38 protein-coding genes, 1 tRNA gene and 1 other annotated feature are annotated in these 45,408 nt (G+C 60.8%); of the genes, 18 read left to right on the forward strand and 21 right to left on the reverse strand.

Going from position 1 to position 45,408, the window contains the following annotated elements:
- Nucleotides 1-171: 171 nt before the first annotated feature.
- Together NW858_RS06970 and NW858_RS06975 are read right to left on the reverse strand one after the other, a co-directional pair.
- Nucleotides 172-1,236 (reverse strand): spermidine/putrescine ABC transporter substrate-binding protein, encoded by a 1,065-nt coding sequence (locus NW858_RS06970; protein ID WP_414335349.1) that lies wholly within the window; start codon nt 1,234-1,236, stop codon nt 172-174.
- Between the two features lie 115 nt (nt 1,237-1,351).
- Nucleotides 1,352-1,888, reverse strand: a complete 537-nt coding sequence (locus NW858_RS06975) for a thioredoxin domain-containing protein (RefSeq protein WP_414509149.1) — start codon at nt 1,886-1,888, stop codon at nt 1,352-1,354.
- 169 nt (nt 1,889-2,057) lie between these two features.
- On the opposite strand from NW858_RS06975, the gene pheT reads away from it, so the two are divergent.
- Entirely contained in the window at nt 2,058-4,535 is a 2,478-nt protein-coding gene (pheT, locus tag NW858_RS06980; RefSeq protein WP_414335353.1) for a phenylalanine--tRNA ligase subunit beta, read from the forward strand.
- 131 nt (nt 4,536-4,666) lie between these two features.
- Here pheT and NW858_RS06985 read toward each other — a convergent pair whose 3' ends face one another.
- Together NW858_RS06985 and NW858_RS06990 are read right to left on the reverse strand one after the other, a co-directional pair.
- Nucleotides 4,667-5,629, reverse strand: coding sequence for a DUF726 domain-containing protein (locus NW858_RS06985; RefSeq protein ID WP_414520175.1), 963 nt, complete (start codon nt 5,627-5,629; stop codon nt 4,667-4,669).
- A gap of 50 nt (nt 5,630-5,679) precedes the next feature.
- Nucleotides 5,680-7,458, reverse strand: coding sequence for a flavin reductase (locus tag NW858_RS06990; RefSeq protein WP_414335357.1), 1,779 nt, complete (start codon nt 7,456-7,458; stop codon nt 5,680-5,682).
- A gap of 237 nt (nt 7,459-7,695) precedes the next feature.
- Between NW858_RS06990 and hpsA the strand changes: the two genes are divergently transcribed.
- The 5 genes from hpsA to carA all read left to right on the forward strand — a co-directional run bounded on the left by hpsA (nt 7,696) and on the right by carA (nt 19,014).
- Nucleotides 7,696-15,063 carry a hormogonium polysaccharide biosynthesis protein HpsA gene (hpsA, locus tag NW858_RS06995; protein ID WP_414520176.1) on the forward strand — a complete coding sequence of 2,456 codons (7,368 nt, stop codon included), beginning with the start codon at nt 7,696-7,698 and terminating at the stop codon, nt 15,061-15,063.
- A 67-nt stretch (nt 15,064-15,130) separates the two neighbouring features.
- Entirely contained in the window at nt 15,131-15,895 is a 765-nt protein-coding gene (locus NW858_RS07000; RefSeq protein WP_414520177.1) for a prepilin-type N-terminal cleavage/methylation domain-containing protein, read from the forward strand.
- Between the two features lie 55 nt (nt 15,896-15,950).
- Nucleotides 15,951-17,069 (forward strand): PilW family protein, encoded by a 1,119-nt coding sequence (locus NW858_RS07005; RefSeq protein WP_414520178.1) that lies wholly within the window; start codon nt 15,951-15,953, stop codon nt 17,067-17,069.
- Between the two features lie 14 nt (nt 17,070-17,083).
- Nucleotides 17,084-17,641: a Tfp pilus assembly protein FimT/FimU gene (locus tag NW858_RS07010; RefSeq protein ID WP_414520179.1), complete on the forward strand. Its 558-nt coding sequence runs from the start codon at nt 17,084-17,086 to the stop codon at nt 17,639-17,641.
- A 182-nt stretch (nt 17,642-17,823) separates the two neighbouring features.
- On the forward strand, nt 17,824-19,014 hold the full coding sequence (gene carA, locus NW858_RS07015) for a glutamine-hydrolyzing carbamoyl-phosphate synthase small subunit (protein WP_414520180.1): 1,191 nt from the start codon (nt 17,824-17,826) through the stop codon (nt 19,012-19,014).
- A 102-nt stretch (nt 19,015-19,116) separates the two neighbouring features.
- Here the strand turns inward: carA and NW858_RS07020 are convergent, their stop codons facing one another.
- From NW858_RS07020 to NW858_RS07040, 5 genes are all read right to left on the reverse strand, one after another.
- Nucleotides 19,117-20,664: a UDP-N-acetylmuramoyl-L-alanyl-D-glutamate--2,6-diaminopimelate ligase gene (locus NW858_RS07020; protein ID WP_414520181.1), complete on the reverse strand. Its 1,548-nt coding sequence runs from the start codon at nt 20,662-20,664 to the stop codon at nt 19,117-19,119.
- Nucleotides 20,665-20,733: 69 nt separating this feature from the next.
- Nucleotides 20,734-22,500: an ABC transporter ATP-binding protein gene (locus NW858_RS07025; protein ID WP_414520182.1), complete on the reverse strand. Its 1,767-nt coding sequence runs from the start codon at nt 22,498-22,500 to the stop codon at nt 20,734-20,736.
- 59 nt (nt 22,501-22,559) lie between these two features.
- Nucleotides 22,560-23,738 (reverse strand): 1-deoxy-D-xylulose-5-phosphate reductoisomerase, encoded by a 1,179-nt coding sequence (locus NW858_RS07030; protein WP_414520183.1) that lies wholly within the window; start codon nt 23,736-23,738, stop codon nt 22,560-22,562.
- Nucleotides 23,739-23,967: 229 nt separating this feature from the next.
- Entirely contained in the window at nt 23,968-24,222 is a 255-nt protein-coding gene (locus NW858_RS07035; protein WP_414333962.1) for a hypothetical protein, read from the reverse strand.
- Nucleotides 24,219-24,839 (reverse strand): ParA family protein, encoded by a 621-nt coding sequence (locus NW858_RS07040; protein WP_414333961.1) that lies wholly within the window; start codon nt 24,837-24,839, stop codon nt 24,219-24,221. Before NW858_RS07040 ends, NW858_RS07035 begins: the two co-directional genes overlap by 4 nt.
- 263 nt (nt 24,840-25,102) lie before the next feature.
- Here NW858_RS07040 and NW858_RS07045 point away from each other — a divergent pair, with 263 nt between their 5' ends.
- Nucleotides 25,103-26,386, forward strand: a complete 1,284-nt coding sequence (locus tag NW858_RS07045) for a trypsin-like serine protease (protein WP_414333960.1) — start codon at nt 25,103-25,105, stop codon at nt 26,384-26,386.
- Nucleotides 26,387-26,472: 86 nt separating this feature from the next.
- A complete protein-coding gene (gene rpsU / locus NW858_RS07050) occupies nt 26,473-26,658 on the forward strand; it encodes a 30S ribosomal protein S21 (RefSeq protein WP_011432857.1) in 186 nt (61 codons plus the stop codon).
- A 255-nt stretch (nt 26,659-26,913) separates the two neighbouring features.
- Here rpsU and rplL read toward each other — a convergent pair whose 3' ends face one another.
- From rplL to NW858_RS07100, 10 genes are all read right to left on the reverse strand, one after another.
- Nucleotides 26,914-27,324, reverse strand: a complete 411-nt coding sequence (gene rplL, locus NW858_RS07055) for a 50S ribosomal protein L7/L12 (protein ID WP_414348067.1) — start codon at nt 27,322-27,324, stop codon at nt 26,914-26,916.
- Between the two features lie 57 nt (nt 27,325-27,381).
- Complete coding sequence (rplJ, locus tag NW858_RS07060; RefSeq protein ID WP_414333957.1) at nt 27,382-27,945, reverse strand: 50S ribosomal protein L10; 564 nt, start codon at nt 27,943-27,945, stop codon at nt 27,382-27,384.
- A gap of 65 nt (nt 27,946-28,010) precedes the next feature.
- Nucleotides 28,011-28,170 (reverse strand) — a sequence feature (ribosomal protein L10 leader region).
- A gap of 77 nt (nt 28,171-28,247) precedes the next feature.
- Nucleotides 28,248-28,958, reverse strand: a complete 711-nt coding sequence (gene rplA / locus NW858_RS07065) for a 50S ribosomal protein L1 (protein WP_414333955.1) — start codon at nt 28,956-28,958, stop codon at nt 28,248-28,250.
- A gap of 76 nt (nt 28,959-29,034) precedes the next feature.
- Nucleotides 29,035-29,460, reverse strand: coding sequence for a 50S ribosomal protein L11 (rplK, locus tag NW858_RS07070; RefSeq protein ID WP_011432849.1), 426 nt, complete (start codon nt 29,458-29,460; stop codon nt 29,035-29,037).
- Between the two features lie 9 nt (nt 29,461-29,469).
- Complete coding sequence (gene nusG, locus NW858_RS07075) at nt 29,470-30,060, reverse strand: transcription termination/antitermination protein NusG (protein WP_414333973.1); 591 nt, start codon at nt 30,058-30,060, stop codon at nt 29,470-29,472.
- Between the two features lie 144 nt (nt 30,061-30,204).
- Nucleotides 30,205-30,477 carry a preprotein translocase subunit SecE gene (secE, locus tag NW858_RS07080; RefSeq protein WP_414333954.1) on the reverse strand — a complete coding sequence of 91 codons (273 nt, stop codon included), beginning with the start codon at nt 30,475-30,477 and terminating at the stop codon, nt 30,205-30,207.
- A 101-nt stretch (nt 30,478-30,578) separates the two neighbouring features.
- The gene (locus NW858_RS07085; RefSeq protein ID WP_414336852.1) at nt 30,579-30,923 is read right to left on the reverse strand and encodes a hypothetical protein; all 345 of its coding nucleotides are present in this window, start codon (nt 30,921-30,923) and stop codon (nt 30,579-30,581) included.
- On the reverse strand, nt 30,914-31,675 hold the full coding sequence (gene trmD, locus NW858_RS07090; protein WP_414520184.1) for a tRNA (guanosine(37)-N1)-methyltransferase TrmD: 762 nt from the start codon (nt 31,673-31,675) through the stop codon (nt 30,914-30,916). Before trmD ends, NW858_RS07085 begins: the two co-directional genes overlap by 10 nt.
- A 5-nt stretch (nt 31,676-31,680) precedes the next feature.
- Nucleotides 31,681-32,085 (reverse strand): hypothetical protein, encoded by a 405-nt coding sequence (locus NW858_RS07095; protein ID WP_414520185.1) that lies wholly within the window; start codon nt 32,083-32,085, stop codon nt 31,681-31,683.
- 134 nt (nt 32,086-32,219) lie between these two features.
- Nucleotides 32,220-32,414 carry a hypothetical protein gene (locus tag NW858_RS07100; RefSeq protein WP_414368670.1) on the reverse strand — a complete coding sequence of 65 codons (195 nt, stop codon included), beginning with the start codon at nt 32,412-32,414 and terminating at the stop codon, nt 32,220-32,222.
- A gap of 99 nt (nt 32,415-32,513) precedes the next feature.
- Here NW858_RS07100 and NW858_RS07105 point away from each other — a divergent pair, with 99 nt between their 5' ends.
- The 5 genes from NW858_RS07105 to NW858_RS07125 all read left to right on the forward strand — a co-directional run bounded on the left by NW858_RS07105 (nt 32,514) and on the right by NW858_RS07125 (nt 35,672).
- Nucleotides 32,514-33,719, forward strand: coding sequence for a 5-(carboxyamino)imidazole ribonucleotide synthase (locus tag NW858_RS07105; protein WP_414520186.1), 1,206 nt, complete (start codon nt 32,514-32,516; stop codon nt 33,717-33,719).
- Entirely contained in the window at nt 33,683-34,096 is a 414-nt protein-coding gene (locus tag NW858_RS07110) for a hypothetical protein (RefSeq protein WP_414333945.1), read from the forward strand. The genes NW858_RS07105 and NW858_RS07110 overlap by 37 nt, the downstream gene beginning before the upstream one ends.
- A gap of 6 nt (nt 34,097-34,102) precedes the next feature.
- Complete coding sequence (rimI, locus tag NW858_RS07115) at nt 34,103-34,633, forward strand: ribosomal protein S18-alanine N-acetyltransferase (protein WP_414520187.1); 531 nt, start codon at nt 34,103-34,105, stop codon at nt 34,631-34,633.
- Between the two features lie 94 nt (nt 34,634-34,727).
- Nucleotides 34,728-35,426, forward strand: coding sequence for a glutathione S-transferase N-terminal domain-containing protein (locus NW858_RS07120; RefSeq protein ID WP_414333942.1), 699 nt, complete (start codon nt 34,728-34,730; stop codon nt 35,424-35,426).
- Between the two features lie 75 nt (nt 35,427-35,501).
- On the forward strand, nt 35,502-35,672 hold the full coding sequence (locus NW858_RS07125) for a chlorophyll a/b-binding protein (protein ID WP_414333941.1): 171 nt from the start codon (nt 35,502-35,504) through the stop codon (nt 35,670-35,672).
- A gap of 222 nt (nt 35,673-35,894) precedes the next feature.
- Here the strand turns inward: NW858_RS07125 and NW858_RS07130 are convergent, their stop codons facing one another.
- On the reverse strand, nt 35,895-40,469 hold the full coding sequence (locus NW858_RS07130; protein ID WP_414520188.1) for a GAF domain-containing protein: 4,575 nt from the start codon (nt 40,467-40,469) through the stop codon (nt 35,895-35,897).
- A gap of 401 nt (nt 40,470-40,870) precedes the next feature.
- Here NW858_RS07130 and NW858_RS07135 point away from each other — a divergent pair, with 401 nt between their 5' ends.
- A complete protein-coding gene (locus NW858_RS07135; RefSeq protein ID WP_414333939.1) occupies nt 40,871-41,248 on the forward strand; it encodes a hypothetical protein in 378 nt (125 codons plus the stop codon).
- A gap of 108 nt (nt 41,249-41,356) precedes the next feature.
- On the opposite strand, the gene NW858_RS07140 is transcribed toward NW858_RS07135, so the two are convergent.
- Nucleotides 41,357-41,439 (reverse strand) — tRNA-Leu (locus tag NW858_RS07140).
- Between the two features lie 119 nt (nt 41,440-41,558).
- On the opposite strand from NW858_RS07140, the gene tgt reads away from it, so the two are divergent.
- The 4 genes from tgt to NW858_RS07160 all read left to right on the forward strand — a co-directional run bounded on the left by tgt (nt 41,559) and on the right by NW858_RS07160 (nt 45,291).
- Nucleotides 41,559-42,662: a tRNA guanosine(34) transglycosylase Tgt gene (tgt, locus tag NW858_RS07145; protein WP_414336866.1), complete on the forward strand. Its 1,104-nt coding sequence runs from the start codon at nt 41,559-41,561 to the stop codon at nt 42,660-42,662.
- 114 nt (nt 42,663-42,776) lie between these two features.
- A complete protein-coding gene (locus NW858_RS07150; RefSeq protein WP_414509167.1) occupies nt 42,777-43,388 on the forward strand; it encodes a hypothetical protein in 612 nt (203 codons plus the stop codon).
- 358 nt (nt 43,389-43,746) lie between these two features.
- A complete protein-coding gene (locus NW858_RS07155; RefSeq protein ID WP_414520189.1) occupies nt 43,747-44,988 on the forward strand; it encodes a hypothetical protein in 1,242 nt (413 codons plus the stop codon).
- Between the two features lie 6 nt (nt 44,989-44,994).
- Nucleotides 44,995-45,291: a hypothetical protein gene (locus NW858_RS07160; RefSeq protein ID WP_414520190.1), complete on the forward strand. Its 297-nt coding sequence runs from the start codon at nt 44,995-44,997 to the stop codon at nt 45,289-45,291.
- Nucleotides 45,292-45,408: the final 117 nt, after the last annotated feature.

The following is a 45,408-nucleotide window of genomic DNA, read 5'->3' on the forward strand; positions in this document are numbered from 1 at the left end:
AAGCCGTTCGTCCTACACTTGAGGAGAACAAGTTAAATCTCTGGAGAGTTTCCCGCCGTGGGTCGCACGGTGGCCGCACGCTGAGACCTCTGTACAAACAAGTCTGTGAAGCGTGAAGCCGTACTCTATCTAAGTTGTGTTTACTCAACGAAGATGAGTGTCGGGAGTCGTTCACCTGCTTTTCACCGTTGTCCAGAGGGCGTCGATGAGGCGCAGCTCTTCCCCTGACAGCACCTTGAGGTAGCCCAGTTTGGCAAAGGTTTCTTCATCGGGGTAGATGGCCGGATTTTTTCGATCTTCCGGATCGATCAGGGGCAGCGCTGCGGCGTTGGGGGTGGCGAAGCGGTTGTGGTTGCTCAACTGGGCGCCGACCTCGGCATCCAAAATGAAGTTGATGAAGCGATTGGCCAGCTCAGGATTGGGGGCTTTGGCAGGGATGGCCATCACGTCCAGCCAAATGTGAGCGCCCTCGCGAGGGACGAAATAGCCGATATTGGGGTTTTCTTCGGTCGCCTGCAGTGCGTCGCCACTGTAGACAATCGCCACATTGGCCGTTCCGGAGACGAGTTGATTTTTGCCTCCTACGCCTCCGATGAGGCCGGCGCTGCGGCGTTTGGTCTCGATCAAAAGCTGCTGGATCTGCTGCAGTTCGGAGCGAGCAGTGGTGTTGATATCGAAGCCCAGGTAGAGGGCTGCCGCGGCAATCATGGAGCGCATCTCATCGATCATCACAAAGGGGCCGTACTGCTGCTGCGGGTCGAAAATCAATCCCCAAGAGCGCTCGAAGTTTTCCGGCAGGCGGTCTTTGCGGTAGCCGATGCCGGTGGTGCCCCACTGGTAGGCAGCGGTGTAGGTGTTCTCTGGGTCGAAGGGCAGGTCGACAAATTTCTCGCCCAGGTTGCTCAGGTTGGGAATCAGGTCTTTGTTAAGAGGCTGCAGCAGGCCCAGCTCCACCATGTTGGGCACAACGTAGTCGGTGGGCACGACGATGTCGTACTGGCTGACGCCGCCCCCCCGCAGCTTGGCGATCATGTCCTCGTTGGATTCGTACACACTCACCACCACGCGGCTATTGGTGGCTTTCTCAAAAGCCGTGAGAATGTCGGGATCAATGTATTCTGACCAGATGTAGAGGTTGAGGGTCTGCCTCTGGGCAGGGGTGGCATGGGGCCAAAACAGAGCCAGGATCAGCACACAAAAGGCCAGGGTTGTAGCCGAGGCAATCCACTTTTTCATGAGGTTTCTCCAACTGGGAAAAGTTGAAGACATCGTATCTGCTTTGTCTTAAGTTTTTGGGAGCGGCATGGCTATATGTCGCATGTTGTGAATGTGCTTCTGTTCGGCCAAAACTCTACCCGTGGCTGCGGGGATCCGGCTGATTGGGGAGGGTGGGTCTACTCCGCTCCAGCTCAGACACCGGCCCAATACTGGTCAACTGCAGAGGCCGCCCAGTGGCCAGAGCCAACACATTGGCCCGCAAAATCGACGGCGGCTGTTCTCCAATTGCCGATCCCAGCACCTCTCCCTGCCGATCCAAAAACAGAAAATGCGGGATCCCGTTTACCCGGTAGCGGCTCAGCTCCGGCAGCCACTTGGGATTATCCACATTGAGCATGACAAAGTTGACTTGATCGGCAAATTCCTTTTTTAGGTCGGCCAAGAGAGACGCCATCGCTCGACAGGTGGTGCACCAATCGGCATAAAACTCCACCAAAGAAGGTTTGCCGTTGGCTTGAGCTTGCTCCCAAGGTATGGCTTCTTGGGCCAGAGCTTCTAGGTGGGTGCCTGCCTGACGACTTTGGCTAGCCAAAAACAGGCCAGCCGCCATGACCACCGCCACCAGGGCAACCAGCCCGTTGCGCAGCCGTTCTGTCCAGTTTTCCCTCATGGTTCATTACCTCGCGATCGGCACATCTGGTGGATCTGGCTCTCACCGTTTTAGCATCCCAGCCTGTCCTGCCGGCTCCGGCCAGAGCAACATTTTGGGCCGGGATCCCGGCTGGAGAAGAGGGCCAGGTGAGCGATAATGGGTGCGGCGTTTGACCGATGGCTCAGCGATGCGCATCTCCTTGAAGTGGCTGCGAGAACTGGTGGATTTCCAACTTGCACCGGAAGAACTGGGGGAAGCCCTCACCCTGGCAGGGTTTGAGGTGGAAGAGATCGAAGATCGCCGCAGTTGGGCAGACGGCGTCGTTCTGGGCAGGATCTTGGCTGCCGAGCCTCACCCCAACGCCGACAAGCTGCAGGTTTGTCAGGTGGATTTGGGATCCGATCGGCCTGCAACCATTGTCTGTGGAGCCGCCAACGCTCGCGCCGGGATCCTCGTAGCGGTGGCCACGCCCGGCACCTATTTGCCCGCCATCTCCCTTACCATTGCCAAAGCCGACAAGCGCGGGGTGATCTCGGAGGGCATGATCTGTTCTTTGGCCGAGCTGGGACTGGAGAAAGCTTCGGCAGGGATCCACGAATTTCCGCCCGATTTGGATCTCAGCCTGCACCCGCTTGGCTCTGATGTGCGCCCGCTGCTGGGCCTGGACGATGTGGTGCTGGATCTGACTTCCACCGCCAACCGCGCCGACGCCCTGAGCATGGTGGGGATCGCCCGCGAGGTGGCCGCCCTCACCCGCAGCCCGCTGCACCTGCCGCCCATCAAGCCTCTGCAGGCCCAGCCCATCCCCAACTTTCAGTTGCGCATTGCTGACGCCAAAGCCTGCCCCGCCTACAGCGGCGTGTTGATCGAAGGGGTGAAAGTCGGCCCCTCCCCCGACTGGCTGAAACACCGACTGGCCGCCGCCGGGATGCGCCCCATCAACAATGTTGTGGATATTACCAACCTGATCCTGCTGGAGTGGGGCCAGCCCCTGCACGCTTTCGACTGGGATCGCCTGCTCCAGGTCATGGGCAAGAAAAAGCCCACCCTTGAAGTGCGCCTGGCCCAACCGGGAGAAACCTTGAAAACCTTGGACGGCCACACCCGCACCCTGCAGCCCGACAGCCATCTCATTGTGGCCGGCGGCCAACCGGTAGCCTTGGCCGGGGTCATGGGAGGGGAAGAGACCGAAGTCAGCTCGACCACCACCCGCATCTTTTTGGAAGCAGCCCTCTTCGATCCGGCGGTGACGCGGCGCTCGGCCCGCTCCCACTCGCTGCGCACCGAGGCTTCCACCCGTTATGAGCGAGGCGTGAACTTTGCCACCCTCGATCAGGCTCGGGATCGGGCGGTAGAGCTTATTTTGGAGCTGGCGGGCGGATCGGTAGTAGGCCTTACCCGCTTCGACCAACGTCCGCCTTTAGAGCGCACCTTGAAGCTGCGGCTGTCGCGGCTGATCGATGTGTTGGGGGACGAGGTGCAGGCAGCGGATGTGGAAGAGATCTTGTCTGCTTTGGGCTTTCGGCTCTCTCGCTGCGAGGAGGTCAGCTCCCGGAGTGCCCTCTCCCCCGCCACCGAGACGGCAACTGTGGCCCGCTGCGTTTGGCAGGTCGCCGTTCCCCCCTATCGCCTGCGGGACATTGAGCGGGAGATCGACCTCATCGAAGAGTTTGCCCGTCTCTACGGCTATGACCGCTTCTCGGAAACCTTGCCCACCGAGCCGCAGGTGGGATCCCTTTCGACACGAGAAACATTCACGCGCCAGATCCGAGAGGTGCTGCGCGGCATTGGCCTGACGGAGGTGTACCACATCTCCCTCTGTCCGGCGGAAGAGGACAGCTCCCTGGTGAAAATCGCCAATCCGCTTTCGCCGGAGTACTCCGCTGTGCGCAAGGCGCTGCTGCCCGGCCTGGTGGAGGCCTTCCGCTTCAACTGGGATCAAGGCAACGGCCCGCTACAAGCTTTTGAGATTGGCCGTGTCTTTGCCCATGCCCTGCCCACCAGCCCCCACCCTTACCAAGAGGCCGAGCATGTCGGCGGCATTATGGGCGGGGATCCCAATCCCCACGATTGGCAACACCGCAACCGACCCATGGACTGGTTTGAGGCCAAGGGGCTGCTGGTCTCGGCGCTGGAGCGGCTGGGATTTGGCCCGGAGTTGCGTCTGGATCCCCCTGAGGCGCAATCGCCGCTGCTGCACCCCGGTCGTCAGGCCGGCCTGTGGATCGCAGGATCCCGCATCGGCTTGTTCGGCCAGTTGCATCCCCGCCTTTGCCAGGAAAAGGGCCTGCCGGATCAGGTCTATGGGTTTGAGTTGCAGTTGGATCCCTTACTGGAAAGCCTGGAGAGACGAGGCATTGTGCAATTTGCTCCCTTTTCGCCTTTTCCTGCTGCCGATCGGGATATCGCCTTCTTTGCGCCGCTTGACCTCACGGTTGGCGAGATCGAGAAAGTCATTCGCCAAGCCGGCGGAGAACTTCTCCAATCGGTGCAGCTTTTCGACGAGTACCGTGGCCAAGGAGTACCTGAGGGGCAGCGCAGCCTTGCCTTTCGCCTGGTGTACCGCGCTGCCGATCGCACCCTGACAGATGCGGAGGTAGAAGCCCTGCAAAACCAGGTGAGGGCCCAGTTGGCAAAACAATTTCCGGTTACCTTGCGCAGCTAAGTGACTGCTTCATGCCCCAACCGCTATTCGCCCCCCCTCTCCCACAAGGGGAGAGGAGAGTTGGAGATCAACACCTTTCTCTACAGTTGCCGCCGCTCTCTTCTGGCTTCAATGTCAAAAATCAACATGACCTATAACAAACGGCTGCTGCGCGCTTTCCAGTCCAGCTTTTGATCCAGAAGAAACTCCAAGTGAGGCAGATAGGCTTTACAGCTATGCTCTCCTGAACCGATTAGGTGAGTGGCATTGAGGTTTTCAATTCTGGGGTGAAACTCTCTAATTGGCTTGATCCCACAGGGGCTGCGGTTAAGGGAAGGGGCTTTGAAGACGTAGGCCAGAACCCAATCGTCTTCGTTGTAGATATTCACCAACTTTCCGGTGATATTTTCTACATGCAGGCTCCAGTTCTTATCGGCCTGCCTCCTAACAGCACCGCTGAGCAAGATAACATCTTTAAGACGTCGATCTGCAGTCTGGGGCCAACCGCGCATGATGTAGTAGGCTACCCTTGCCCCCAAGGAAAACCCCATCAGGGTAATCTGCCTTTCCGACAAAGCAGAGAGCAGGCGATAGGCGTACTTCAGTCCCACTTCTTTGGCCTTTGCTTTGTGGGCTTCCCAGTGGGCAAGTAATCCTACCCCTAGCTTCAGAGGGGACAAGGTCAAACTCGCCGGGTTGGAAGCATCCCACCAAAGGTAGTACAGGGATCCCTGCCATCCGGCACGTCGGAGCGTTTCCCACAACAGTCTTTTTTCCCAAGGTTGGGTTTCACCTTCGCTAAGGAAACCGTTGATGAAAACTAGGGCCTCGTCCCAACCCAGGGAGGGTTCAATACGGATCAAATAAGGCCTACGGTGAGTAACCTCTTCGATAGTCCAGTCAACAACAATTTCTGTAACTTTCTGACTGACTTGGAAAGTGGCTTGACCCGTGCCAAGAAGAATTTCTCCAACTTTTTGGGTGGTCTCGATACCTGTACCAATGACAGTTTGCACAACTGACCCGGTAACCTTGCCTATATCAAAGGGGGTCTCTACAACTTTTCCGCCAATCTGGGCAAAACCTTTGAAGACCCCCTCAAGAATGTCTTGCATGGTCAATGGCACCCCCTGAGCGCTGAGACCAGCAAAATACTAGTACTATCTTACCCGCGCCGCATGGCGGTAACCCCCGTGGGATCCAGGACTTTGCCCCGTTCCACCTCGGCATAGACCAGGTAGCGATCGCCACACTCCATCCAGGTCTTGACACAGCACTCTAGGTAGGCCAGGGCATCCAATAGAACCGGGCAGCCATTTTCGGCAGTGGCCGTGGCCAGGCCGGCAAAGCGGTCTTCGCCAGGACGCTGGGGCCGCTGAAAGTGTCGCTGCAGGCTACTGCCTTTGCCCTCCCGCAAGATGTTAAGCACAAAGGTCGCTTGGGGATGGATAAGCAGTTCCGCCTCGCTGTCCCTGGTTACAGAAAGGGTTAGGCCGGGGGGGTTGAAGCTGGCCTGGGCCACCGACGAGGTGAGAAAGCCGCGCGGGATCCCATCTTGCAGGGCGGTCACCACACAGAGGGATCCCACCACCCGGCTCAAGGCCTGTCCCACCCGATCCGCCTGGGTTTCGCTGCTGGTTTGGCGGGGGGCACGCGCTCGCTTGGCTTTGCGCAGCGCCTGGGCAAACTGGGATCCCGCCTCTTGGCAAGTTTGTAGGATTGCAGGGGTGGGCTTAAACTTGGCGCGGATCGTCTCAAACCCCAAAGAAAAGCCGGCATTGAGCAACTTGCTCTCGATGAGATCCACCGCTTCGCCGCTCCAGCCGTAGGAGCCAAAAACCCCCGCCAACTTGCTGGTGGGAACCGAGGAGAGGATGATGCCCAAAACCGTTTGGATCTGGACAGGGGGATGGCCGGCCAAGGTGGGGGATCCGATGATGAACCCTTGACAGCGCTCCAGGGCCTGGGCGATCTCGTCAGGGGTGGCCCATTCGCAGTTAATTCGCTCCACCGTAACCCCAGACTGTTCCAGCCCCTGAGCTAGGGCTACAGCCATCATGCCTGTATTCCCATAAGCCGAGGTGAAGAGCAATGCCACCCGCTGCTCGCCAGGATCCTCCTCGCACCAAGCGTGGTAATCCAAGCGCAGCCGCCGCAGGCTGTGGCGCACCAAGGGGCCGTGGGCAGGGGCGTAGATTTGGGCGGGAAACTCCTCCAACTTAGCCAGGGCCGCCTTCACCTGGGGCAATTGGTTGCGGTGCAAACAGTCGAAGTAGTAGCGGCGGTCTTCGCTGAGCTGCCGCCAATGCTCGTCAAACACCTGCTCGTCGCAGACATGGGCGCCAAACAGCTTGTCGGTGAACAGGATCCCGGTGGCCGGGTCGTAGGTACAAAGGGCATCCGGGTGGCGGGGCGTGGGCACGGTGCGAACGTGCAGCTCATGCCCTTCCCCCAAATCCAGGCGATCCCCGTCGCGGAGCACCCGCAGGCGGAAAGACTGGTCGCCATTGTAGGTAATGCCCAGATCGGCTGCCTCTTCTTCGTCGCGGCTGCGGGGCACGGGATCCATCTCTTCAAAGGCGGCCCGCAGCGTGATGGATCCCGGCTTGGAGCAGAGCACCGTTGCATAGGGAGCCAGAGGCAATAGGGCTTTGAGGGTAGCAATGCGGTTAAAGTTGACGTGGCTGAGCAAAATAAAGTCCAACCGCTGCAGGTATTGGTGCTGGGCCAGCTCCTCCAGAAAGATGTTGGTGAACGATTCCCCCGGCGGATCGATGAGAAGGGTTTGGCGGGCCTGGATGAGGTAGCTGTTGGCGGTGGTGCCCCGTTGCCGGGCATATTCCAGCTCAAACTTCAAGCGATCCCAGGTGCGGGAGCGGAGAACCAACGTGGACGGGCCGATATGGGCCACTTGGACATCACGGGCGGGGATCCTACTCTCCATAGCAGCCTCCGATGCGGCGTCTGTCTTCAGCTTGCCACGAAGCTGAAGGACTGGGGATCCCCTTTCAGAGTTGTGGGAGGCTGCGGGTTGGCTTAACCAAAAGCAAATACAGCATGAACAAGCTGGCGCTTCCCCCCAGAGGTGGGGATGTCTGAAACTCGGGATCCCTTGCATACTGTTGCTATCTTGGCACTCGCACAGGTGCTCCCTCTTTTCCCCGTTATCTGAGATACGGCCATGCCTGCTCCTTCCCCGCTGTTGCTCAAACTTGCCCTGCGTCTGCTTGGCTCTCTGAAGATCCCGGTGGATCGGCGCAGGATCCGCGAGCGTGGCTTTGTTCTACCGGTCGCCATCTTGATTGTGCTGGTGTTGAGCTTGGTCACGGTGGGCCTGCTCACCCGCTCCACCCAGCGCAACATCCAAACCCAGGTGGAACGAGCGGGGCAGACGGTTAGCCGACAACTCAACGCCGCCATCGACCGGGCGCGGGCTAAGATCGACTACCTGGTGCGGGATCCCCGCCTGCCCGCTGGCACCCCTACTGATGCCCAACTTGCCGCGGCCTTGATTAACGACGGGGCGGGAGGGCTGCTCCCGCGGGATGAGAACGAGCCCTACATCCTCCCCGATGAAACCCAGTTCGAAATTACAACCAACATCGAGGTGGAGGATCCCAACAACCCCGGGCAAACCCTGCCTGTGCCGGTACGGGCGCCGGCCTGGTGGTTTTTGGTGGACACCGACAACAACGGCGTCAACGACTCCGTAACTGTCTACACCATTCTCAACACCCGTCGGGCTGCCAGTGCCGGCTTTGAGGATAGCCGGCTAACGGATACGGAGCGGGCGCGGCGCCTGATGATCCGCAGTGGCCCTCTGCAAGGGTCGGCTCTGGGCGCTTGTACCGACAACCCCGCCGAGCAGACCGCCAACCCCAACGTGGGAGACTGGTTCCAGGTGGGATCGGCGCTGTACAAGCCTTTCCAGGTCTTTGCCGTCACTTTGCCCATTCAAGGCGCCGACTCCACCACCCGCGCCATCTCGGCTTTGCAGTTCCAGCAGGATCGGAAGCGGGATCTCCTCAACAAGTGGGGGGCCTTCAGCCGCGGCGACCTAGAGTTTTTCTTCACCCCCGGCTACAACTGGAACGGCGCCATCTACGCCGGCGGCAGCCTTTTCTTCCGCTATGCCCCCAACAACTTGTTCCGGGCTTTCACCATCAGCTCGGAGCAATCCTGCTTCTACATGCCTGTAGATAACTCGGAGATTACTGCCTTCGGAGAGCTGGTGGCAGGGGCTATTGGCTACGCCGGCCAGCAGGTGAGCGATACCCTGATTTTCGATGTTCACTCTGGCCAGCAAGACGTAGAGCCGAGCGAGTCTAAGCTAAACAACCTGAACTTTGACTCGGTGCAAAACGGGGTGGAGCCGGAGAATGTGGCCCTGGATCCGCTGGAGCTCCACCTTTTCGGCCGCATCCGCACCCGCGGATCCTATGCCTCAGATGCAGCGGGATGGGCGGCTTCTCCCCTCAACGCCAAACGGGAGCCCAACCCCGGACGGATCAAGGCCGGCGGTTTTCAGGCCGGTTCCGACCAGGTCTGCCCTCCCTACGTGGACGATGTCTATCGGGCCGACAACCGCTTTGGGCCCAAGGCCAGCTACGAACGTCCGCCCGTGACGCCTGACCCGCAGAATGGCTGCAACGTGCCCACCTTTGCCGAAAAGTTCAACGCCAGGGCAGGTGACACAATCCCGTCTGAGGCCGAAAATGAGCTGGGCGAATCCCTCACGGCCGACGAGCCGCCGCCGGGCGCACTCTCCGAGGTGGGGCTGGATGGCTACTGGGAGCGACGGGCCCGCGTGGAAGGCCTGCGGGTGATCGTGGGGCAGCGCCTGGAGCTGACCCGCACCGACTCTTTGCCGCTGCCGTTGGTGCCAGGGGGCGATCCCAATGATCCCACTAAGCTACAGGCCATTTTCATCAGCAACGAGGCGCGGCAACGCTTGACCCTGCGGGATAACCCGGCGGCGGTGCAGGCCACGGCGGTTTACCACCACAGCCACCAAGATGGGCGCTTCCCCATCGCCTGCCTGGCCACGGTGGCTCACCCCGGCACTCCCTGGAGCTTGCGGCGGGCTTCCACCTTCCCCGCCGGCGATCAGACCAACCAACTGGGCATCAACTTCTTCACCGGCCAGGGCACCAACGTCTGGGAGTATGATCCCGGGCCGATGCAAGAGCGGCTGCGGCCTGGCACGCCCCTGTGGACGGCGCTGACCAACCTGGCCAATTTTGCTGGCGACCCCGACGGAGCCTATCCGCCCAGGCAGGAGGCGGGCCGCATCCACCCAGATCCGTTCATCACTGCCTTTGGCAACTTCTCCGAGCTGCGGCGAATCATCAACAACCCGAACAACCTTAGCTTGGCGGATCAAACCACGCTGCAGACGGCGGGTTGCATGCTGGGCATGCTGGCCGACAACATTCTGCGGATTGAGGCGGCTGCCAACGCCGGGGATCCAGCAGCTCAGATCCTTTGGGATGACATCAGAGCCAGCCGTGAAGGCAACCTGGATGCCCTTGAGCGCAACCGCTTCTACCTGCCGCTGCGCTACATCTTCCCCACCAGCGACTTTGGCCAGGCGGATCCCATAGAGAGCGAGCGGCGAGGCGCCTACTCCTGGCTGCCGGCTGCCACCTACCAGGCAGTAACCGACCTCGAGCAAGTGGCTCTTCGGCCTCGCTCCACCATCAACGACTGGCGTTTGCCCCGTGCCACTGCCACTTGCCCCAGCAGCACCCTACTCGGTGGCAACCACCCCAACAGCAACCAGATGGAGCTGATCCAGGTCGGCGACCAGTGCCATCGCGTGCCCTTCAAAGATTCGGTGTTTTACGATGGCCGCGAGGCAATGGCGGTGCGGGCCCTCAACATCGACCTGGCCCTTTTGACCAACAACGCCAATGGTCAGGCCAACGGCTTGATTAACGGAGATACTTGGCTGCCTGCCGGCGTGCAAGAAGGCCGCGAAGGGGGTATTTTCTACGCCTTCCGGGAAGATGCGGTGCGGGAGGATGCCATTGCCCGCCCGCCTTTGACCAACTTCGCCGCCTATCAAACTGCCTGGCAAGCGGCAAACGCCCGTGGCACTCTGGCCAGCGTTATGAATGCCGGTCAGCCCGGTCGCAACCAACCGGTCGGCGATCCGCCTGTCTCCAACGAGGGCCTCAGTCCCAAACCGGTGGACTACTACCCCGATCCGGATCGGCGGCCCTATGGCTTCCGGCTGCGCAACGGGGCAGTGTTGGCGCGGGGTGGGTTTAACCTCGATGAAGCCGTCTTTGGCCTCTCCTTTATTTCCGACAACCCCGTCTACATCCAAGGGGACTTTAACCTGCACCAGACGGCAGGAGGCAATCGGCTGGAAGAGTTCAAGACTCTCCTCAACTTCGGATCAGACGGCCTTTACAGCAACTTCTACGGGCGACTCCGGAAGAATGAAGACCGGCGCTTTGCCCGGGCAGCGGAGGATCTCTGGCGACCCAGCGAGATCATAGGCGACTCGGTCAATATCCTCTCCGCCGATTTCTGCGATGGCAGCATTGACGACGGCTTTGTCCAGGATGGCACCCTCAATGGCGGCGGCAGCAACTATAACTCCGGCCAGGACTACGCCGGTGGGCGTGCCTCGGCTCCTCGCCGCAACGACTACTACGGCTGCAGCGGCCCAAACCCGCGGGGCAACACCTCCTTCCTCAACCAGGCGCTGGTGATCCGGGGCAACAACTGGCCGGCTCCAGATCCGAATAACGCTGGCGCCGGTGTCCTGCGCTTCGACAACACCGGCGGGGCCCAGAACCTGGGCGACAACACCAACCAGCCCGGCTGGCCGGACGTGTTTGCCCGCGACACCCTCTTTGAGGGCCGCAACAGCACCGATCCCAACTCCAATGAAGCCGACCGGACGGTAGGTCTGAGCGTGCCGGCGGAGCGGCAGTTGCGGGCCCCAGACACGGGCTATGCCAACTTCGGCGTGCGCATCTCCGCCTTGGGCAACCCGGTGCTGGATACCTCCCGCTGGGTGATGGTGGCTCCCATCGGGCCCTGCCCGAACCCTGGCGGCGCTGGCCTGCTGGCCGAGTACTACAACGGCTGGATCACCAGCCCGCGGAACCAGTACGACCCCAATACGGGGTTTGCCACCAACCCCAGGGGCGAGGAGGTGGGCCCTCTGCTCCAACCTGCTCGAGAGAGAAACCTGCCCTACCTGCGGGCGGTGCGCTGGCCGGATCCGGTGTTTCCGGCCCAGGGGGTGCCGGATGACATCGGTCAATACAACAACGGCTACACCAGCAGTGCGCCCCGCTGCAATGTAAATAGCCCCAACAGCAGGGAACGCTGGGCCTGCGTGCGCGACGCTATCGATGATCCAAGTAAACTAGAACTCTTTGCCCGCAGCGGCCCTGGTTTCCCCGGGTGGGGTGGCTTCCAGTACCAGTTCGGTAACAGCACGTCGCTGAATTCCCACTCTCCCTTCAAGCGGATGCTGTACAACAATTTCCCCACTTGCAGCGGCTCTTTGTCTGACATTCTGCAGCCCCTTTGCCGCCTGTCGGTGCCGCCGCCTCCTGCCAGTCCCGATCGCCGGGATCGCGGCGACTGGTTCTGGATGCCCAGTTGCGGAGAGCCCGATGGCAACAATGGTTTTACGAATCTGCTGACCGATGCAGATGAGCTTAACTTTCCGAGTGGGTTCAACTTCTGGCGCTCCTGCTGGCGGCGCAGAACTGGTGGATCCGGCAGTGGCAACAACAACGGCAACGATTTCTTCGTCGTCCGCTGGGTAGGGGAGCTCTATCCCCGCTGGCCGGGCCTGCAGAGCTACCGCATCCTCAATGGCGACGACGGCGTGCGGCTGATCATTCGGCGGCAGGACAACCCCGATGCTACTTTTGTCAACCACGGCGTCTGGAACGGCAATTCTCTCAGCCTAGGGCCGAATGCGGCAGGGGCCGAGGCCTGGTCAGATAGCGGCAGCAACCAGGTCACTCTGCGCTTGGAGCTGGAGTGCGCGCCTGCACAAGGGCCTTCTCCTTACCTAGTGGAGATCCAGACCTATGAAAACACCGGCACTGCGCGATTGCGCTTTGCTACCCGCGATGGCAGCGAGCTAGAAGACTACGACCTGCGCTACCTGAAGCCGCTGGAGCCGAAGAACAAACCTTGTGAACCAGATCCGATCAAGGGTAGTCAGCTAGATAACAATCCCACTCAGCGCTCCTGCGCGGTCAGCCTCAATTGTGATCCCGGGTGGGAAGATTGGAAGCCCGCTTGTGAACCCAATATTTGTCAGCCAAAGACCATCACCCAAACCAGAACAGGCACCCTACCCGCCGGCTGCCCCGGCACGCCACCGACCGAAAGCCGGCAGATCACCTGCTACCCACAGTACAACTATGGGCCTTGGTCTGACTGGAGTCCCCAATGTACCCAGCAGCAGCAGTGCAGCCGGGCCACCATCACCCAAACGCGCACCCGTACGGTTACGCCGCTCTGTACCAGCCAAGCTCCCTTCACCGAAACCCAAACCCAAACCATCACTTGCCAGCCGCCAGGTGCTACCTGCACCTATACAGCCTGGACTCCTGCGTGCACAGTGGCCAACGGCGGCCTGACGATAACCCAAACCCGCACCGAGACCTGTACCTCGAGCTGCGGAACCACCACCCGGCCGCAAACCCAAACGGTTACCTGCCCGCAGACTTGCAACTACAACGACTGGACTCCCTGGTCGCCGGCTAGCTGCGACGAGGTCATCAACCAAATCGCCTGCGGCACAACCAAAACCTTTACCCAAACTCGGACGCGCACCCTCATCGCCAGCACCAGCAGCCCCACCTGCCAACAAACCGAGAGGCAGTCACAAAATCTCACCTGTCAAGGGCGGCCTTGCGGGCCGGGCACCTTTGCGCCCGATGCTCCCGGCAAGAGCCCCTTGGGTGAGTGGATGGCGGCCAAGCCCAACACGGTGGAGCTGCGCCCCGTGGGCGAAGTTCAAGCCGAGCCGGAGCCGGAGACGATCAGTGTCCACGATGTGGCCCAGGCTGCCGATGAAGGTGTAACCATTGCCCTGGAGCCGCGGCTTTCGCCGGTGCTGGAGGTAAAAGCAGGGGTGCCCAAGCCGCCCAAGTGGCCCAGCCCTGCCGAAGCCCTGCAGGCCGCCTTCAACTGGATCTTCGGCGAGCCGGCCTACGCCGCCCGCAACGGCCTGAAGAGTAACTTGCTGCTCAGCCAGATCGCCAACCCCAGCAAAGAGCCGGGCATCCGCCCTGCCGAAAGCGGCGCTCCACCGATTGCCGGCAAGCCGGCTCCAAACACCGATGATTGGGCGCGGCAACTGCGGCGCCGGTTGCTCAAAGGGGATCTAACCGTCCGCTGCGACTCTGAGGAGAAAGTCGGCCCCGATGGCGGCTTCTGGGTGCCGGGGGTGTTCCGCCCCAACTTCAACGACCGCTTCAAGTACACCGCCTACACCGGTGCCAGCCGCCCCAGCACTCTGCGTACCTCTCCTAAAGATGCCGATCCTACCTTCGAGGATCTCAACAAGAATGGCATTTGGGATCCGAAGGAGCCTTCAAATGTTCTGGATCGGGATCCACTGTTTGGGTTAGACTTGTCCGATCGGCCAGAGCTAGAGATCCAACCCCAGATGGTGCTCAACCCCTACGCCCGCGTCAACAAGACCTCTGCGGCCCAGGGCTACACCCCCGACTCCAAGTACGCGGACGGCTACTACATCGACGATAGGGGCGATGGGGACAGCGAAAAAATCCGCAACGGCCTCTGCTTCTACATCAAGCCCAACGGCAACACCATCCAGGTACAGGTTGATCGGGATGGGGGCGGCGGCAATAACCCTGAGTGGGTGGATGTGGAGCCCTTTACCCTGGATCTGAACAGGCCCACCACCGGCTTTGCTGGCAACAACCCGGTGCTAGGGGTGATCCTGGACGAGGTGACGCGGCGACCCATTCCTATTCCCCGCTTCCAAGAACTGGCCTCCACCGACCCGAACCAGCGCCGCCGCAACGACGACGGCAGCCAAAACCGGCAACTGCAGCCTGCCCGAGAGACGCGGGTCAACGCGGTGGCCGTTAGCGGCGTGCTCCCCTCGCGGCTGGATCAAACCGCCGGCGGCATGCACAACTTCCTGCGCCTCAACGAGCTGTGGAGAAATACCAACCTCTTCTTCAGCGGCTCAATGATCCAGCTCAACTACAGCACCTATGCCACCGGCCCCTTCCTGCAGCGCAGCTTCGAGCCGCCCAACCTGGTGCCGGATCCAACCTTTGTGCTCGGCTACGACTACTACTCCCCACCCAACCGCCGCTTCGGCTACGACGTGGGCCTGCAGATTGCCCGCCGCCCCGGCGCCGTCTCCAGCCGCTTCCAATTCCCCTCCAACGCGCGCACCGAGTTCCTGCGCGAGCTGGATCCACAAGATCCGTATGTGCGGCGGCTGCGCTGCGCGCTCCAGGATCAGCCGGGTGTGCCGTTGGATCCGTCTGCCCAGATTGGCGGCTGCAATGAGTTCAATTGATATGGATCTGATATAGATCCGTCCGGTCAGGGGCAAATTAAAGTAGGGGCGAAATAGGGAGGGATCCATGGGCAAGGGTCGGCTTTGGCGGCAATCGGCAGCAGAGGGCTTTACCCTCATTGAGGTGTTGGCCTCGGTGATCATCGTGGCGCTGGCCATGACTGCTCTTGCCCCTGCCCTTACCTTAGTTGCCTACCGGCGCGCCATGAGCGAGCGGGTAGAGCTGGCCAATCGCCTGGCCCAGGAGGAGGTGGATCGCATCCGCACCCTGGTGGATATCGAGCTGTCGGCTGCTCCAAAGGCTTTTCAGGATCCGGAGCAACAGGATCGTCTGCCCAGAGTGGGAGAAGACCCGCTGGCCAACACCCCACCCCCTGACGAGATGCCCGCCGATGCAAATGCCGGCAACTACACCCACAAAGACAACTATTCCCTTCGCCTGGCGCAAGTTCAAGTGCCGGGGCGGAACCCGGAAGAATACGTCATCCAAACCTTCCGCGACGAGGGAGCGCCCTGCATCGACCGCCGTGAAAACAGGGTCATTCAGGGGGTGCCCTGCAGCTTTCGCCTGGGCGTGCGGGTTTACCACCGCTTTTCTTTTGATCCAGACACGCGCCAAGCGCTGCCTGGATTGGGAACGGAGCTGGTTTCAGCCAACCAAAACTTGGCCAATGCCGATGTCTGGCTCTTTCCCATGGCCACCTCCTTTGTAGAAATTAACTCCGCCGCCAACTTGGGAGATGTTTGCCGGCAGATAGCCATTACCATAGGTGCGGATCCCATCGAGAGGTGCCGGGCTTTCCCCCTGCCTGCCAGTCCTGTTGAAACCTGAGGTAGAGCCTAAGTTCCTTCCCGCAAAACCTGTTGCAAGATGGGGGTGTTTCCCTATGTTTTTCAGGATCTTTCGCCGCCGAGCCAGCAGAGGGTTTACCCTCATCGAGCTGTTGGTCTCGCTGCTGATTGCCTCCATCTTTCTCCTGGCCACCGCCATGATCGTCATCGAGACGATGCGGCTGGATCGGGAAGAGACGGGCCGCACCCAGGTGCAGGCGGAGCTAACCCAGGCCATGGAATATATCCAGCAGGATCTGGCAGAAGCTCTCTACATTTACAACGACACCGAACAGCCCAACGGAGACGGGATCCCAGATGTTACCCAGCGGCTTTACGAGCCAGGCTGGATCCGCCGCCCCGATGACGCTATCCCGGTTGTTGCCCTTTGGAAGCTGGAACCGATCCCGCGGGGATGCTACGCGGGCAACCCCACCTTGCAACAGATTCGCGAAGGCCGTGCTACCTTGCCTGCTGAACCACCTGCTGGGTTCCCGCTCACAAACGGCAGAAATGCGGATTGGGAAACGCTGCTCAGCCGCCGCGGCATTTACACCCTGGTGGTGTACTACCTGCGCCGCAACTACAACAACGCCGGCAACCCAACAGGGGACACTCCTTGGGAAGGCAACGCGCGGATCGAGCGTTTTGAGTTACGACCCCTCAACACTCAGGGTCAAAATGACTGCGCTGGTCGCAGCCCGTTCTTTGTTGAAGATCCCGATCCGTTCCGGGAAGGTTTCCTTGCTTGGCCTTCCGAGCAGGCCCGAGCACGCCAGATCCCCATTGCCAGCAGGGCGGATGGCCCTCGCCTGATAACTCTGGTCTCGAACATCTTCAGCAGCCGGGAGGGGAGTCCGCAGGTTGCACCCGCTTGCCCGCAGGGCTATGCCTTTGGCGGCGGCAAACCCAACGGCGTCACCTTCTCAGGGTTGGCAGATAACCAGAACGACGTGGGCTTCTACGTCTGCGTGCGGCGCAGCCCCGGCGCCGACCGACCCCAGGATGTGGTCATCAACATCACGGCCACGGCCATGGAGCGGGCCAACCCCGGCCTCTTCCGTCGCTACATTGAGGATGCCACCAGCGTCGATATCTCAGAGGTGTCGCGCTACCTGCTGCCGCTGCAAACTCGGGTTCTTGCCCGCGGTGTTATCAACCGTCAACTCTCCTAGGGGGAATGTCCACCATGTTGGCCTTGGAGAAAAAAACCATTGGCCCGGCGCGGCCGCTTCGATCCCAGGGCTTCACGCTGACGGAGGTCCTGGCGGTGGTGGTCATTATCGGCATTGTGGCCAGGCTGGCCGTCCCTTCCGGGATCAACATCTGGGCGCGCATCCAATTAGAGGACGCACAAAACAAGGTGGAGCGAGCCCTGCGCACCGCCCGCACCAACGCCAGAGCTTCTCTTCAAGGCCGCGCTTGGGTGGTTGAAATCGACAACTCAGATCCAAGTGTCCCCACGTTGGTGATCCAAGACGAGGAAGGCCATTGCGATGAGCCGATCCCGTGCCAGCGGGTGCGCCTGAATAATTTTGTAACTGTAACTAGTACCTTTGCCAACGAAAGAGGGAGGGCTGTTTTCGACTCGGAAGGGCGGGCGCGTCAGTTGGGGCGCTTTGTGGTTAGCAGCACCTACTCCCAGGGCGAAAACCGCTGCGTGGTGGTGAGCACTTTGATCGGCACCCTCCGCAAGGACAATAACCCTGAGTGTGGCAACGTGACCAACGAGGCAGAGGAAGGCTAGTTGGGGTAGGATGGTCGGGCTGCCGATCCCAGCCCCTCTCCCAGCCCAAGCGCTCCGCGCCGCTCACGCGACCACCCCCGATCCCTCTCCCAAGGGGAGTCAGCCCTCACCCCCGGCCCCTCTCCCAAGGGGAGAGGGGAGCTATGGGTGGCTTGTGGTTGTTTGCTGTAGGTTCACTGGTTATGGTCTCCCTAACTCTTGAAGTTCCGGAAAAAGTCTTCCCCTGGCACGCTCGGCAGCCGGCTCTGCTGGTGCTGGCCGATGGCACGGCCTTTGCCGGCTGGTCGTTTGGAGCAGAGGGCACGGCGGTGGGTGAGGTGGTGTTCAACACGGGCATGACCGGCTACCAGGAGGTGATGACGGATCCAAGCTACCGGGGGCAGTTGATCACGTTCACCTGCCCGGAGTTGGGGAACACCGGGATCAACGAGCTGGATCAGGAGTCGGCCCGGCCCCAAGCCGCCGGGATCATTGCCCGCAACGTGTCGCGCCTGGCCAGCTCCTGGCGCGCTACGGGGACGCTGCCTGACTACCTCAAGCAGCACGGGATCCCGGGGATTGCCGGGGTGGATACGCGGGCCCTGACGCGGCGGCTGCGCTCCCAGGGGGTGATGAACGGGGCCATTTCGACGGAGATCTTGGATCCGCAGGCGCTGCTGGAGCGGGTGCGCCAGGCCCCTGCCATGCAGGGGCTGAGCCTGGTGGCAGAGGTTACAACGCCCAAGCCCTACGAGTGGCTGGAGCCCACCCCCGCCGATTGGGACTATGGCCGCAGCCAAGGGATCCGGATCCCGGATCCCCCCTTGCGGGTGGTGGCGCTGGATTTTGGCATCAAGCGCAACATCTTGCGCCGCCTGGCTCGCTATGGCTGCCGCGTGATGGTGTTGCCGGCCCACGCCAGCCCTGAGGAGATCTTGAGTTACAACCCGGATGGGATCTTCCTCTCCAACGGGCCCGGGGATCCGGCGGCAGAGACGACGGCCATCCGCACCACCCAGGCGCTGCTGCAAAGCGGGAAGTCGATGTTTGGCATCTGTCTGGGCCACCAGATCCTCAGCTTGGCCTTGGGCGGATCCACCTACAAGCTCAAGTTCGGCCACCGCGGCCTCAACCACCCCTGTGGGCTGGAGAAGGAAGTGGAGATCACCAGCCAAAACCACGGCTTTGCGGTGGAGGCCGCTTCGATCCCGGCTGAGGAAGTAGAAGTTACTTACCTTAACTTCAATGACCGCACCGTGGCCGGGATCCGCCACCGCCAGTTACCCCTCTTTTCCGTGCAGTATCACCCAGAGGCCAGCCCCGGCCCCCACGATGCCGACCATCTCTTCCGGGAGTTTGTGGAGCTGATGCTGCAGAACAGAGGGCAGGAGTAGCTTAACCCTCACCCCCAGCCCCTCTCCCTGAGGGAGTCAACCCAGGCGCTCCGCGCCGCTAGCGCGACCACCCCCGGCCCCTCTCCCTGAGGGAGTCAACCCTCACCCCCGGCCCCTCTCCCTGAGGGAGAGGGGAGTTAGGGACAGGGCGGCGCGGGCTTCTTCCCGGTCGTCGAAGTGGATTTTTTCGGTGCCCAGGATCTGGTAGTCTTCGTGGCCTTTGCCGGCAATCACGACTGTATCGCCCGGCTGGGCCTCCAGGATGGCCAGGCGGATGGCTTGGCGCCGATCCACCTCCACCGCCCAGGGGGATCCAGGGATCCCGGCCAAAATGTCCTGCAGGATCTGCTGCGGATCCTCGGTGCGGGGGTTGTCGGAGGTCACCACCACCCGATCGGCCCAGGTGGCAGCAATGCGGCCCATCTGCGGGCGCTTGCCCCGGTCGCGATCCCCGCCGCAGCCAAAGACGCAGATCAGCCGGCCTTGAACTTGGGGGCGCAGGGCCTTGAGCAGGTTTTCCAGCCCATCGGGGGTGTGGGCATAGTCTACGATCACCGTGATGTCCTGCCCCGGCAGGCTCACCCGCTCCATCCGCCCCGGCACACCGGGAAAATGGGGCAGGGCCGACTGGATAACCTCAACAGGGATCCCCAGGTGCAGCGCCACCCCTACTGCCGCCAGCAGGTTGGCCAAGTTGAAGGATCCCACCAGGGGCGCTGCCACGGCAAAGCTGCCCAGAGGGGTGTGCAGAGTCGCCTGCAGGCCGTTGGGGTGAAGTTGAACGTCACTGGGCCAGAGGGCAGGGATCCCTTCGAGGGGCTGCAGGGAGTAGGCCCAGGGTTCTAGAGGGGCTGGGATGGCCTCGAGCAGCCGCCGTCCCCCCTCGTCGTCGGCGTTGACCACCGCTCGCCCCTGCAAGTACTCCGGCCGGAACAGGGTGGCTTTGGCCTGCCAGTAGTTTTCCATGCTGCCGTGGAAATCCAGGTGATCCTGGGTGAGGTTGGTCCAGACGGCAGCGGCAAAGCTACACCCCCAAGCCCGATCCTGGGCCAGGGCATGGGAGCTGACCTCCATCACCGCCACCTCGGCGCCGGCTGCCTTGGCTTCTCTCAGGCTGCGCTGCAGCTCCAGCGGAAACAGGGTGGTGTGGGGGGCTACCTGGCAGTGGCCGGGCCAGCGGTTGTAGAGGGTGCCCAGCAAGGCAGTGGGGCGACCGGCAGCCTGCAGCAGATGTTCGATGAGATGGGTGGTGGTGGTTTTGCCGTTGGTGCCCGTCACCCCTACCAGGATGAGCTGGCGGGCCGGAAAACCATAGAAGGCTGCCGCCACCTGGGCCACAGCCCGGTTCAAACCGGCGCGGGGCCACACCAAAATGGGCTGACTGCTCCCTTCAGCCTCTCCGCTGACTTGCTTCCACGCCTCCTGCGAGATGAGGGCCGCCGCCGCTCCTCCGGTAAGCGCCGCCCGGACAAACTCGCCGCCATCGACGTGGGATCCCGGCATCCCCAAAAACAGATCCCCGGCCTGCACCTGGCGCGAATCGGTGCACAGACCCCTGACCTGCACCCCCTCTAGGGATCCCTGGACCAACTGGGGTTGGATCCCGGCTTGGCCGAGCAATTGGCGTAGATCGATCCCGTTGCTTCCCATGCTTTTGCCCCTCCCCACAGCCTTGCAGCTTAGGGTAGCCGCTGGGCCGGCTTTCTGGCCAGAGAAAACCTAGGCCAGGGCCTCTTCCAGCTTTTGCTTGGCCCAGAGGCGGGCGTAGAGGCCGTCGGCATCGGCCAACAACTGGGCATGGTATCCCTGCTGCACGATGCGACCTTGGTCCATGACCCAGATCTGATCCGCCTCCACCGCCGCCGTGAGGCGATGGGTAATCAAGATCACCGTTTTCTGGTCCGTGGCCTGGCGCAGGTGGCAGAGAATGGCCTGGGCCGTCTGGTTGTCCACGCTGGAGAGGCAGTCATCCAAAATCAAAATCGGCGTGTCCACCAGCAGGGCCCGCGCCAGGGCCACCCGCTGCCGTTGGCCGCCGGAAAGGGTGATGCCCCGCTCCCCCACCAAGGTGTCGTAGCCCTTGGGAAAGTGGAGGATCTCATCGTGGATGTGGGCGGCCTTGGCGGCCCATTCCACCTCGCAATCTTCGGCGTCTGGCTTGCCGTAGCGGATGTTATCCCGAACGGTGGCGCTAAACAAAAAGCTCTCCTGGGGCACGTAGGCAATGGCGCGGCGCAGGGATCCCAGTTGAAGCTGGGTAATATCCTGCCCATCCAGAAACACTTGCCCCGGCTGGATCTCCAGCAGGCGGGGCAGGGCATTGGCCAGGGTGGACTTGCCCGCCCCAATCGGCCCCACCACCGCCACCAGTTGCCCCGGCTCGATGCAAAAGTGCAGATCCTGCAGCGCCGGCGTTGCGGAACCCGTATTGGCATAGGCAAAAGTCAGCCCCCTAGCCTCGATACGCCCCTGCACCTTTTCCAGAGGCAGCGGCAGAGCCTGGGGGGCATCGCGGATGGTGGGCTCCACCCGCAGCAAGGCGTCGATCCGCTCCAGGCTGACCTGGCCCCGCTGGTAGGCGGTGATGGTAAAGCCCAGCAAAGCGGTGGGAAATACCAGCCGTTCCACGTAGAGGGTGAGAGCAGAAAAATCCCCAATCGTCAGCCGCCCCGCGGCAATCTGCGGCCCCCCCACTGCCAACAACAGCAGCAGGCTCAGGCTAACCAAAGCCACCAGGGAGGGGAAAAGCAGGTTGCGGGTGAGGGCCAAGCGCAAATTGGCCTGCAGCAGCCGCTCGTTGCGGCGGCGAAACTCCCGCTGCTCGTGCTCTTCCTGGGCATAGACCTTGATCAGGGTGATGCCGTTCATATCCTCCTGGATGAGATCGCTCAGATTGGCCAGCTCCTGCTGCACCTGAAGCTGCTCCTGCTGCAGACGGGTGCTGGTCAACTTCACCAGCCCCAGCATCACCGGAAACACCGATAGGGCCAGGGCGCTTAGACGCGGCTCAATACCCAACATGGCCGGCAGCGTAGTGCCGTAGGCAAAGATTGTATTGGCCAAATTGAGCAGGGCAAAGCCCAGTAGGCGGCGGACATTTTCCACATCGCTGGTGATGCGGGTGAGAATATCCCCGATGGTCTGCTGGGCAAAGTAGGAAGGCTGCAGGGTAAGCAAATGCTCGAAGATGGCCTGCTTGAGGCGAAACTCCACCTGCCGCCCTACGCCAAACATCCACACCCGCGAGGCAATGCGAATGCCCATCATCAGGGTGGAGACAACCAGCACCACCAGAGCGTAGAGGGCAATGTGGCTGGGCGACAGCGCGGCCAGGTTCTGGCTGAGATCATCGATGGCCAGCTTGACATACCAGGGCAGGAACACCCCCAGCCCGTTCACCACCAGCAGGGATCCAATGCCCAGCACCACCTGGCGCCGATAGGGGCGCAGATAATGGGCCAGTTGTCGGAGATGGGATCCCGCCACTCAGGTGCTCCTCCAGCTTCTTCCCACTCTAGCGCTGGGCCGGATCCCCCCGGTAGGGATTAGGCCAGAACCTGGGCCGGGGCCTGCTGCGCCAAGAGTTCCACCTGCTGGCGCGCCCAGGCATCTGCTTGCAAAATGTCCTCCAGGCTGGGGGCGGGGATGACCTGGTGCCGCTCACAGACCCGTTCCAGAAGGCGGGGGATATCCAAAAAACGAATGCGCTCTTGCAAGAACAAGGCCACGGCTGCCTCGTTAGCCGCATTCAACACCGCCGGCAGCGTCCCGCCCGCCCGCCCGGCGGCATAGGCCAGCTCCATGCAGGGATACTTGCGGTGATCCGGCGCCTTAAAAGTGAGGGATCCCAGCTTGACCAAGTCGAGGGGATCCCAAGGGGTGGTTAGGCGCTCCGGCCAACTGAGGCCGTAGAGAATGGGCAGGTGCATATCCGGCCAGCCCAACTGGGCCAGAACCGAGGTATCGGCCAGCTCAATCAGGGAGTGAACGATGCTCTGGGGGTGGATGAGGATCTCGATCCGGTCATAATCCAAACCAAACAGCCAGTGGGCCTCGATCACCTCCAAGCCCTTGTTCATCAGGGTGGCCGAGTCGATGGTGATCTTGCGCCCCATCACCCAGTTGGGGTGTTTGAGGGCATCCGCCAGAGTTGCCCGATCCAGTTGCTCGGCAGGCCAATCGCGAAAGGCCCCCCCTGAGGCTGTCAGCCAGATGCGGCGCAGGGATCCCGCTGGCACCCCCTGCAAACATTGGAAGATGGCCGAATGCTCCGAGTCCACCGGGATGAGCTTGACGCCGTGCTTTTGCACCAGGGGCAGCACCACCGGGCCGCCTGCCACCAGGGTCTCTTTGTTGGCCAGGGCAATGTCCTTGCCGGCGCGGATGGCGGCCAGCGTGGGCAAGAGGCCGGCACAGCCGACGATCCCGGTCACCACCCGCTGGGCCGCGGGGTGAGCCGCCACCTGACACAGCCCCTCCGTGCCTGCCACCAACTCGGGCAGCGGTCGCATCCCGGTCAGCAGCGACCGCAGTTCCGGCAGCAGCTCCTCCCGGCCAATGGCCACAATCTGGGGCCGAAACTGCCGCACTTGCTCGGCCAAAAGGACGACATTGCTGTAGCTGGTTAGGCCGACAACCTGGAAACGCTCTGGATACTGGGCCACCAAGTCCAGAGTTTGGGTGCCAATCGAGCCGGTGGAGCCGAGCAGGGTGATGGCTTGCATACTAAGGATCCCTTTGCACCTAAAAGAGCGTGACATTCTTGCAGCGCAGACGTCCCCTCGCCCAGCGTGCCCAAGGGCTCCGTCCCGCTCTCGCGAACGGCCCCACCTCGCGTCCGGGGATCCCTGCCTCACGCCACTTCATCTTATTCTTATCTGGTTCTCAACCGGAATCCGTGTGTTTCATCTGATCCCCGACAGCGGGATCTGGCAATGTCGCTCCTCCCTGATTTCAAATCTTTCCCGATTGAGAGCGCAGCCACTGGGCGAGCAAGGCCTCGATCAGCTCCGACAGATCCTGATCCGATTCCAGCAGGAGGCGCTTCACGGCTCGGTGCGTCTCTTTGCGGATGTAGGCGGTCAGCTTGACGTACTCCGCGCCGTTGGGCTTGGCGGGCGCTTCCGGCGGCTCAGGGATCTTGTAGGCCTGGGCGCTCAGCTTTTTCGGAGGCGGGTGGCGGTCGAGCAGGCGCTCAAACTTGCTCATGACAGGATTTCCTCTCCCACCGCAACGTAATCTGACCAGGCTTGCTTAGCCCTGGGATCCGGGAGCTGGTTGACGCAGACCCCCTCCAGCGCGGCCCGCTGAAAGGCCACTGTGCGGCGAATGGAATGATGGCAGAGCGGGATCCCGGTTTTTTGCAGAAAGCTGCGGGCCTCGGCCCCATCCCGGTTAGGCCAGGGGGGAACCAGCGTCAGCAAGACTTTGTAGTGCTTTGCCCCCAAACGATCCAGTGCGTTGACAGTCAGCATCAGGGCATCCAGGGCCAAGGCATCCGGAGAACAGGGCAAAAGCAACAATTCACACCGCTCCGCCAGCAGGCTCAACTGTTCGGGGGTGGGGCGGGCGGGGGTGTCGATCAGCGTATGCTGAAAGCCGCCAGGCGTAGACATGGTGGGATCCCCGGCCAGCACTTTGACAGGAAAGGGGGAGCCCCGTTCTGCCCAGCGAGAGGCGGAGCGATTGGGATCGGCGTCGAGCAGCAGCGACACCTGGGGTGTACTTGCCTGGGCTGCGCACCGTTGTTGAAGGTAGAGGGCCAGGTGCACCGCTGTAGTGGTTTTGCCCACACCCCCCTTGAACCCCAAGACCGCGATATTCATCTGCCACACACCCTCCCAACTTGGTTTTACAGCCCACTTCCAGAGGCGGCAAGAGGCAAGCTGCACATCCGAGCGCCGGAATCTGGGGTTTTGGGCAACTGAGGAGATCCGAGCGCCGCATCACGTTTTCCTCTCTCCGCACGCGAGGGGCTTCGCTGGTACGATATCCTTTGGCTGACAAAGCCGGCTGAGGAACTGCAGGCTCTCTCCCTGCCCCTCGCCCTCGGACGCTACCCCCCTTCTTCATCCCGGAGAAGCTGCCCATGGCTCATCCCTCAAAGTTCCGCGTCCGTCTCAGCCGGCCTCACTCTTGGTCTCCTTTGGTAGGGCTGTGGCTGGCTCTGGGCCTCAGCGCCTGTGGCGGAGGGGATTCCGGTCGCCCCCTGCCGCCACTCCCGGCCCCTCCTGCAGGACGCATCGAGGGATCCCATTTTGACGACCTCAACGGCAATGGCCTGCGGGATCCGGGAGAACCAGGGCTGGCAAGCATCACCACCTTTTTGGACTTGAACGGCAATGGCCGCCTCGATGGGGGGGAGCCCAGCACCCTCAGCGATGCCAACGGCAACTTCCGCTTTTTCAACGTGCCCCCCGGCACCTACCGCGTCACCGCCCTTTTGCCTCCGGGGCGGGTGTTCACCACGCCGCGCGCGGGATCGGGGCTGGAGCGGATTGTCGGCGGCAGACCTGCTCAGCCGGGGGCCTTTCCCTGGATGGTGGCCCTGTTGAACGCGGCTGAGCCGGATCCTTTTCAGGCGCAGTTTTGCGCTGGATCCCTGGTTGCCCCGGAGTGGGTGCTCACCGCCGCCCATTGTTTTTTCAACGATCAAGGCCAGCAGGTGGTGAACGCGCGCAACCTGGATCTGTTGTTGGGTACCAACCGCTTGCAAATCGGTGCCGGCCAGCGCATTCGCGCCGCACAGATCGTCATCAACCCCGGCTACAATCCGCGGGTGGGGCAACTGGGGGGGAACGACATCGCCCTGGTGCGCCTCTCTCGGCCGGTGGCTCTGGCTACCCTGCCGCTGGTGCAGCCCAACCAAACCAGCCTGACCGCCCCCGGCACGTTTGCCACCATCCTCGGCTGGGGAGCCACTTTCCCCCGCGACCTTGACCAGGAACCCAGCGGCTTTGCTCTGGATCTGCAACAGGCCGAAGTTCCCATCGTCGCCAACGAGGTGTGCAACGCGCCCCAGTCCTACAATGGCACCATTTTAGACACCATGCTCTGCGCCGGCTTTCCCCAGGGGGGAGTCGATACTTGTCAGGCGGACAGCGGTGGGCCTTTGATCGTGCCCAGCGGCAGCGGCTTTGCGCTGGCCGGGATCACCAGTTTTGGCAAAGGCTGCGCCCAGCCCAATTTCTATGGGGTGTACACGCGGGTGTCCAGCTTTGTGGGTTTTGTACAATCCGTAATCGGCAGCGCCCCCAGCCCAACGCCAACGCCTTCTCCGCCGCCTTCCACCGGAACAACGGCCTCGTTTGTCGTGAATTTGAGAGAGGGTGAGGTGGTTTCGGGCCTCAACTTTGGCAGCCGCGCCCTGTAACCGTCAGCAGCAGGGCGGAGATGGTTTAGGATAGGGATCCCGATTGTGCTTTCGTTCTACTCATCGACGGAGGAGATAGCTTCTTTATGACTCAGGTGACGATTGGCGAAAACGAAGGGATCGAATCGGCGCTGCGCCGCTTCAAGCGCCAGGTCTCCAAGGCGGGCATTTTGCGGGATCTGCGCAACCATCGCCACTTTGAAACCAACCTGGAAAAGCGCAAGCGCAAAGCGGTAGCCGTCCGGCGCAACCGCCGCAAGTCCATGGCCTAGAGCCATAGCCGACAAGCAGAACCCCAAAGGTGGACAGGGCCTGTGGCGGTGCCTGGGGTTCGAGTTAGTCTCTTGGATTCTGGGCTGAGCTGGCCTGCAGGGATCCGCTCAGCACGTCAATCTTCGGCATCGCAGGGATCTGAAACCCACGTCAACAGAGTCAGGTGGGCAACGGCCAAAGAGGGGCTACAACAGCCCCTCTCTCGGGTTTGGTTTGCTTTCTAGTCAGAACAGAGAGCGGCGCTCTCCCTGCAACTACTTGATCTTGACAGTAGCGCCGGCTTCTTCCAGCTTCTTCTTGATGTCGTTGGCTTCCTCTTTGGCAACTCCCTCCTTGACCGGTTTGGGAGCGGCCTCGACGAGATCCTTGGCATCTTTCAGGCCCAAGCCGGTCAACTCGCGCACCACCTTGAGGATGGCGATCTTCTTGTCGGCTGGCACAGCCTCGAGGATGACATCAAAGGCCGTTTGCTCCTCCACCGGCTCAGGGGCTGCCGCCGGAGCTGCTGCCGCTGCGGCCACGGGAGCGGCCATGACCATACCGCCGGCTGGGGCCGCCGCGCTGACGCCAAAGGCTTCTTCGATGGCTTTTACCAACTCAGCAGCTTCCAGCAAGCTCAAGGCTTTCAACTCTTCCAAAATTTTTGCAACGCGCTCTGAAGGCATGATGGTTTCTCCTTAGGGGTAACAGAATGGTTAACGTCAGGTTTGGGCTGAAGCCCTTTAGGCGGCCTCTTTGTCGGCAATGGCCCGGATGGCCCGCCCCAGCGAGGCCGGGATCTCGCGGATGCCGCGCGCCACTTGGGTGGGCACCGCATTGATCCCGACCGCCAAGCCGGTGGCCACCGACTTAAGGCCGCCCGCCACTTGGGCCATGAGCACCTCCTTGGGCGGCAGCTCGGCGATGGCTTTGGCCTGATCCAAGGTCAGGGATAGCCCCTCGATACCGGCGCCACGGAACTCGGTTTTCTTGGTTTGCTTGGCAAAATCTTGATACGCCTTCAGGGCAGCTGCAATATCGCCCCGAATCAAGATAAAGGCCGTCGGCCCTGCCAAGAAGGGGAGAACCCCTGCCCAAGCTTTTTGGTCGGCGATGGCCCGCCGCATCAGGGTATTCTTAACAACCATGCAAACCGAATCCGACTTGCGCAGCTCTGCCCGCAGTTGGTTCATCTCCGAAACGGTCAGCCCCTTGTAGTCGATCACCAGCACCATTTGGCTGGCTTGCAGCAGGGATCGCACCTCATCGACGATCTCCGCTTTCTTCGCTACAGGTTGCTTGCCCATGCGCTCACCTCCTTTGTTGTCAATGGTCACCCAGGGTTGAATTGGGATTGCCGGTGGAAGAGAGATCCGCCAAACAAAATGCGTCCCAGCCAAGGCCGAGACGCACTGAGATAAGCGCTCCATCAAGAGCGACCCCAGAAGGGATCCCTCTAGACTGTGCTCAAACCTCGGCAGGACATTAAGCCCGTGGGCACCTGCTGTCTTCGGCTCGATATTCGGCTGTATAAAGACGCTTTGCCGGGATCCTCCTGTAAATCCGTCAACTCAAACCCTCTTCTCCCATCGCAGCGCCAAAGCCAGGCTTAAGTCGCCAGCTTCAGCTCCCGCAGGGCATTGATGTCAACCTCGATCGAGGGACCCATTGTAGCAGCAACGTGTAGGGTTCGCCAATACTTGCCCTTGGCCCCAGAGGGACGGTTGCGATCGATGGATTCCTGCACCGCCTTCAGGTTTTCCAGCAGCGCTTCGACGGGGAACTTGCACTTGCCGAAGATCAAATGCACAATGCCGGTGCGGTCGGCCCGGTATTCCAGCTTGCCGGCTTTGAACTCTTTGATGGCCTGAGCCAGATCCATGGTCACCGTTCCCCCCTTAGGAGAGGGCATGAGGCCGCGCGGCCCCAGCAGCCGCCCCAGCTTAGCCACTTGGGGCATCACATCGGGGGTGGCGATCAGCAGGTCAAAATCCATCATGCCCTTGCCGATTTCCTCGATCAGGTCTTCAAACCCGACCCGATCCGCCCCTGCATTTTGGGCTTCCGTCACTTTCTCGCCGCGGGCAATCACCGCCACCCGGATCTCTTGGCCGGTGCCCCTGGGCAAGACGACGGTGGTGCGCAGTTGTTGGTCGGCGTACTTGGGATCGATCCCCAGGCGGATGTGAACCTCTGCCGCCTCGTCAAATTTGGCGGTGGCCGTCTCCTTCATCAGGGCCAAAGCTTCCGCGGGGGGATAGGCAATGGGCTGCACCTTCTCCCGCAAAGCCTGCATACGTTTGGACAGTTTTCGAGCCATCGTTTCTCCTCGGGGTACTGGCGAGAACCTCTCTCCCCCAAAACTTCAAGACAACAATCAGACTGAAGATCCTTCATCAATCCACCACCGTCACCCCCATGCTGCGGGCGGTGCCGGCGATAATTTTCATGGCCGCCTCCACATCGTGGGCATTCAAATCCGGCAGCTTCTGCTCGGCGATCTGCCGCAGTTGCGCCCGCGTCAGGGATCCCACCTTGGTTTTGTGGGGCTCGCTGGAGCCGGACTCAATACCCAGAGCCTTCTTGATCAACACCGAAGCCGGTGGCGTCTTGAGGACGAAGGTAAAGCTGCGATCCTCGAAGATGGAGATCTCTACAGGCACCACCATACCGGCTTGATCCGCCGTTTTGGCGTTGTATTCCTTACAAAAGGCCATGATGTTGACCCCGTGCTGGCCCAGGGCCGGGCCGATGGGAGGGGCGGGGGTGGCCTTGCCCGCCTGAATGGCCAACTTGACCACGGCCACCAACTTCTTAGCCATGAAACGCGGTTACACCTCTTTTCGCACTTGACCAAACTCTAATTCTACCGGGGTGTCGCGCCCGAAAATCGAGATCAAAGCCTTGAGCTTGCCCCGCTCCGGGCTGACATCCACCACCTCGCCGTAGAAACCCTGGAAGGGGCCGGAGAGGACTTCGATGCGATCCCCAGGCGCCATCTGGATTTTGAGGGGCACTTCCTCCACCTCGACGCTGCTGAAGATACGCTGAACTTCGCTCTGGCTGAGGGGCCGCGGCGTCACATGGCCCCGACCACGACCGTAGGCCCGTTTTTCTTCCGTGCCGACAAAGTTGATCACGTTGGGGGTGGTTTTCACCACCATCCAGGTGTCGTCGTTGAGATCCATGCGCACCAGGACATAGCCGGGAAAGACCTTTTCCTCTTGTTCCTGGCGCTTGCCGGCTCGATCCAGTTTGAAGCCCGTCCGCTTCGGGATCACCACCTCGACAATCTGATCTGCCACATCCAAAGCAGCCGCCCGCTGCATCAGGGTGCTTTTCACCTTATTTTCGCAGCCTGAGGCCACCTGCACCGCGTACCAGCGCAGGTTACGGCGACCTTGTCCTTCCCCCTCCTCCATTTCCGGGATCGCGTCTGCAGGCTCAAAGTGTTCCACAGGGCGCCCACGACGTTTCTGCTGCTCTGTGCTCATCACCTCGCATCCTCCCTGTAGCCATCCATAGCTCTCTTGCCCCCAAAGACAGGGATCCTCTAGGACAAAACATCACGAGAACAGTTGAGTGGCTACCCAGGCAAACAGTTGATCGACCAGGTAGATGAAGGAAGCAAAAGCCAACACGATCAGCAAGACGCCTGCCGACTCGCCGATCAATTGCCGGCGGCTCGGCCAGACAATTTTGCCCAATTCCGCACGGGTCTCTTGGATAAAGCCCGGGATTCCTTTGGGTTCGGTGGAACTGTCTTTGGAGTGGCCCCGGCTGGCGGGATCCAAACGTTGCTCCGTATCGGCTTTGCTGGAAGAGGTGCTCTTAACCACGGCGGTATCTCCTGCTGGATCCCGAAAACGGTGCGCCACCTTTTGGCGCACACAAGATTAGCTTTGTGATCCTAACAGATCTGGCGGGGGTGGGATCCCACTCAAGGGGCGGGCTCAGGCGTCAAGGAGCCGGGAGAAAGCGGGAGAGAGCGACGGCGGGATTGGTTGAATTGCTCTACCGCTGCGTCGATCTCTGCCCGGCTGTCCCAACGCGAGGCGGCATTTTGCCGGGAGAGAAACTCGACGGCCCGCAGGAGATCGTTCATGTCGATGCTGGTGCCGTCGAACAACTGGACGTTGCGGTCGCGGCGGATGGCCTCATTGACATCTCCCCTTTGGGCCAAGGCAACCTCGGCGCTGGCCAGGATCCCCAGCAGAAGCAGACCCAGGGCCGCAGGGATCCCGCGCCGGGGGTTGAGGGGGGAGCGGAGACGGTTTACAAACATTGATCCTGTTCCTCTACATCGGTGTGCTGCTCGGCCAGCCCCTCTGCCAGCAACTGTTGTTCTTCGGGCGTGAGGGGGCGTTTGGCCAACAGGTCTGGCCGCCTTCGCCAGGTGCGAACCAACTGCTGTTGCAGACGCCAACGGGCGATGGCTCGGTGGTCGCCTGAGAGAAGCACCGGCGGCACCTTGTGCCCTTGAAACTCCGGCGGACGGGTGTACTGGGGATACTCCAGCAGCCCCGTCTCGAAACTTTCGCTCCTCAGCGAATCTATCTTACCAACTGTACCCGGCAAGAGCCGCACCACGCCGTTGATCAGGGCCAGCGCCGGGATCTCCCCCCCCGTCAAGACAAAATCGCCCAGCGACACCTCGCGGGTGGCCAGATATTGGCGGATCCGCTCGTCAAAGCCCTCGTACTGGCCACAGAGCAGGATGAGCTGCGCCTTTTGGGCAAGTTCTTGCAGCAGCGCCTGGTGCAGCGGTTGTCCCTGCGGCGTGAGCAAGATGATCTCGCGGGGATGCAGGCGGGGCAAGGAGGCAGCGGCAGCAAAAAAGGGCTCTGGCTTGAGCACCATGCCCACCCCACCCCCGTAGGGCTCATCATCGACCCGGCGGTGCTTGTCGGTGGCAAAGTCCCGCGGGTTGGTGCAGTGAACCTCGGCGATCCCCTGCTCCAGGGCTTTGCCCACCAGCCCGATGCGCAGCGGCGTTGCAAAAAATTCTGGGAAGAGGGTGATGACGTCGAACCGCACAAGACTCAGGACGAGGCAGAGGGAGGCTCGGTGCGCAACCGCTCCAGATCCAGGCGCAAAGACTCGATCTGGTGGATCAGCTCCATCAGCTCGGCCATCTCTTCTTTGGAGATAGGGGCAGGGGAAGCCGTGGTCGGGGGGTTGCTCTCGGCAGGGGCGGGCCTCTCGCTCTCTGGGGCGGGGGCGTTGGCAGCCGCATCCCTGAGACCTTCGACGTAACGAACGGCTTCCTGTTCGATCAACTCCCCCTTTTGCTCCAGTTCTGCTGCCAGTTGCGCCAGATCCATCGAGAGGCGGTTGAGGTTTTCGGCCCGCTTTTCCGGGTCTTGGAGGATCTCCACCAGGGCAGTGGCCGTGCCGTAAAAGATGTGGCGAGCCCGCGTGAACCAGTCAGAAGAGCGAGAACTCATGGCAGCAGAAACAGGTGGGTTCTGAATTATTCTAGGCGATCCGCCCACCGGAGCAGGCCCAGGACGACAGAGTGCCCGGCAGCCCAAGTAGGGATCCGTTCTCCGAAGTTTTGAGGAGAACCTGGGGATGGGGTTCAATCGACGGCTCGGATCTCGCCGCTGCTTAGGCGCTCCACAACCAATTCCAGCAGCTCGTGCTCTTCTGGGGAAATCTCTTGATCGGCCATGACGGCATTGAGGATCTGCTGTTGTTCAGCACGGGTTAGGACCTTATCTGCCAAGGCCCGGTCAATCAAAGCTCTGAGCTCAGAGGGTTGAGGGGATTGCACTGTTTTGCTCCTAGCGCTCGAGGGCAAGGGATCCCATAATGATTTCTGGATCCAAGATGCAACAGATAGCAGCACACCTGTCAGTATAGCGAGACAGTGGTGGAACCCCAGGTATCCCCAAAAACCCAGAGCTTCCAACCGGTGGGGGTGATCGGCGGCGGGCAGTTGGCGCAGATGTTGGCTTTGGCGGCCCGCCCCTTGGGGATCCCGCTGATCGTGCAGGCCGCTGCCCCCACCGATCCGGCGGTGGCAGTAGCCGACGGTGTGGTCTGGGGTGCTGTGACGGACACTCAGGCCACAGCCCAGTTGCTGCAACGCTGCCCGGTGGTAACTTTTGAGAACGAGTTCATCCCGCTGCCGGAGCTGCGCAAGTTGGATCCGCAGGGATCCCGCTTTCGGCCTCGCCTGAGCACCCTAGAGCCGCTGCTGGACAAGTTGCACCAACGGCAGTTCTTGGCGGAGTTGGGGGTGCCGGTGCCGGCCTTTTGCCCTGCGGAGACGGCAGACCTATCTGGGTTGGGCTTTCCGGTGGTGCTCAAGCAGCGGCGGCAAGGCTACGATGGCCAGGGCACCCGCATCCTGCCCGACCAAGCAACCTTGCAACAGGCTCTGGCCGAGTATGCCGGGATCCCGCTGCTGCTGGAAGAGTGGATCCCGTTTGAGCGGGAGCTGGCGGTGATCGTGGCCCGCGGGCTGGCGGGGGAGATCCAACTCTACCCGGTGGTGGAAACTGTGCAGATCGAGCAGGTCTGCCGCTATGTGCTGGCGCCCGCCCGCATTCCCCCGACCGTCGAGGCCGAGATTCGCGACCTGGCGGTCAAGGTGATGGACAAGTTGGACGCGGTGGGTGTGTTCGCCATCGAGCTCTTCTGGGTGCCGCCGCCCCACCCCAAGGCCGGGATCTGGATCAACGAGATCTCACCGCGGGTTCACAACTCCGGCCACTACACCCTGGAAGCCTGCCACACCTCGCAATTTGAGCAACATCTGCGCGCTATCCTCGGCCTTCCCTTGGGGGATCCCTCTCTCAAGTGTGGGGGGGCAGTGATGGTGAACCTCTTGGGTTATGAGCACTCCAGCAGTGACTATGCCCAAAAGCGGCAGCGTCTGGCGGGGATCCCCAATGCCACGCTGCACTGGTACCACAAAACCCCTGCCCGCCCGGGGCGCAAGCTGGGCCATGTCACGGTCTGTCTACCCCATCCTCCCTCTCCTGCGGAAGCGGCGGACCTTGTCCGTACCCTCGAAGCCCTCTGGTATCCCCAGCCATGGATCCCACCTTTTCTCCAGCCATCCAAGCCCTGATCGCGGCCCTGCAACGGCGGGATGTGCCGGCGGTGGCGCAGCAGGTCAACGGACTCTCTCCCCAAGAGCGCTCCGCGGTGTTGACCCCCGCTCTCCAATACCTTGCCGAGGTGGATCCCGACAGCGCCCGCTGGTTTGTTCGCCACCTCATGGCCCCCGCCGTCAAAGCCCAACTGCGAGCAGGGATCCTCAAAGCCGCCCAAGATTACCTACAAGAGGCCGGCTTCCAAGAAGGGATCGACTACGAGCTCAAGCCCCATCCCCAATCGGGGGGCCAGATCTTGAGCCTTAGCCGCCGAGCCCTGCCCTACGCCGCCCCGGATGACGATCCCTTTGGGCAGTTGTTGCTATCGGAGTTCTGCGAATTGCGGGACTAGACCACCATGGGTAGCACAAGTTATCGGCTGCAGATGCTCGACATCACCGCCCTGCCCCAATTGCTGGAGCTGGATCGACGCTGCTACGGCGGACACTGGGGGGAACAGGGCTATCGCGCGGAGCTGGAACGGCCCACCAGCACGGTGATTGGGGTTGTGGCGGAACCGGTTGCCGTTGGCGCTTCCTATGGCTTGGGCCGAACGGAGTTCTCCCTTCCCTCTCCAGACCTCGCGACGCAAACAGCACCAGCGCTGGTGGGCTTTGGCATCCTCTGGCGCATCGAAGAAGAAGCCCACATCATCTCGCTGGCGGTGGATCCCGGTCACCGGCGACAAGGCTTGGGCCGCAGGATCCTAGAAGCGCTCCTAGACCAAGCTAGGGTAGCAGGCTGTCGCTGGGCCACGTTGGAAGTGAGGGCTTCCAACCACGCCGCCATCCACCTCTATGAATCGGCAGGGTTTCAATTGCTGGGACGCCGCAAGGGCTATTACAACAACGGAGAAGATGGGCTGGTGTATTGGAAAAAACCGATTTAAGCTTAGGAAAAACCAACACTAAGGGGTTGATGCCGGGGGCTTTGGGGTAGGCGGGCTAGAATGGGCAGAACAACCGGCCTAAGAACCCTTGCCCATGCTGGATTTCTACGCTTGGCCCACCCCTAACGGCTACAAAGTCTCGATCCTGCTGGAGGAGCTAGGGATCCCCTACCGGGTCATTCCCATCGACATTGGCCGCGGCGACCAGTTCGACCCGGAATTTCTCAAGATCAGCCCCAACAACAAAATACCGGCCATTGTGGATCCCGATGGGCCTGGAGGCCGGCCTTATGCCCTGTTCGAGTCGGGCGCCATCTTGATGTACCTGGCCGAGAAAACCGGGAAACTCCTGCCCAGCGACATCGGATCCCGCTATCGCGTCATCCAGTGGCTGATGTTCCAAATGGGCGGCATTGGGCCGATGATGGGCCAGGCCAACCACTTTCAGCACTACGCCCCAGAGCGGATCCCCTATGCTATCGACCGCTACGTTAACGAGACCCGGCGCTTGTTTGGCGTGGCGGAACGGGTCTTGGCCGAGTCGGAGTACCTGGCGGGCGACTACTCCATCGCCGACATTGCCAGCTTCCCCTGGATGCGAAGCTACCCACGGCAGGGGCTGAACATCGAAGAGTTCCCCAACGTCAAACGCTGGTTGGCAGCCATCGAGGCCCGCCCTGCTGTGCAGAAGGGCCTGCAACTGTTGGCAGAGGCGCGCCGATCCCCAGACCAGCCCCTCAGCGACGAGGAACGGCAAGTCCTGTTTGGCGACCGCCAATACCAAAGGCGCTGAGTCAAGGGGAGAAGCTGCACTTGTTAGCTCTCGACACAAAACTTGACAGTTTTTAATACTTGAGCCACATTAGAGATGTCACCCCTTGATGGAGTTAAGACTATGGAAAACCAAGAAGCTAAGTTCGGCTTTACCACCTTTGCCGAAAAATGGAATGGCCGTCTGGCGATGTTGGGCTTTGTGATCGGCGTGGCCACCGAGTTGCTGACCGGCCAAGGGATCCTCTCTCAAATTGGCCTGATGTGATCCCAGCCCGCCTGATTGGGTCGAAGCACTAGCTAGATACTTTCTGCCCGGCTGTCCTCTTCCAGACTGATCAAGCAGCCGGGCTTTTGCTGCATTTCCGAGCCAGAGCGCAGCCAAACAGCCGCGCCAATTTGTTCCTCCTACCTCCAATGGTTCGCCGCTTGATCCCCATCTCCTTTTGGGAGAGGGGCTGGGGGTGAGGGCGACAAGTCTGGGATCGCCCTAGCCTTCCAATTCCTGCAGGTACTGGCAAATGTCGGCCAAGATGCGCTCCAGCTCCTCCAGGCCCTGGGAAGCGCTTGCCCATTTTGGGTCATCAGCCGGGGATCCCGGCTGCGCCAGTTGCACCCCCAGGTGTTCTAGCTCGCGAGCTACTTGACAAAAGGCATTGGCTCCCACATTGGCGCCGGCTCCCTTGAGGCGGTGGGCAATTTTCCTCAAGTCTTCGGCATTACCCGCTGCAAGAGCTTGGCGCAGCCGCGGCAACTGGTCCTGGCCATCTTGGACAAACACCTGCAGCAGCTCCCGCTGAAACTGGCGGTCACCTCCCGTAACCCGCTCCAAGTAGGCGGCGTCGATGGGGTAGGGCAGCGTGGGAGCAGGGTCACCGCCGGCAGCTTCAGGAGAAGGCGGATCGGACGAAGCCGCCCCGTTGGCTGCTCCTGCTGCGGAAGGGGCGATCCTTTGGCTCCAGTGGTTGAGCACTTTTTCCAGATCCTCCTTTAGCACCGGCTTACTGAGATAGTCGTCCATGCCCGCTTGCAGGCAGCGCTCCCGATCCTCCTGCATGGCGTTGGCCGTGATGGCAATCACCACGGTGCGGTGGCCGGATCCCCGCTCCTGCTGGCGCAGGCGGCGGGTGGCCTCGTAGCCATCCATCACCGGCATCTGGCAATCCATGAGGATGAGGTCGTACTTGACTTGCTGCAGCAAATCCAGCACCTCCTGGCCGTTGGCCACCACATCCGCCAGGTAGCCCAAGCTCTGCAGCTGGCGCAGGGCCACCTTTTGGTTGACGGGGTTGTCTTCGGCCAAGAGGATGCGCAGGGGTTGCTGGGGGCGGCTGGCCGAGGGCGCACTCTGCGAAAGGGGTGGGCCCATGCCCAGCAGCGCGGTGGCCAGGCCGGAAGACTTGCCCAGGGCCATGACCAGAGCTTCTTGCAATCGCGTTTGCTTGACCGGCTTGGTTAGGTAGGCAGCAAAGCCAATCTCGGCGGCGCGGCGGGAGTGCTCCCCCAACCCCAGCGAGGTCATCATCACCAGTTGCGTCGGGGACAGTTCGGGATCCGCCTTGATCCAGCGGCCCAGGGTTTCCCCATCCACCTCCGGCATCTGCATGTCCAAAACCGCCAAGGGGAAGGGGATCCCTTCCCGCGCAGCCTGGCGCAGCTTGTCCAGAGCCTGGTAGGCATTTTCGGCTTCTTCCACCACCATGCCCCAAGCGGTGGCCTGGCAGCGGACAATCTTGCGGTTGGTGGCGTTGTCGTCCACCACCAACAGCCGCTTGCCCTGGAGATTGACAGGGATGCGGGCGGGGTGCTGGGAGATTTGTCGGGCGTAGGGTTGTCTTTCCAGGGTCAGCTCGAGGCTGAAGGTGCTGCCGCGGCCCACCTCGCTCTCTAGGAAGATCTTGCCCCCCATCAGCTCTGTCAGTTGCTTGCAAATGGCCAGGCCCAGCCCTGTGCCCCCGTATTTGCGGGTGGTAGAAGCATCCACTTGGGTGAAGGGCTGAAACAGCTTGGCTTGCGCTTCCTTGGGGATCCCGATCCCTGTATCCCTTACCGAGAGCCGCAGTTGGACATGGGTGGCCGTTTTTTGCAGCAGCTCGGCCTGGATGACCACCTCCCCTTGATGGGTGAACTTGATGGCGTTGCTCACCAAGTTGTTGAGGATTTGGCGCAGCCGCGACGCATCCCCCCGCAGATAGCGGGGCACTTCCGGCGGCATAAGCACCGCCAGCTCCAGGCCCTTGGCGTGGGCAGTGGGGGCAAAGAGATCCGCCACCTCCTCCAAACAGGCCCTCAGGTCGAAGTCCAGGATCTCCAGCTCCATCTCCCCGGCTTCCAGCTTGGAGAAGTCCAGGATGTCGTTGATGAGGGTCAGCAGGGCATCGCCGCTGATGCGGATGGTCTCGACAAAGTCCCGCTGCTCGGGGGTCAGGGGCGTCTCCAGCAACAAGCCCGTCATCCCCAGCACCGCGTTCATGGGGGTGCGGATCTCGTGGCTCATGGTGGCCAAGAAGCTGCTTTTGGCCTGAGAAGCCTGCTCTGCCGCTTTGCGGGCTTGTTCTAGCTCAAGGCTGCGCTGGCGCTCCCGCTCCAGGAGCTCTGCCTGGGTGAGGGCAATGCCGATTTGGTTGGCCAGTTGTACCAGCAGCTCGATCTCAAACGGCTGCCACTGGCGGGGTGCGGAACACTGGTGGGCCAACAACAGCCCCCATAGCCGCTGCTCCATGAAGAGGGGCACCACCAGGTTGGCCTTCACCTGCATTGTTTGCAGCAGCTCCAGGTAGCAGGGCTCCAGCCCTTCGGCCTCCACGTCGCTGATGGCGCGAACCCGGCCCTGGCTGTAGAGCTCAGCGTATTTTTCCTGAAAACAGGGATCCTCTATCACCTCGCCCAAAAGGGAAGGGATGCCGGGCTGGGTTTTCTCGTTGGAGATGATCCCGGATCCATCCGGCTGGAAGCGGTAGACCAAAACGCGATCCGCCCTGAGCAGGGCTTGGATCTCCGTTACTGCCGTTTCCAGGATCTCGGCAATATCCAGCGATTGGCGGATCTTTAAGCTGAGATCGGCCAGCAGTTGGGCCCGCCGGCTCTGCCGCTCCAGCTCCTCGGCAGCTTTTTTGCGCTCGGTGATGTTGCGGAAAATGCCCCGCGTGGAGACCATCACCCCATCTTCAAGGCGGCAGTTAACACTTCCCTCCACCCAGATGGTTTCGCCCTTGGCAGTCACAAAGGCCGTCTCCACCTTGTCCAGAGGTTGGCCAGCCAAAAGCTTCTGGAAAACCACCTGGCAGTGCTCTCGATAGTCGGGGTGGATGATGTCGAAAACCCTCATTTGGTGGATTTGAGCTTCGTCGTAGCCCAGGGTCTCCTTCCAGGCGCGGTTGACGTAGAGAAAGTACCCTTCGGCATCGACAGCCTGAATGAGATCGCTGGCATTTTCAAAGAGATCCCGGTAGCGCTCTTCGCTTTCTTTGAGAGCCAGCTCCGCCAGCTTGCGCTCGGTGATGTCGATGCCGGTGCTGATGATAAACTCCACCTCGCCCTCGGCGTTGACCAGGGCGGTGTTGGTCCAAGCAATGAGCCGCAGCGCCCCCTGCTTGGTGCGCCAGAAGTTTTCATAGCGATTCAAGAAAAGGGAGCGACTGCCCTTAAGTTGTTGAAAAGCTTGCTTCAGGCCGGCCATCTCCTCCGCCGGGATCAAGCCCAAGTCCCAGAGCAGTTGGCCCTTGACTTCTGCCAGCGAATAGCCAGAAAGCTGCTCGGCAGCGCGGTTAAAGCGCAGGATGCGCCCTTCGGGATCCATGACCACCACCACAGCGCCTGCCGTGTCGAGGATGGCGTTGGTAAAGTCCCGCTCTTGCTTGAGGAAGGTTTCCGCCCGCTCCCGCTCGGCAGTTTCGCGGCGAATGAGGACATAAACTGCGGCCAACAGCAAGTAGGTAAAAGCCAGCCCCCCCAGCAGGATGGCATTGGTTCTAACCCAAGCAAGCTGGAACTGCTCGCTGCGCTGCTGCAACAGAAGCCGCTCTTGCTCCTGGAGCGCCTCCACTAGGTTGGCGATCCGCTCCATCAACCTTTGCCCTTCGCTCCTCTTCAAGGCTTCTTGAACAGCGGCCAGCCCCTCTTGATCCCGGAGCCGGATAAGATCTTGGGCAAGGTTCAGACGCTGTTCCAAAAGCAGCTCCAGCCACTTCAGGCGCCCTTGCTGGAGAGGGTTGTCGGCTGTCAACTCTTGCAGCCGGCTAAGACGAGTGGGAATGGCCTCAAGGCTGGCCTTGTACTCGTCGAGGTAGCCAGGCTCGTTGGTCAAAAAGTAGCCCTGTTTACCTGCCTCGGCAGCACGGATCTCTGAGAGCAATCCTTCCAGGTTCTGGATCACTTCCAGGGTATCGGCCACTTGCTCCGTCAGTTGGGGCAGGCGACTGGCGTTGCGCTGGGCAGAGTAGGCGATCCCGCCCAAGATCAGGGCAGCCAGGCCCAGGCCAGCACTGACCTTGAGGAGAAAGCGGTTTTTGCGAGCAGGCTTGCTCTCGCCAGCTTTGGGAAGCAAGGGAGCCTTGGCCAACTCCCGCAAGGTGCGGCGCAGCTCCAGTTGAGCCCCCACCTGATGGGCCAGGGCCTTGAGCTGCTCCAATTGCTCCGGGCTGAGCTGGCGGGGTTGGTAGTCCACCACGCAGAGGGTACCCAGCGCTTGCCCTTCCGGCGTTACCAAGGGCACACCGGCGTAAAAGCGAATATGCGGCTCTTGGGTTACAAAAGGGTTGTCGGCAAAGCGCGGATCCTGGGTGGCATCGGGCACCACCAGCGGCTCTTTGGGCGAGAGAATGGCGTGGGCACAGAAGGCCACATCCCGCGGCGTTTCCTCGATGCCCTCAATGCCGAACTTGGCCTTAAACCACTGGCGATGCTCGTCAATAAGAGTTACTAGCGAAATGGGCGTGCCGCAGATGTAAGCAGCAAGCCGGACGATCTCGTCAAAGGCAGTTTCAGGGGCTGTATCGAGAACTTGATACTCTCGTAGGGCAGCCAGCCGCTCTTCTTCGTTGGGGGGAAGGGGAGCCTTGGGCATGGGTCAAGCTGGAGAGACGGGATCCGGCGCTGCCGTGGGTGAACCTCAGCAGCCTGGTAAAAGAGACAACCCCAGCATAACTCCCCGACCGCCTTGCCGAAATCCTCAAGGATCTATGCCCCCAAACGAACCAAGCGGGAGCCGTACTGCCTGCCTTGGGGGAGATGCCCTTGTTTTCATAGAAAGCCAGCGTGATCTCAGGGACTTGGCTTTCAAGAAGCTATACAGATGCACGTAAAGGCAAGAAAATCTCGACGACTCTCGCTTAACGCATTTAGCATTTAGTTGTACTTATCTTAATAATAAACAAGTTCTAGTATTTTTAAGTTGAAACCTTCTAATGAAGGGCCTATCATGATCGGACGCACTTTAGGATCAAGCTTCTGGGATAGGGCAGCCTTATGAACAAGCTTCAAGACAGTCTGGTGAAGGCTCTCACCATTGACGGGGCACTGGGCGTCGCTTTGGGGGACTGGAAGACCGGAATGTGTCTGGGGTTTAAGGGCACCAACAGCCCTGCCTTTCCCGAAGCTAATCTGGAGTTGGCCATTGCCGGAAACACAGAGGTGATCCGCGCCAAGATGCGAGTTGCAGAGTCTCTTAAGTTCACCGACAGAATCGAAGAGATACTTATTATTCTGGAGACTCAGTATCACCTGATGTATCTACTTAAGCACATACCTGGGCTATTTTTCTATCTGGCTTTGGATCGAGAGAAAGGCAACTTGGCTCTTGCTCGTATCAAGCTCTCCCAAATCGAAAAAGAGCTGACTCTCTAAAAGTTACGGCCTTTGCCGGCCTCACAGGAGTTCTGCAGCCAAGCAAGATTCTTTTAGAGCTTGCTCTACGTTGAGGTGATGGAGTAGGTAGCAACCAATCCAAAGAAATGCGGAACCGGGGACTTGAACCCCGATGGCATTGCTGCCACTAGAACCTGAATCTAGCGCGTCTACCATTCCGCCAGTTCCGCGGCGATCTATAAGAATGCCCAAGAAAGGGGATCCCTGTCAAGGGCTGGGGGGCTTTAGAAGGGGATCCTATTCTTATGCTAAGCTCGGCTGCGCAGGCAGTGGATCCAGAGCGCTAACCTTGGCGGCTTTTACTTTTGTTTGCGAGGGCACCTGCCCCAACACGCAGGCGCGGGCCGGCTATTTCACTACCCCCCACGGCGAGATCCCAACCCCCTGCTTTATGCCGGTGGGAACGCTGGCCAATGTGAAAACCCTCACGCCTGCTCAACTCAAGGAAACCGGCGCCCACATTATCCTCAGCAACACCTATCACCTGCACCTACAGCCCGGCGAAGAGATCATTCAAGCGGCGGGGGGCCTGCACCGCTTCATGGGCTGGCCAGGCCCCATCCTCACGGATTCAGGCGGCTTCCAAGTTTTTAGCCTCAGCGCCATCCGCCAAATCGACGAGGAAGGGGTAACGTTTCGCTCGCCCCGCGATGGGCGAATTATTCACTTCACCCCGGAGCTGTCTATCCAAATCCAAAATGCTCTGGGGGCAGACGTCATCATGGCCTTTGACGAGTGCCCGCCCTATCCTGCTAGCCCTGAGGCGGTGGCAGCAGCGGTGCGGCGGACTACTCAATGGCTGAAGCGCTGCGTGGAAGCCCACCGCCGCTCCGATCAGGCTTTGTTTGGCATTGTTCAGGGGGGGGTTTACCCGGAGCTGCGTCGGCAGGCAGCGGAAGAAGTCTGTCGGCTGGATCTACCCGGCTATGCCATCGGCGGCGTCAGCGTAGGAGAGCCGGTGGAGCTAATGCACGCGGTGGTGCGACAAACAGCCCCCCTCTTGCCAGCCGATCGCCCCCGCTATCTCATGGGGGTGGGCACCTATGCCGAGATGCGGGCGGCAGTGGCTGCCGGCATGGACTTGTTTGACTGTGTCATTCCCACGCGCTATGCCCGCCACGGCACCGTGATCAGCCGCGGCCAACGCTGGAACATCAAGAATGCCGAACACCGCCGCAGCCTGGATCCCATCGATCCTGAGTGCCCTTGCTACACCTGCCGCCACTTCAGCCGCGCCTATTTGTGCCACCTCATCCGCGCCCAAGAGATCCTGGGCTACACTCTGCTTTCCATCCACAATATCACGGAGCTCGTGCGCTACACCCGAAGAATGCGCCAGGCCATTCTGGAAGGCAAATTTCATGAGAACTGGGATCCGTGGCGCGAGGGCTGAGCGTCCTCAGGGGTCTTTGTTTACATCCCTTCTAAATACTCCCAGGCTAGCCTTCCTACTCGTTACGATGAGAGGACAACCCAGCCTTCACCTTAGGGAGGAGCAAAGAGGAGCATGGCTATCCGCACCCTGCAAAGTGTAATTGAGCAGCATATTGCTGGGCTGCCTGGCCTTATTGCCGTCTTGATAGGGCGAGTTACGGATGGCAAAACGGTAGCTAAGGTAACTTACGCCAGCGACACCCAGGAAGAGCAGGCGCTGGAACTTTTGGGCACCTACGCCAGCGACCTATTGCAGGCCAACAACCGCCTTTGCCAAACGGTCAGCCCTGAGGAGGAGGCGGATCACCTCACAGCGGGCTCGTCTCAGGTGCGGGTGATTCTGAAGTCTTTCCCCAAAAGTCCCTACTTTGTTTTGTTTTTAACCCGCTCCATCATCGACCTCAAAGCAATTTCAGAGCGCATCAAAGCCATCCTCATCGACGGCAAACCGCTGCTGCCTCCTGTTCAAGACGACACTCTATCCACTGCTCAGGCTTTGATTAGCTACGCCAAGCGCTACGCTCCGGATCCCAACTTTGTCATGCTGCGCTTGTCCCTGAAAACGGGCATTGACCGCAACCGCCTTGAAAAAGGCACCCTGAACTCCCAGGAGCTCCGCATTCTCCACAAAGCGGTATCTGACGTATTGGGGGTAGAGCACTTGCCTATTGCTTTGCCCAGTTGAACGACTCCCGACACTCATTCTCGTTGAGCCAACACAACATGACTTACGCCACGCTGCGCGAACCGATAGCTTACGGGCTTCCTGCTTCCCAGACTTATTTTTTGGTACAGAGGTCGCAGCGTGCTGCCGCCGTGCGACCCACGGCGGGAAACTCTCCAGAGATTTAACTTGTTCTCCTCAATTGCAGCACAACGGCTTTCATCCCGACACTGATTTGCTCTTGAGTAAACCCAATATGGCTTACGCCACCTACGGAACACAAATACAGTGCAGGGCTTCTCGCCGATTAAGCTAAAGGCTAAAGTTGTGGGAGTTGTTAACTGTTGTCCCTTCCTATCCCCTCGAGCTCAGGCCATCTATGTTGGAGCATTTACGCCTTGACCGCGCTCGCAAGCTGTTCTCTCTCTTTGGCGAGCCAGTGATTTTCCACTGCCACCACTACAACCTATTTTTGCAGCAGACCATTGAGGATCCCAACTGGATCGATGGGGTGAGCATCCTGCGCACGGCGGCTCAGGAGATTTTCTACAGCTTGCTCCAGGGCGCTTTTAAAACCTTGGGAGTGCAGCAGTCAGCGGAGCGGCTGGCGGTGGCGTGCCAGTTGTTCGGCTTTCTCGGCTTGGGGCGACTGGAGCTGCAGGCCAGCCCCAGCGGCGGCGAAGCCCAGCTCACCCACTCCCACTACGCAGAAGGCTGGCTGAGCAAGTACGGGGATCAGGCCAACCGCACTCGTCCCATTGATCATCTAGCCGTGGGCTATGTGGCAGCGGCGCTGGATGCCACTTTTGGCGAGCTGGGCAGCTACACAGCAGAGGAAACGGAGTGCATGACGGTTACGCGCAAGGATCGCTGCGTGATCCAGGCAACTCGGCTGCCACGGCCTCAGGCTTTGGTTCCTAGTCCCGGCATGGGCAAGCTCATCGAACGTCCAGCCGATCTGCCCAAGCCGATAACAGCGGTGGACTACGACGCGGTCAACGAAGCTCTGTGGGGCATGCCTTTGGCAGGAGATGAACGAGGGCAGATTCGCGCCTTTAATGTGCTGCTCACGCGCATGCCTGCCAATTACTACAACCGCATCCAGTACCGCTTTTTGGAAGAGCTGAAAGCAGTGCAACCCGGTCTGCAGCAGGTGGCAGAGGATCTAATTCGCGAATCGGGCCATGTCTGTGTCTTCTACACCTTTGGCAACATCATGGAGTCCCTGGAGTGGGAAACCCTTGTGGGGCCAATGCTGGAAAAGGATACCGACTGGATCCACGGGGCCTATGCCGTAGCCAGCAGCTTGGGGTGGGGTCGTTGGCAGGCTTTGGAGGTGGTGAGCGATCATTCCTGCCGGGTGGCTATTGACGGCAACTACGAGACCAACTACTTTTTGGCTTCCTACCCACGGGCAGATTATCCGACCTGCTATTTTGCCCAAGGGGCGGTGCCGGCGCTGATGAATCTGGTTTACAACGGCAACATTCAGCAGAAGCCGATTCTGGATCAAGTCTTCTACAACCGCCTCTTCCAGCGGGGTGGGCTGTTTTACGGGAAGGAGACCAAAGCCAGAGAGAAAGGGGATCCCTGGTGTGAGTTCTACGCCGAGCGGATTTAGGGATCCATGCAGGTGCGCATCCTGAGGCGGCGAGAGTGTGGAAGGGGCTGGGCCACAGACCTGCTGCTGCCGCGCTGCCTGAGCTGGCCGGAGGTGGAAGAGCTGGCGCAGGAGATAGGGGCCACCTGCCGCTGCTTTCAAAAACAGCTGGTGTGGTTGGATCTGCCGGCAGGGCGAATTACCGCTTCCTTGCGGGTGCCTCGCCTAACTTTGCGGCTCTACGACGCCGCTGTTGAGGCCCAGCTCCTCAAGCAGGTGTGTCGGCTAGCCGAGGCCCCTGCTCCTGCAGCGAAGGAGGACTGAGCTGTTGGCGACTCTGCGAGCTCTCCTTAGAGGCGCTGCACAAGCTTTATAGTCGGTTCAAACACAATTCAAACACTTTCACTTTGCCACCTACCCAAGCACTTCGCGCTGCTGCCC

Origin of the sequence: Synechococcus sp. H55.10 (genome assembly GCF_047502715.1) — a bacterium.
Classification (GTDB): domain Bacteria; phylum Cyanobacteriota; class Cyanobacteriia; order Thermostichales; family Thermostichaceae; genus Thermostichus.

Bases quoted from the DNA above. Each gene is read 5' to 3' on its own strand.
- NW858_RS06970 (WP_414335349.1), bottom strand. From the start codon at position 1,236: ATGAAAAAGTGGATTGCCTCGGCTACAACCCTGGCCTTTTGTGTGCTG.
- NW858_RS06975 (WP_414509149.1), bottom strand. From the start codon at position 1,888: ATGAGGGAAAACTGGACAGAACGGCTGCGCAACGGGCTGGTTGCCCTG.
- pheT (WP_414335353.1), top strand. From the start codon at position 2,058: ATGCGCATCTCCTTGAAGTGGCTGCGAGAACTGGTGGATTTCCAACTT.
- NW858_RS06985 (WP_414520175.1), bottom strand. From the start codon at position 5,629: ATGCAAGACATTCTTGAGGGGGTCTTCAAAGGTTTTGCCCAGATTGGC.
- NW858_RS06990 (WP_414335357.1), bottom strand. From the start codon at position 7,458: ATGGAGAGTAGGATCCCCGCCCGTGATGTCCAAGTGGCCCATATCGGC.
- hpsA (WP_414520176.1), top strand. From the start codon at position 7,696: ATGCCTGCTCCTTCCCCGCTGTTGCTCAAACTTGCCCTGCGTCTGCTT.
- NW858_RS07000 (WP_414520177.1), top strand. From the start codon at position 15,131: ATGGGCAAGGGTCGGCTTTGGCGGCAATCGGCAGCAGAGGGCTTTACC.
- NW858_RS07005 (WP_414520178.1), top strand. From the start codon at position 15,951: ATGTTTTTCAGGATCTTTCGCCGCCGAGCCAGCAGAGGGTTTACCCTC.
- NW858_RS07010 (WP_414520179.1), top strand. From the start codon at position 17,084: ATGTTGGCCTTGGAGAAAAAAACCATTGGCCCGGCGCGGCCGCTTCGA.
- carA (WP_414520180.1), top strand. From the start codon at position 17,824: ATGGTCTCCCTAACTCTTGAAGTTCCGGAAAAAGTCTTCCCCTGGCAC.
- NW858_RS07020 (WP_414520181.1), bottom strand. From the start codon at position 20,664: ATGGGAAGCAACGGGATCGATCTACGCCAATTGCTCGGCCAAGCCGGG.
- NW858_RS07030 (WP_414520183.1), bottom strand. From the start codon at position 23,738: ATGCAAGCCATCACCCTGCTCGGCTCCACCGGCTCGATTGGCACCCAA.
- NW858_RS07035 (WP_414333962.1), bottom strand. From the start codon at position 24,222: ATGAGCAAGTTTGAGCGCCTGCTCGACCGCCACCCGCCTCCGAAAAAG.
- NW858_RS07040 (WP_414333961.1), bottom strand. From the start codon at position 24,839: ATGAATATCGCGGTCTTGGGGTTCAAGGGGGGTGTGGGCAAAACCACT.
- NW858_RS07045 (WP_414333960.1), top strand. From the start codon at position 25,103: ATGGCTCATCCCTCAAAGTTCCGCGTCCGTCTCAGCCGGCCTCACTCT.
- rpsU (WP_011432857.1), top strand. From the start codon at position 26,473: ATGACTCAGGTGACGATTGGCGAAAACGAAGGGATCGAATCGGCGCTG.
- rplL (WP_414348067.1), bottom strand. From the start codon at position 27,324: ATGCCTTCAGAGCGCGTTGCAAAAATTTTGGAAGAGTTGAAAGCCTTG.
- rplJ (WP_414333957.1), bottom strand. From the start codon at position 27,945: ATGGGCAAGCAACCTGTAGCGAAGAAAGCGGAGATCGTCGATGAGGTG.
- rplA (WP_414333955.1), bottom strand. From the start codon at position 28,958: ATGGCTCGAAAACTGTCCAAACGTATGCAGGCTTTGCGGGAGAAGGTG.
- rplK (WP_011432849.1), bottom strand. From the start codon at position 29,460: ATGGCTAAGAAGTTGGTGGCCGTGGTCAAGTTGGCCATTCAGGCGGGC.
- nusG (WP_414333973.1), bottom strand. From the start codon at position 30,060: ATGGAGGAGGGGGAAGGACAAGGTCGCCGTAACCTGCGCTGGTACGCG.
- NW858_RS07085 (WP_414336852.1), bottom strand. From the start codon at position 30,923: ATGTTTGTAAACCGTCTCCGCTCCCCCCTCAACCCCCGGCGCGGGATC.
- NW858_RS07095 (WP_414520185.1), bottom strand. From the start codon at position 32,085: ATGAGTTCTCGCTCTTCTGACTGGTTCACGCGGGCTCGCCACATCTTT.
- NW858_RS07110 (WP_414333945.1), top strand. From the start codon at position 33,683: ATGGATCCCACCTTTTCTCCAGCCATCCAAGCCCTGATCGCGGCCCTG.
- rimI (WP_414520187.1), top strand. From the start codon at position 34,103: ATGGGTAGCACAAGTTATCGGCTGCAGATGCTCGACATCACCGCCCTG.
- NW858_RS07120 (WP_414333942.1), top strand. From the start codon at position 34,728: ATGCTGGATTTCTACGCTTGGCCCACCCCTAACGGCTACAAAGTCTCG.
- NW858_RS07125 (WP_414333941.1), top strand. From the start codon at position 35,502: ATGTCACCCCTTGATGGAGTTAAGACTATGGAAAACCAAGAAGCTAAG.
- NW858_RS07130 (WP_414520188.1), bottom strand. From the start codon at position 40,469: ATGCCCAAGGCTCCCCTTCCCCCCAACGAAGAAGAGCGGCTGGCTGCC.
- NW858_RS07135 (WP_414333939.1), top strand. From the start codon at position 40,871: ATGAACAAGCTTCAAGACAGTCTGGTGAAGGCTCTCACCATTGACGGG.
- NW858_RS07150 (WP_414509167.1), top strand. From the start codon at position 42,777: ATGGCTATCCGCACCCTGCAAAGTGTAATTGAGCAGCATATTGCTGGG.
- NW858_RS07155 (WP_414520189.1), top strand. From the start codon at position 43,747: ATGTTGGAGCATTTACGCCTTGACCGCGCTCGCAAGCTGTTCTCTCTC.
- NW858_RS07160 (WP_414520190.1), top strand. From the start codon at position 44,995: ATGCAGGTGCGCATCCTGAGGCGGCGAGAGTGTGGAAGGGGCTGGGCC.